The following is a 44455-nucleotide window of genomic DNA, read 5'->3' as shown; positions in this document are numbered from 1 at the left end:
ATGCGCGGCGCATGCTGATGGTGGGTGCCGGGCGGCTGTCGCAGAATTTGATCGAGGCGCATGCCTCCGTGCGGCCGATTTCCGAAGTGACGATCTGGGCCCGCGATATCAGCAAGGCCAAGGCCACCGCAGCGCAGCTTGATCTTCCCGGTATCACCATCTCCGTTGCCACGGATATAGAAGCCGCCGCCCGTCGGGCCGACATCATTTCCTGTGCGACCCTCTCTTCCGAGCCGCTGATCCGCGGCGACTGGCTGAAGGACGGGGCGCATCTCGACCTCGTCGGCGCCTTCAAGCCGAGCATGCGCGAGAGCGATGACCGGGCCGTCGAGCGCGCCACGCTGTTTGTCGACACGCGCGACGGCGCGCTCACCGAAGGCGGCGATCTGGTGCAGCCATTGCGGGCCGGTATTATTGCCGCCGGTTCCGTGCGGGCGGATCTTGCCGAGCTGACCGGCGGCCGGCATGTGGGCAGAACGGACCCAAGTGAAATCACCCTGTTCAAATCCGTGGGCGCAGCACTTGAGGATCTGGCCGGGGCCGTTCTTGCCTTCGAGGGCGCGCGGCGCAGCTGATCGCCGTCACCGGATCGTGATGGTGGTTGAACTCGCCCGGCGTTGACGGATCGCGGCCTTGGCTTAGGTTGGGGCCGCGCATTTGGGGACAGTGGGGGAAGCATGATCAGATCGACGCGGCGGATGTTTATACGGATGGCGCTTTTGGCTCCGCTGGCGCTGGCTTCCATCGGACCGGCCATGGCAACCGATGCGGCCAACTGGGACCAGGTACTGGCCGAGGCACGCGGCGAAACCGTGTATTTCAATGCCTGGGGCGGCTCGGCCAATATCAACGCTTATATTCAATGGGCTGGCGACGCCGTGAAGGCGCGCTACGGCGTCACTGTCATGCAGGTCAAACTGGACGACACTGCAAAGGCTGTCACATCCGTGCTTGCCGAAAAGACGGCCGGGCGCAGCCAGCATGGGTCCGTCGATCTCATCTGGATCAATGGTGAGAATTTTGCCGCGATGAAGCGCCAGGGCCTGCTGTTTTCGCCGGGCTGGGCAATGAAGCTGCCAAACTGGGGTCTTGTGGATATCGAGAACCAGCCGACGACGACAACGGATTTCACCATTCCCACCGAAGGACTGGAAAGTCCGTGGGGGGCGGCAAAACTGGTGTTCTTCTATGATGAGGCCCGCACGGCACGGAAAGACCTGCCGGATTCGGCCAAGGAGCTGCTGTCGTTTGCACAAGCCCTTCCCGGCCGGTTTTCCTATCCGCAGCCGCCGGATTTCATCGGTTCGTCTTTTCTGAAGCAGGTGCTGAGCGAACTGATCGCCGACCGGACCAAACTGCAGAAACCCGTCGATGACGCGACGTTCGATGCGGATGTGGCGCCGCTGTTTGCCTATCTCGACCAGTTGCATCCGCTGCTGTGGCGCAAGGGCAAGGCTTTCCCAAAAAACTATCCCGACATGAAGCAGAAGCTGGCCGATGGTGAACTCGACATCATCTTCGCCTTCAATCCGGCGGAAGCTTCGGCCGGAATTGCCGCCGGTGAACTGCCAGGCAGTGTCCGCTCGTTCGTGTTTTCGAAGGGGACGCTCGGCAACACCCATTTTGTCGGCATTCCCTATAATGCCAATGCCAAGGCCGGTGCTCTGGTGCTGGCCAACTTCCTATTGTCGCCGGAAGCGCAGGTGCGAAAGCAGGATCCGAAGATCTGGGGGGATCCGACGGTGCTGGCGTTGGGCAAGCTGCCCGAGGCCGACAAGGCCGCGTTCGCAGCGCTTGATCTCGGCGTAGCGACATTGCCGCCGGACAAGCTCGGGCCGACACTGGCCGAGCCGCATCCCGATTGGATGACGCGCATCGAGGCGGAGTGGATCAAGCGCTATGGGGCGGCAAACTGAGGGGAACCACATCCGGCCGCAGGCTGGCGGTAGCATGAGGCTCCGGTTCAGTGTATCGGGCCTGGTGCTGGCGATGATCGGCCTGCCGATCCTGGCCGGGCTCGCAGGCACGGTCGGGCCGGCCTTTGGCCTGCTGCCAGCGCTCGGTGGCGACCATCTGACCCTTGATCATTTTACCGATCTCGCGGCACAGCCTTACCTGTTGCGCTCGTCGCTGATCAGTTTTGCGACGGCGATCGTCACCAGCGGTGTGTCACTCGTCATCGTCATGTTGTTTATCGCCGGGTATGCCGGAACGCGGATGTTTTCGCGCATCCAGCACCTGGTTTCACCGCTGCTCGCCATTCCGCATGCTGCCGCAGCCTTTGGTCTTGCCTTCCTTGTTGCGCCGTCCGGACTGGCGATGCGTCTCGTTTCGCCCGGTCTGACCGGCTATGGCAGCCCGCCCGACTGGCTGGTGCCGCAGGACCCGCTGGGATTGACGATGATGGCGGGGCTGATCGTCAAGGAAATGCCATTCCTGTTTCTGGTGACGCTGGCAGCGCTGCCGCAGGTGCCGCTCGTCCAGGCGCGGCAGCTGTCGGCCAGCCTTGGCTATGGCCGCATCCGGGGGTTCCTGATCAGTGTCTGGCCGCTGCTCTACCGGCAGATCCGGCTGCCGGTGTTTGCAGTTCTGGCCTATGCCAGCTCGGCCGTCGATGTGGCAATGATCCTCGGCCCGGCGCTACCGGCGCCGCTTGCCGTGCGCATTACCGAATGGATGGCCGATAGTGATCTGCGGATGCGGTTCCTCGCGTCGGCAGGCGCGCTGCTGCAACTCGGGCTCACGGTCGCGGTAATGGTGACATGGTTGGCCTTGGAGCAGGTCGGATCTCTTCTGCTGCGATGGGTATCCATATCCGGTGTTCGCAAAGCTGACGACCGGTTACTGCGCAGGTCGGCCTGTTTCGCCATGGCCCTATCGGCGGCACTGGTCTTTCTCGGTCTTGCCGTGCTCTTCCTCTGGTCGATTGCCGGCCTCTGGCCGTTTCCCGCCCTGCTACCGGACAGTGTTACGCTTCAGGCCTGGATGCGCGCCTTGCCCCAGGCCGGAGATGTGATCGAGACGACAATCTCGCTTGCCAGCAGTTCCGCCGCCATCGCCCTTCTGCTTGCCATCGGCTTGTTATGGCAGAACGGCCATCATAGCCGCGGCGCTTTGGACAGCGTCCTCTATCTGCCATTGATCGTGCCGCAGCTCTGCTTTGTTTTCGGCCTGCAGATCCTCAGCGTGACGCTTGGTTTTGACGCATCCTTCGCGTTGCTTTTGTTCGTGCATCTGATTTTCGTGCTGCCCTATGTCGTTCTGTCGCTGTCGCAGCCCTGGCGGGCGCTCGACCGGCGTTATGAAACGCTGGCGGCGGGGCTCGGAAAATCGCCGTTGCAGATCCTGCTACACGTTCGCTTGCCGCTGTTGACGCGGGCCTGCCTCACTGCCTTTGCCGTCGGTTTTGCGGTTTCCGCCGGGCTCTATCTACCGACACTTTTGATCGGCGCCGGGCGGATTGTCACTATCACCACCGAGGCCGTGGCCCTGTCGTCCGGTGGCGACCGGCGGGCCATCGGCGTCTATGCGCTTCTGCAGACGCTGGTTCCGTTCGGCGGATTTCTGATTGCATCGCTGGTGCCGCACTTGCTATTCCGCGACCGGCGCGCGATGAGGATTTGAATGAAACCCGACACGACAGACGGCCTGTATCTGGAGGCGATTTCCATCGCCCTTAACGGCCGAACGCTGCTGTCTCTGTCAGCGCATGTCCGGCCCGGAGAAATCCTGACGGTCATGGGACCATCCGGCTCCGGAAAATCGGCGTTGCTCGCTTACCTCGGTGGATTTCTCGACCCGGCCTTTACGGCCAGCGGCCGTATCCGGATCGACGGCGACGACCTGACCGGCATTGCGGCGGAAAAACGCCGGTGCGGTGTGCTTTTTCAAGACCCGCTGCTGTTTCCGCATCTCTCTGTCGGCGGCAACCTGCTGTTCGGATTGACGCCATCCATTACAAGGCGCGACCAGCGGCGGCGCATGGTGGAGCAGGCGCTGATCGATGTGGAGCTGGAGGGTTTTTTCGATCGGGATCCGGCCACACTGTCGGGTGGGCAGAAGGCCCGGGTGGCGCTGCAGCGCGTGATGCTATCGGCGCCGCGGTTGCTGCTGCTCGACGAGCCCTTCTCCAAACTCGATAGCGACCTGCGGCAACAGACCCGTGCTTTGATTTTTTCACGGGCGAAAGCCGCCGGCCTGCCGGTCATTCTGGTCACCCATGATCATGCGGATGCGCAAGCCGCTGGCGGGGATATCGTTGTGATTGGTGAGGAGGCCAGCCGATGAACGGAACGGACACACTCCCCGATCTGCCCGTAAAAGCCATTCTACCGGCACTCGGCGAAGCATTGGCGCAGGCTCCAGCGGTCGTGCTTTCAGCCCCACCCGGCGCCGGCAAGACGACGTTGGTGCCGCTGTTTCTATTGGACCAGCCCTGGCGCGGCGATGGCCGGATCATCCTGCTTGAGCCACGCCGGCTGGCGGCCCGCGCCGCTGCCGGGCGCATGGCAAGCCTGCTTGGCGAGAGCGTTGGCGATACGGTCGGCTACCGGATGCGGCTCGACAGCCGGATTTCGGCGAGGACCCGCATCGAGGTGGTGACCGAAGGCGTGTTTGCACGGATGCTGCTCGACGATCCGGAATTGCCGGGTGTTGCGGCGGTGCTGTTTGACGAATTCCACGAACGTTCGCTGGACGCGGATTTCGGATTGGCGCTGGCGCTCGATGTGCAGCAGGCGCTGCGCGATGATCTGAAGCTGATCGTCATGTCGGCGACACTGGATGTCGAGCGGGTGGCGCAGCTTTTGGGCGGGGCGCCTGTGATCGAGAGCCAGGGGCGCAGTTTTCCGGTGGATGTGCGCTATCGCGAACGGGCGTCGACGGAACGCGTGGAAGATGCCGTGACGCGGGCCATCGTCGAGGCGCATCGCGACGAAACCGGGTCGATCCTCGCCTTCCTGCCGGGACAGGCGGAAATAACCCGCACGGCCGAACGGCTGAACGGCCGGTTTGGTGCGGAGACCATTATCACACCGCTGTTCGGCAATCTCAGCCAGAAGGAGCAGGATGCGGCGATCCGCCCTGCCGCAACAGGAACGCGCAAGATCGTCCTTGCCACCTCGATCGCCGAGACCTCGATCACCATCGACGGCGTACGCATTATCATCGACAGCGGCCTGCAGCGGCTTCCGGCCTTCGAGGCATCCACCGGTATTACCCGGCTGGAGACCGTGCGCGTCTCACGCGCTTCTGCCGATCAGCGGGCGGGGCGCGCCGGGCGCACGGAGCCGGGCATCGCCATCCGTCTCTGGCATCAAGGGCAGACGGCAGCGCTGCCTGCGTTTACGCCACCGCAGATTCTCTCGAGCGACCTGTCGGGCCTTGTTCTGGATCTCGCCCATTGGGGCGTCACGGACCCAGCCGGCCTTGCCTTTCTCGATCCGCCGCCGGTGACGACATGGCAGGAGGCGAAGGCTCTGCTTGTTCAGCTCGGCGCACTCGACACCAATGGCACATTGACGGCGAGAGGCAAGCAGATCCGGCAACTGGCACTGCCGCCGCGCCTTGCCGCCATGGCTGTTTCGGCGGGGGAAGACGGACAGGCCACTGAAGCATGTCTTCTGGCCGTGGTTTTGACAGAGCAGGGTCTTGGCGGCAGCAGTATCGATCTGGAAGACCGGCTGCGCCGCTTCAAGTCGGAACGTGGCGACCGGGCCGATGCCTCGCGAGGACTGGCCCGCCGGATGGCCAAGGGCTTGAGCGTCGGCAGAGATTCCAGCGAACCGGTTCAGCCCGGCATTCTGCTGATGCAGGCCTTTCCCGACCGGATCGCCTTGCAGCGGGGCGGACGCGGACGGTTCGTCATGGCCAATGGCCGTGGCGCCGAAGTACCCGAGACCGAGCGGCTGGCGGGTGCCTCCATGCTGGTCATTGCCGACCTGACGGGCCGTGCCGGCGGGCAGCGCATTCTGGCCGCTGCGGAAATCACCCGGGCCGATGTCGAGGCGCATATGCCGCAAGCGATCGTCCAGGAAGACCAGACCTTTTTCGACCGGCCAAGCCGGCAGGTCCGGGCGCGGCGGGTGACGCGGCTTGGCGCGATCATTTTCGATGAGACGCCGCTCAGCAAACCCAAGGGCGAACCGGCGGCACGCGCACTGGCCGATGGGGTGCGCCAGTTGGGGCTTGCGGTCCTGCCGTTTTCCAAGGAAGCCGCGCAATTGCGCGACCGCATCGGCTTTCTCTACCGCACGCTTGGTGAGCCGTGGCCGGATATGTCGGATGACAGCCTGCTATCGCGGCTGGATAAGTGGTTTGTGCCTTTCCAGCGTGATACGCGCGGTATCGACGATATCAATGCCGGTAGCCTTTCCGAAGGCCTGCAGTCACTGGTGCCACATGATATTGCCCGCGATCTCGCCCGTCTGGCGCCCACCCATTTCGAAGCGCCGACAGGCCAGCGTCATCCGATCCGCTACGACGGCGACGAGCCGGTTCTGTCGATCCGTGTCCAGGAGCTGTTCGGATTGAAAACGCATCCGTCGATCGGCGGCGGGCGATTGCCGCTGCTGCTGGAGCTGATTTCGCCAGGCCAAAAGCCGATGCAGACGACGCGCGATCTGCCCGGCTTCTGGGCCGGATCCTGGAAGGACGTTCGCGCTGACATGCGCGGCCGCTACCCGAAACATCCCTGGCCGGAAGATCCGGCCAATGCGCCGCCAACGACACGGGCAAAACCGCGTGGTACATGACACTCAAATGACTTTTACGACAGGAAACCGGATGATCGCGGCCGCACTCGACGGGGAAGAAGCCACCACAAGCCGCGTCTTGCGCCTGCAAACCATCGTTCGCCTACGCTGGCTGGCGGTCGGCGGACAGTCGATCACCGTCATCATCACCGCCTTCTGGCTGCAGTTTCCGCTGCCGCTGATCGCCTGCTGCTCTTTGATTGCCCTGCTCGCCTGGGTGAACGCCTATCTTACCATCCGCTATCCGCCGACACACCGGCTGCAGCCGCCCGCAGCCTTTACCCTGCTCGGCATTGACCTTGCCCAGCTAACGGCGCTTTTGTTCATCACCGGCGGACTTGCCAATCCTTTTGCGCCGCTGGTCTGCGTGCCGGTTATCATTTCCTCCGCCTCGCAGCCGAAGTGGCATAGCATCGCGCTGGCAAGTCTTGCCATTCTCGGCATTACGGCACTTGCCTTCTCGCCCTTCCCCCTGCCCTGGTACCCCGGCGTGGTCCTGCTGATGCCAACGGTACTGACGGTCGGCATCTGGTTCGCCATCGTTGCCACCACGGCGTTCGCGGCCTTCTACACCTACCGCGTCTCGCTGGAAGCCAGCGAGCTTTCAGAGGCACTGACGGCGACGGAGCTGGTTCTGCAACGGGAGAAGCATCTCTCACAGCTCGACGGCCTTGCCGCCGCTGCCGCCCATGAACTCGGTACGCCGCTGGCAACCATCAGCGTCGTTGCCAAGGAGATGGAACGTGAACTGGGCAACGATCCGCGTTTTGGCGAGGATGTGCACCTGTTGCGCAGCCAGAGCGAACGCTGCCGGGATATCCTGCGGCGTCTGACGACGCTGTCTTCGGAAAACGAAGACCACATGCGCCATCTGCCGCTGTCGTCGCTGATCGAGGAGGTCATGGCGCCGCATCGCGAGTTCGGTATCCAGATCAACCTGATCGAACGGGGAGACCGCGCCAAGGAGCCGGTCGGCAACCGCAATGCCGGCATTCTCTACGGGCTTGGCAATCTGCTGGAGAACGCGGTCGACTATGCCAAGAAGGAAGTGACGGTTACTGTTACCCATACGCCGACGATCGTTTCTGTTGTTATCGAGGACGATGGCGACGGCTATGCGCCGGATATCCTCAGCCGGATCGGCGAACCCTACGTCACCAAGCGGCAGAAGGACGACAGCGCCGGCGGCCTGGGTCTCGGATTGTTTATCGCCAAGACGCTGCTGGAGCGCTCCGGCGCCAAGCTGGCCTTTGAAAACGGCGGTCCGGAAAAGCCGGGCGCCCGCGTCAGCGTCGAATGGCCGCGCGTTCTGATGGATACAAAACTGTCAAAATGACTTTACGGCGTTTGGTAGCGGGAATATGCGAACTTACATAGAGTGCAGGAACAAGAGACTGCACCAAGGATTGCGACATGACGGAAAACACCACCGCACCGGCAGGCGCTGCACCCAGTGATGCTTCGCTGATCGGCACTGATACTTCCCTTTTGATCGTCGATGACGACGCGCCATTCCTGCGACGCCTTGCCCGCGCCATGGAAACCCGCGGTTTTGCCGTCGATATCGCCGAATCGGTTGCCGAAGGCATCGCCAAGGCCAAGGCCCGCCCACCGAAATATTCAGTCGTTGATCTACGGCTCGGTGACGGCAGCGGCCTCGACGTTATCGAAGCAATCCGCGCCCGGCGCGATGACACCCGCATCATCATGCTGACCGGCTATGGCAATATCGCCACTGCCGTCAACGCGGTGAAACTCGGGGCTGTCGACTATCTTGCCAAGCCTGCCGATGCCGACGACATTTTCGCCGCACTGGTGCAAAGAGCCGGCGAACGCGCAGAGCCGCCGGAAAATCCGATGTCGGCCGACCGGGTTCGTTGGGAACATATCCAGCGCGTCTATGAAATGTGCGAGCGCAACGTCTCCGAGACTGCCCGCCGGCTCAACATGCACCGCCGCACGCTGCAGCGCATCCTGGCCAAACGCGCGCCGAAATAACGGCGCGTCAGCTTTCGCTGTCGAGCGAGCCCGAAACGATCTCGCGCATGTTCGGGCTGGTATCGCCTGCCCTGTCCGCCGACCATTCGGCCAGCATCAACCGCTGTGCCGCGACACGCGCAAAATTCAGGGTGACGGATTTGCGCGTCGGCGCCGTGAGCCTGTGTTCCGGCGCATCGCGGATCATCTCGGCATTATAGCCATCCGACAGCAACAGCCCGCATTCCTCCGGAAAAATATCCAGCGGTACGCCGCTATGGGTGGCGAAATAGAGCCGGTCGGAATGCAGCCGGTAGTCCGGCCATTTCCGGTCCACCTTGAAATCCTCGATCGATGTCTTGATCTCGACAATCCAGATTTCGCCTTTCGGCGAAATGGAAATCAGATCTGCACGCCTGCCGCTGGCCAGCGTCAGTTCCGGCAGCACGGCATGGCGCAATTCGTGCAGATAACGCTGCACGCCGCGGCGAACCATCAGTGCGCGCTGCGACTGCCGCCCGTCGATCAACGGACTGTCATTGTGGATAGAAAGAATCGCCATGTATGAAAGTGTCGCACACAGGCGCTTTTGTTGCAAAAAAACAATCCGCCGGGAATTTGCACTGCCGCAAAAAAATGCCGCAACGCATTCCCTTGCAATCAGGCATGAATCGCAAATAAACCATAATTGCTGGTGGTCGAAACGACCCAGATATTCTTGCCTCCTTTTAAGAGATTCCCATGCGCCTCCGCAATGCATTCCTGCTGTGCAGCCTCGCGGCCACTCTCGCTTTGGCCAGTTGCTCCACCGCGCCGATCGCTCCCCTCGGCGAAAAAGTCGCGACCAACCAGATTTTCTCGGATGGCTATGGCCCGATCGAAGATCACGGCTATGCCCTTCCGGCGATCCCGATCAACAAAGTCAACGAGCGCTTTCACCGCCAGATCGTCGATTACACCACGGCTGAAAAGCCAGGTACGATCATCGTCAACACGCCGAACCGCTTCCTCTATTTCGTGCTGCCCGGTGGCAAGGCTGTCCGCTACGGCATCGGCGTCGGCAAGGCCGGCTTTGCATGGGAAGGCCGCGCCTACGTCGCCTGGAAGCAGGAATGGCCGACATGGCATCCGCCGAAGGAAATGGCCGTGCGCAAGCCGGACGTTGCCCAGTATGTCGAAAACGGCATGGGCCCAGGCCTGCGCAACCCGCTCGGCGCGCGCGCCATGTACCTGTTCAACGATGAAGGCAAGGACACGCTGTTCCGCATCCACGGTTCGCCGGAATGGGCCTCGATCGGCACCGCCGCTTCGTCCGGCTGCATCCGCATGATCAACCAGGACATCATCGACCTCTACGCCCGCGTTCGTCCGGGCAAGAACACCCACGTCATCGTTCAGCAGTAGTTCCTGCTTCAACCATCGCGACGTCTTCAGATCCCCGGCTTGTCCGGGGATTTTTGTTATGGGCAAGATTATCCATCGACGGCGCCAAACATATTAGAGAAACCTGTATTTCTCATTTAATAACTATGGAATTGTACATCGCGAAAGCATCGTGGATGAACTCGACAATCTAGAATTTATTAAAAATATAGAATTTATTGTCTTTGCCATAAGCACCATGCCGGGCATGTTACCTCACGTTGCTATTCGAGCTGAGGAGAGAATGACATGACTGCTATCAGGAGCATTAACGTACTTGCAGCTGCCGCACTATCGACCGCAATTTTTGCGGGCTCGGCGATGGCTTCCGACGCATTGGTCGATTCGAAATGGGTGCAGGACAATCTGGACAACCCGAAGGTGCGGATATTCGAGGTCAGCGTCGATACCGGTGTCTATGAACGCGGTCACATTCCCGGCGCCGCACATCTCGATTGGCATACGGACCTCGTCGATCCCCAGAAGCGCGACATTGCCAGCCGAGAGGCTTTCGAAAAAACCCTTCGCGATGCGGGCGTCGACAAGGACACGACAATCGTTCTTTACGGGGATAACAACAATTGGTTTGCCGCCTGGGGTGCCTGGGTGTTCGAGGTCTATGGTCTGGGCAACCAGGTGAAGCTGCTCGACGGTGGCCGCAAGCTCTGGGAAGCGCAGGGCCTGCCGCTCGACACGGCCTTGCCGGACCACGCGGATTCCACGCTGGCGCTCGCCGACCGCGACAATTCCGTGCGCGCGCGTTTCGTTGACGTCGTTGCAGTCGCCGAGGGCAAGAACGACGTCAAGCTCGTCGATATCCGTTCGGCGGACGAATTCACGGGCAAAATCTTTGCACCGGAAGGCGTCAAGGAGCTGTCCGTGCGCGCGGGCCATATTCCTGGCGCCGTCAATGTCCCGTGGGGCAAGATCGTCAAAGAAGACGGCACCTTCAAATCCGCAGACGAAATCAAGGCAATCTACGCGGAGAAGGGGGTCGATGGCGCAAAACCCGTCATCACCTATTGCCGCATCGGCGAACGCTCGAGCCACACCTGGTTCGCGCTCAAGAAGATTCTTGGCTACGACGTGCGCAATTACGATGGATCGTGGACGGAATATGGGAACGCCGTCGGCGTGCCGGTGACCAATATCGCCGGGACGATCTGGACCGGAAAGTAGTCCTGGTCCTTGTCAGCGCGGCTATCGATACTGCGCGGGATGCCAACGCGGGTGGACGGCTTGTCAGGGTCCACCCGCATTTTCACTGTCTTACCATCGGATCGTCATGCCTGTCCTTGCTTCCCGTAGCCTTTCGCTGGTGATCGTTGCAGCCATGATCGCCTGGAGCATCTGGTTGGCGCAGGATGCCTCCGGCCGGATCTTGTCATTTTCGCTGCTCACCGGCACTGCCTTCGGCATCGTTCTGCAACGGGGCAGGTTCTGCTTTCTGTGCAACCTGCGCGACTTTGTGGAAAGGCGCGATCCCTCGGGACTGGTCGCCATTCTGGCGGCGCTTGCGGCAGGTATCGTGCTTTATCAGGTTGTTCTGGGCGCCTGGGTCCCGGTACCACAACCCGATCGCCTGCCACCAAGCGCCCATATCGGACCGGTCGGGTTTGTGCTTGCGGCGGCTGCTTTTGCCTTCGGGATCGGCATGGCGGTCTCCGGTTCCTGTCTGTCGGCCCACCTCTACCGGCTCGGCGAAGGCGCTTTCGGATCGATCGCCGCGCTTGCCGGTGCGGCCGTCGGATTCCTGATTGGCTTTTCGACCTGGAATTCTCTGTATACCTGGACCGTCTTTGATGATCCGCCACTCTGGCTTCCCGGCCTTCTCGGCTACGCGGCGGCCTCGGCGATTGGCTTGGCTGCTCTCGGAGTGGTCGCCTGGCTGGTGCTTCGCAGCGCGAAGCCCCCCTTGAACGACATGCCCGGAGCCCTGCCTTTCGAAGCCATTTTCATCCGGCGCTGGCCACCCGTTGTGACGGGCCTTCTCATCGCCGCCATCGGCGGGGTTGCCTATCTTCGCGTTGCTCCTCTCGGCGTAACAGCCGAACTCGGCAGTCTGGTGCGGACTGCCGGCCTTTCCGCAGGACTGGTCCCGGAAACGCTGGTCGGTCTGGATACGGTGCGCGGTTGCCTCAGTGCCGTGAAGACAGCCTTGCTTTCACCCAACGGTGTTTTCGTCGCCGGACTGGTTCTGGCGAGCTTCGCCTCAGCACTTGCCGGCGGCCACTTCAAGCCGTCCTGGCCAAGCCCCCGAGGTCTCGCGGCGCGCTTTGCCGGAGGCTTGCTGATGGGATGGGGAGCGATGACCGGGCTCGGCTGCACGGTCGGCGTTCTCCTGTCCGGCATCCAGGCGGGAGCCGTTTCAGGATGGGTTTTTCTGATTTTTGTCACTGCCGGGGCGCTCGCCGGTCTAAGTGGACTGCGCCGTCTCAGCACATAGCCGGGTGAAGGCGCAAACGGTCAATCCGTGCGGCGAACGTCCGGACGTGCAAGCATCGTCCGGACGCGCTCTTTGCGGAAGAGATTAAGCGGACACAGCCTGACTTGCCTTCAACTCCAGGCGGCGGCGATGCAGGACGGGTTCGGTGTAGCCGTTTGGCTGTTCGCGGCCCTTGAGCACCAGTTCGAGTGCTGCCTGGAAGGCGATGGAGCCGTCGAAATTGCCGGCCATCGGCGTGTAGGCCGCATCCCCGGCATTCTGGCCATCGACGATCGCTGCCATGCGCTTCATCGTCTCGATGATCTGCGCTTCCGTGACGACGCCATGATGCAGCCAGTTGGCCATGTGCTGGGCGGAAATGCGCAGCGTGGCGCGGTCTTCCATCAGGCCGATATTGTTGATGTCGGGTACCTTGGAGCAGCCGACGCCCTGGTCGATCCAGCGGACGACATAACCGAGAATGCCTTGCGCGTTGTTGTCCAGCTCGCGCTGGATTTCCTCTGCCGTCCAGTTCGGCCGTGAGGCGACCGGGACAGAGAGGATGTCGCTGAGTTTCGCCCGTTTCCGGCTCTTCAGGTCCTTCTGGACGGCCGCAACATCGACCTTGTGATAGTGGGTCGCGTGCAGCGTCGCGGCCGTTGGCGACGGAACCCAGGCGGTGTTGGCGCCGGCTTTCGGATGCGCGATCTTCTGTTCCAGCATGGCCGCCATCAGGTCGGGCATCGCCCACATGCCCTTGCCGATCTGCGCGTGGCCGGACAGGCCGCATTCAAGACCGATATCGACATTCCAGTTTTCGTAAGCCCCAATCCAGGCCGCCTGCTTCATGTCGCCCTTGCGGATCATCGGACCCGCTTCCATCGAGGTGTGCATCTCATCGCCGGTGCGATCGAGGAAGCCGGTATTGATGAAGACAACGCGTTCCCTGGCAGCGCGGATGCATTCCTTGAGGTTGACCGTCGTGCGGCGCTCCTCGTCCATGATGCCCATTTTCATGGTGTTCGGTGCCATGCCGAGCGCTTGCTCGACGCGGCCGAAGATTTCCGAGGCAAAGGCAACCTCTTCCGGACCATGCATCTTCGGCTTGACGACATACATCGAGCCCTCGCGCGAGTTCATCCGGCGGCCATCCGGGCCGATATCATAAAGCGCGATCAGGCCGGTGATCATGGCGTCCATGATGCCTTCCGGAACCTCGTTGCCATCGCGGTCCAGGATCGCCGGATTGGTCATCAGGTGACCGACATTGCGCACCAGCATCAGCGCGCGTCCCTTCAGCGTAACCTCGCCGCCGTTTGGTGCGGCAAAGCTGAAATCCGGGTTGAGCTTGCGGGTAAACGTCTTGCCGCCCTTGCTGACCTCTTCCTGCAAGTCGCCCCGCATCAGGCCCAGCCAGTTGCGATAGACGACGATCTTGTCTTCGGCATCGACGGCAGCAATCGAATCCTCGCAATCCATAATCGCCGTGATGGCCGATTCGAGGATGACGTCGGAAATATGGGCCTTGTCGTCCTTGCCTGTTGCCGTCGCGGCATCAATGACGATTTCGATATGCAGGTTGTTCTTCTTTAGAAGCAGATACGAGGGCGAAGCCTTGTCGCCGCGATAGCCGGCGAAATGAGCGGCGTCAGAGAGTTTTACCGGACCGGATGCGGTCGAGATCGACAGGGTTGCGCCATCAACGGCAAGCGCCGTGACATCGCTCCAGCTGCCGGCCGAGAGCGGGGCGCTGGCATCGAGAAAACTGCGTGCCCAGGCGATGACCTTCTGGCCACGAACCGGGTTGTAGCCCCTGCCCTTTTCGGCGCCGCCATCCTCGGCAATTGCATCGGTGCCGTAGAGCGCATCATAGAGCGAACCCCAGCGGGCATTGGCGGCGTTCAGCGCATAACGCGCGTTCATGACGGGAACGACGAGCTGCGGCCCGGCGATGGTGGCGATCTCGGGGTCGACGTTGCTGGTGGACACCGAAAAATCCGGGCCTTCCGGCAGGAGATAGCCGATCTCTTTCAGGAAGCCCTCATAGGCCGCCATGTCGACCGGTGCGCCGTTCTGCCGGTACCAGTTGTCGAGCTTTTCCTGCAGCGCGTCGCGCTTGGCGAGCAGATCGCGGTTCTTCGGAGCGAGATCGTGGACGATCTGCGAAAAGGTTGCGAAAAACTGATCCACATTGATGCCGGTGCCGGGCAGTGCTTCCTTGACGAGGAATTCGTGCAAATCCGCATCGATTCCCAACCCATTTTTTTCTATCCGGCCCATCGGCAACTCCATGAATTAACGCTCAAATTTGAGAGGCCGCAGTCTCTCACGGTTTCATTTCCTGTCAATCCAGCAAGAATGCGAAGAATTAATTCCAAAAAAGAACAAATCAATGATGCGCAACACGCGGACGGCCACTGGCAACAGCGGTGAACCGGGCCTCGATCAGCCTGCGGCTCCCCTCGGTTTCCGGCGCATCGATCTCTTCGCGCATGACCAAAGCCGGCTCGTCGGCACCGTTCGACCGGGCGGAGGCGAGAGCTGCAGCTTTTGCCCTCTCGCGGGCCGATGCGAAAGCCTGCTCCTGATCCAGGAACCGGCTGCTGGGCCCGGCACCGTTGACGATGAAGATACCCTCATCCGGCGCAGTGACAAAGACCGTAACGGAGGTCCGCACCTGACCGACGATGGCACCGACGGCATTGGCCACTCCCGCCTCGGCCGGGATCTCCGATTCGGCACCGAGCATCTCGGCGATAGCCGGGTAATAGACCGGTGCAGATGCCCCGAGCCCGACCAGCGGGCGATCCAGCGACAGCGAGAAGGCAACAATGCCCGGTTCACGCTTCAGTGCCCTGTCAACGGCAAGCGACACGGCCGGATCGATGGCAGCACCGTCTTCCGCAAGGCAGGAAGAAAGAATGACTTCGGCGGACTGCCGGGTCAGCCGGGCGACGATCATCTCCGACAGTGCTTCGGCAGACGCTGCGATCGGCTTGCCGGAGCCGTCCTTCACCCGGGCAGCAAGTTCAGCGCCCAACCGGGCAGCCGTTGCATTCCACTGGTTCTGCCGTCCCAGCACGTGCATGGCATCGGACGGGGTCAGCCCGCAGATATGGACGAGGCCACGGGCTACCAGCCTGTCCAGCGTTGCCTTCTGCAATGTGCTGGTCAAAAGGCTTTCCAGCGCCACCGGCACAGTACCGATCCGCTCATACAGCGCCAGTTCCTGCGGCTGGAGACCGCTTGCCAGATGATCGGGAAGCCCGGTCCGCACGGCCAAACGGCCATCGTAGCGGCCGACATGGGCGGTGCGCAACTGGCGCTCAAGTACGGAAATGACTGCGTCAGCGTGTTCCACAGCGGCAAGACTGAGCGGCAGGAACCGGCGCGGGCCAAGATCGATCTTTGCCTGCAACCCGCGATCGTTGATGCGGACTTCCGAGTCGCCACCGAGACCGAAGGTGCGCATCGCCACCGCCTCGACCATGGTGCGGAACCCGCCGACGACGGCACCCTCTCCATCCAGACGCGGGCGGCCCTTGTCGAGCACCGCCACATCCGTGGTGGTGCCGCCGATATCGGAGACGACGGCATTGTCGAGGCCGGTGAGATACCGGGCACCGACCAGGCTTGCCGCCGGGCCGGAGAGAATGGTTTCGATCGGCCGCAGCCGCGCTTCCGCAGCCGATATCAGCGCGCCATCGCCGCGCACGACCATCATCGGCACATCGATGCCGCGTGTTTTCAGAAAACCTTCGCAGGCGCCGATCAGCCGGTCGATCATCGAGACGAGACGGGCATTAAGAAGCGTCGTCAGCGCCCGGCGCGGGCCACCGAGCTTTGAGGACAGCTCGTGGCTGCAGGTGACCGGCAGATGCGAGACTTCGCGGATACGGTCGCGCACCCGCTGTTCGTGAGCCGGATTCCGGACGGCGAAATAGCCGGCAACGGCAAAGGAGGAAACTTGCGTTGTCAGTTGCGGCAGCGCTTCGTCGAGCAGCGTCATATCGAGCAGCGTCTCGCCGCCATGGACATTATGGCCACCGGGCAGGAAGATCACCGGATCGGTCCCCAGCGCTTCCAGCAGTCCATCGCGCTTGAGGTCTTCCGGGCCGAAACCGATCATCACCAGACCGACGCGGCCACCCTGGCCCTCTACCAGCGCATTTGTGGCAAGCGTGGTTGATAACGACACGAGGCCGATGGCGGAGGTGGGTGCCTTTGCCTGCACCAGCACCGCCTCGACGGCACCGGCAATGCCGACCGAAAGATCGTGGCGTGTAGTTAGCGCCTTTGCCTTGGCAACGACCCCATGGGCCTCGCTGAAAAGAACTGCGTCGGTATAGGTTCCGCCGGTGTCGATACCGAGGAGGAGATGGTCAGTCACGAGAGCGTCCATTCGGGCAGTACCGGAAACCCGGCTTCAAAGGATATGCACGAGGTGATATGACATCTTTCAGCGAAAGGCCATCGCTACGCCGACATCGGCAATCGGCCTGCGCGACAGTGCGGAAATAAGGATATGGCATGACCGGTTTCTCACGCGTGCTCTTGCTCGTCCTTGCGTCTGCTGGCGCCCCCGCGTTCTTAATGCCTGCCTTTGCACAGGAGGCCACGGATGAGGAAGAGTACAAGCCGGTGCTTCCGGATGTCGCCATCTACAAGGCGATGCTCGATGCCAACAAGACGACCGGCTGGATACAGTTCCGCAATTACGACGACAAACAGCTGATCTATTTCACGGCGCTGCAGACCATGCATTGCAGGCTCTCGGAGATCCGCTACTCGGTCAATTCCGACACGCTCGACAAGCGCTTTCCGCTCGGCAAATGCAATCCTCAAATCCCGTTCAACCTGCCCGACAGCAATACCAACGAGTATATCTACATCTCACTGCCAGCCGGAGAGGCAAAGACGCTGGCCATCCAGGCCGTCTGGGACGATGGCGCCGGCAGCGAGATCGTCGTCTACAAGCCCTGCGAAGGTGTTGGCGACGCGACCTGCGCGGCGATCAAGACGATCAAGCGGCCGAAGAAGCAGACGCAGGAACCGGTGGTTTCCGATTCGCCGATCCGGGCCGTGCAATCGGAAACGCCGGGAAAAACCTTTAGCGCGCCGAAACCCTCATCGGCAGCCCGCCCCTAGGCTGAGTGGTCAACCGCTGCACCGGCCACGGTTTTGTCTCCGGCGTCATATCGAACCGGAAGCGTTTCATCAGCACGCCGAGCGCAATCACCGCCTCCTGCAGCGCAAACGTGGCACCGATACAGATGCGCGGCCCGGCGCCGAACGGCAGGTACTGGAACCGGTGCAGCTTGTCGCGGTTTTCCGGCAGGAAACGTTCCGGCATGAAGGCGCGCGGCTTGTCCCAGTAGAGCACATGGCGATGCAGCGTCCAGGGCATGACTAGAACCGCGATGCCCTTGGGAATATCCACCCGCTCGCCCTGCGGAGACGTCCAGGAATCCGCCTCGATGGCAGCCCGATTGATCGACGGTGCCGGCGGATAGAGCCGCATAGCCTCCTCGAAGGAAGCGCGCACATGCGGCATCAGGTCGAGCCAGTCCACCGGCTCGGCTCCGCTTGACAGCACTGCGTCGATTTCGGCTTCCATATTCGCCCGCACATGCGGGGAATTGGCGACGCAATAGAGCGTCCAGGCGAGCGCCCGCGCCGTGGTTTCGTGGCCAGCACCGATGAATGTCAGTATATTGTCGGCGATCTCGTCGGTGGAAAGCCCTTGCGGCCGCTCCAGTTGCAGAAGCAGAGTCAAAAAATCCTGTGGTGCGGCCTCCGGGTCAGAGCGCATCAGCTGCCGCCGCTGGTCCATGGTCTTGGCAACGATCGCCTGGAATTCCGCCATGACCTTGGCGCCGCCTATGCGGGTCAACCGGGGTACCCAGGACGGTGCCAGCAGGATATCCATCGGATCGACGCGGCCCATCCGGTGCAGCAACCGCTCGACGCTATCGGCGAACCCCTCTGTCTCGGCAGCGATCTGCCCGGAAAACAGCGTTTCCGAAAGGATTTCATAGGTCAGCTCGGTCATGTCGGTGGCGATATTCACCACCGAACCCGTGGCGGCGGCCTCGTCATATTTCGCAGCATATTCCTCGGTCTTCGACAGCATGCTTGCGGCAAAGCCACGCGCATGGCGCGGCGTGAACACCGGCGCTATGGCTTTGCGCGAGCGTTTCCAGACCTCGCCCTCCGCCGTCAGCAGCCCGTCGCGCAGGATCGGCCGCAGGATGAGACGGCGCACCTTGGACATTTCATAGTTTGCGGCATTCTCGACGAGGATATAGCGGATCAGATTAGGATCATTGACGATCAGGGTGCGCTGCGTGACGAACTTGGTATCGATCCAGGGCAGCGTATAGGAAGGCTCGCCCCACAGTTCCAGCGGATTGCGCATCACGGTGCGGATGATCTGCAGACGCGACGGCGGCACCGTACGGGGGATCGGTGCTGGCGGCTCGAACGGTTCGGGTCTCATATCCATGATGATACTTTCCATACGCCACCAGGCATGGACGGCGGCAATCGCGCATCCTTGCATGAAGATAAGGCGAATTCAGGAAAGTTAAAGCAGTGCCTTCAGGTCCGCGAGCTTCTCATTGACCAGCCAGCCGTAATAGTTTTCCTCCGGCCACTGCACCGCGCCGCCCTTGTTCCTCGCGGCGAGGGCTGCAGCGCGCTGGTCGGGGTTGCCGACATTGTAGAGGGTCGAGGTGATGCCGGGATTATCGGAAATATCCATGCCGGCGATCGACTTGTAGGCATCGATCGAGTGGCGGATCGAGGCTGCCATATAGGCAAGCGACTGGTCCGGATCCATGATCGCCTTGTAGACACCGGCGGCATCGTTTTCGTCCAGCTGGTCATAGCCCGAAACGCGCGACACCATGTCGGTCAGCATCAGGGCCGTCAGCGGATTAATCTGGCCAAGGCCAAAGGTCTGACCGGCAAAGAACGGCTGGAAGAATACCGCGCTGAAGCGATTGTTCGGATAGGACGTGCCGCCCACCGTATTGCCGCGGAACTGGCTGTCCCAGACACTTTCGCGGCAGGTCCAGAGCGCATAGGAGCTTTTCTTGCCCACGCATTTGGAAAATTCCGGCCGCGCCACGAATTGCGCCACCGTTTCGCCCTCGTAGCCGAAACGGAAACTGTCACCGGCATAGGCGGCGGCCTTGACGTAATAGGACTGCAGCCGGTCATAGGCGTCGACATTGTAGGTATGCTCGCCGACGATGGCGCCGATCATATGGATCGGATCGATGCCATAGGCACGCGCCGTCGACTTGATCTTGCCCATCAGCTTGCTGTCATTGGCCAGCAAATTGTGCACCTTGTTATATTTGGCATCAAACGAGGTTCTGCCGGCTTTGGTCCGGCGCACCGATGCGCCCGGCACGTCCGGCTGTTCCTGATACCGGTTGCCCTCGGGCACCACGCGAATGCCGTCCGCCATGGCGGGGCTGGTAACGGCGATCATGGCCGCGACGAGAAGCATCTGAAGAATGGGGCGCACGCTCTGTTTCCTGTGAACCTGTCTTGACGTTCCGGATGTGCCGGGACGCATGCGGCAAAATCGTGTCGGAATCATGCCCGGCACCAGTGAAAGCCTTATCGCGTATGGGTACCACAAACAACAAGGGCACCTGCCGTTATGGCAAGTGCCCCAATCAATAACAAACGGCCGTTGCAAATTTACAGAATGTAACGCGACAGATCCGTATTGGCGGCGAGATCGCCGACGTGCTTCTTGACGTAATCCGCATCGATCGTCAGTGCCTCACCGGACTTGTCCGGTGCTGCATAGGAGATTTCGTCGAGGACCCGTTCCATCACCGTCTGCAGTCGCCGTGCGCCGATATTTTCCACGCTTGAATTGAGCATGACAGCCACATCGGCCAGCGCATCGAGCGCGTCTTCGGTGAAATCCAAATTGACGCCTTCGGTTTCCAGAAGCGCCTTGTACTGGCGGATCAGGCTGACTTCGGTTTCCGTCAGGATGCGGCGGAAGTCTTCCTTGGTCAGCGCCTTCAGCTCGACACGGATCGGCAGGCGGCCCTGCAGTTCCGGCAGAAGATCAGACGGCTTGGAGATGTGGAAGGCGCCCGACGCGATGAACAGGATATGGTCGGTTTTCACCGGGCCATACTTGGTCGCAACTGTGGTGCCTTCGACCAGTGGAAGAAGATCGCGCTGCACGCCTTCACGTGAAACACCCGCACCCATGCCGCCATCGCGGGCGGCGATCTTGTCGATCTCGTCGAGAAAGACGATGCCGTCATTTTCCGCCGAACGCACGGCTTCGCGCTGGATCTCCTCGTTGTCGAGCAGCTTGTCGGACTCGTCGTTGATCAGGATGCCGTAGCTCGCCTTGACCGTCGTGCGGACCTTCTTGGTGCGCTGCCCCATCGCCTTGCCGAACATTTCCGACAGGTTCAGGACGCCGATATTGGCGCCGGGCATGCCGGGGATTTCGAAACCGCCGCCGGGCGTCGCCGTATCGGCGATCTCGATGTCGATTTCCTTATCATCCATCTCGTTGGCCCGCAGCTTCTTGCGGAAACTGTCGCGGGTGGCTGGCGAAGACGTCGCGCCAACCAAGGCGTCAAGCACGCGCTCTTCGGCATTCAGATGCGCCTTGGCCTTGACGTCGGCGCGCTTCTTTTCGCGCACCAGGCCGATGCCGACTTCGACGAGATCGCGGATGATCTGCTCGACATCGCGGCCGACATAGCCGACTTCGGTAAATTTCGTCGCTTCGACCTTGATGAAGGGCGCGCCGGCGAGCTTGGCCAGACGGCGGGAAATCTCCGTCTTGCCGACGCCGGTCGGGCCGATCATCAGGATGTTCTTCGGCATCACTTCATCACGCAGCTCATCCGAGAGCTGCTGGCGGCGCCAGCGATTGCGCAACGCAATGGCGACGGCGCGTTTGGCATCGTGCTGGCCGATGATGAACCGGTCGAGCTCCGACACGATTTCGCGGGGTGAAAATGTGGTCATCTGGTCCTCTCAAACTCTGTCCGGGTCAATTCCATCAGGATTGTGCGTCCGGCGCTATCGTTCCATTCGCCATAGGCGGTAAACCCCGCCTTGGCATAAGCCCTGAGGGCTCGTGTATTTCCTGCATCGGGATCGATGATGATCCGTGGCGCCGTGCCGGCAAAAAGCCGCGGTACGAAAGCCCGAATGGCCGCAGCGGCAAACCCTTTGCCCGTCATTTCGGCCGGACCGACGAAGATATCGATCCCCGGCGTATCGGGTGTCAGGTCGCTCGCCCAGCGCTCGCTTTCATATTGTGTCGGCAGCCAGGACTGGATGTAGCCGGCGGGCTCACCATCGACGGAGAAAATGAACCCCTGCGCGTCTCCGGTTGCCCGCCCTTCGCGGATCAATTCGAGCTCGCCCTGCGGTTCGCCCCACCACGCGCGCACATGCGGCTGCGACAGCCAGCCAAAGAGCATAGGCTCGTGGCTTTCGTCGACGGCCGCAAAGGCAATGGTCTGGTCAGGCTGCATCGAGCTTTTCGACGATGATGTTGCCGTTGGTATAGACGCAGATGTCGGCGGCGATTTCCATCGACCGGCGAGCGATCTCTTCCGCCGTCTTGTCGGAATCCATCAACGCCCGCGCCGCGGCGAAGGCGAAATTGCCCCCCGAGCCGATGGCGATGGCGCCGTGTTCCGGCTCCAGCACATCGCCATTGCCGGTGATGGCCAGCGTGATCGACTTGTCGGCCACCAGCATCATGGCTTCGAGATTGCGCAGGTATTTGTTGGTGCGCCAATCCTTGGCCAGTTCGACGGCGGCGCGCATCAACTGATCCGGATACTGCTCGAGCTTGGATTCGAGCCGTTCCAGCAGTGTGAAGGCATCAGCTGTCGCGCCGGCAAACCCGGCGATGACGTCGCCCTTGCCAAGACGGCGGACCTTGCGGGCATTGCCCTTCATCACGGTCTGGCCGAGGCTCACCTGGCCATCACCGGCCATCACCACCTGTCCGCCCTTCCGGACGGTAATAATTGTTGTCATAAAACCCACCCTGCCCGGCGTCCGGGCCGTTTCGACGAGCCGAACATCGACTCTGTTGAAACCTATGTAAGAGCGCTTTTGCCGATTGCAAATAGCCCACATCGTGCTCCTCCTACCCTCATCAACCCCGCATCATTTTGCACCTGCGAGAATCATGGCGGCAGTTCTGGATATTTCGCCCACCGCCTGATAAGGAGCGGCTCTATTACATTCGGGAGAACCTGATGGCCGACAAGCAAGTGAGCCGCACCGGCAGCGTTTCGCGCAAGACCAACGAAACCGCGGTGACCGTGTCCGTCAATATCGACGGCACCGGCACGTCGCGGATTTCGACCGGCGTCGGCTTTTTCGACCATATGCTGGATCAACTTTCCCGCCATTCGCTGATCGACATGGACATCGTTGCCGAGGGCGACCGCCATGTGGACGATCACCATACCGTTGAAGATACGGGCATCGCCATCGGCCAGGCGCTCTCCAAGGCGCTGGGCGACCGGCGCGGCATCACCCGCTATGCCTCACTCGATCTTGCCATGGACGAGACGATGACCCGTGCAGCCGTCGACGTCTCCGGCCGTCCGTTTCTTGTCTGGAACGTCGATTTTTCCGCCCCGAAAATTGGCACGTTCGACACGGAACTGGTGCGCGAGTTTTTCCAAGCGCTCGCCCAGCACGGCGGTATCACGCTGCATGTGCAGAACATCTACGGCGCCAACAACCATCATATCTCCGAAACCTGCTTCAAGGCCGTTGCCCGCGTGCTTCGCACGGCAACAGAGATCGATCCGCGCCAGGCAGGCCGCGTTCCCTCCACCAAGGGAACGCTGGTCTGATCCGGCCCACAGTGAAAGTTGGCTGACATGGCCTCCTATCTGGTTCTGACGTCTCCCGGCGCTCCGAAGAGCGACGACAATGCGCGTTTCATCGCCGACAAATTTTCCTGGATCGCTTTTGCCTTTCCGGCGTTCTGGCTGCTGTATCAACGCCAGTTGATTGCCGGCATCGCCGTCGCCATCCTGCAAGGGCTCATCGCATTTGCGATCCCGGAACCAAGCCTGGCGGGATTGCTGATCGAGTTGGCCCTGCGCCTGCTTGTCGCCCTGGAAGGGCCTGCCTTTATCGCCCATCGCTTGCAATCCAGGGGCTGGACGTTGCAGTCTGTCATCACCGCCGACGATCTGGCAACTGCCGAAATGATCTATGACCACGCAGCGGCCGTGGATATCCCAACACGGGACGAAGCAATCTGGCAGCCACCGGTTCTGCCCACCGCGGTGGCAAAGCCTGCCGATGGCCGCGCCGCCGTCGGCCTGTTTGAAAATTATGGAGAACGCTGATGCGCGTTGCGATCATCGATTACGGATCCGGCAATCTGCGCTCGGCCACCAAAGCCTTCGAGCGGGCAGCGCGTGAAGCCGGCATCAACGCGGACATCGAACTCACCGACAGAGCCGACCGTGTTGCCAGCGCCGACCGGGTCGTCCTGCCCGGCGTCGGCGCCTATGCCGACTGCCGCCGCGGCCTCGACGCCGTCGATGGCATGCGCGAAGCGCTGAACGAAGCGGTGGAGATATCCGGCCGGCCGTTCCTCGGTATCTGCGTCGGCATGCAGCTGATGTCGTCGCGTGGGCTGGAAAAGACCACGACGGAAGGGTTTGGCTGGATCAAGGGCGATGTCGTCGAGATGGTGCCCTCCGATCCCACGCTGAAAATCCCGCAGATCGGCTGGAACACGCTGTCGTTGAGGAAGCATCATCCGCTGTTCGATGGCATCAGGACGGGTGATGACGGGCTGCATGCGTATTTCGTCCATTCCTACCATCTCGCTGTCGAAAATCCGGACGACCTGATTGCCACCACCACCTATGGCGGCGGCGTGACGGCGTTTGTTGCCAAGGGCAACACGGCCGGCGCCCAGTTCCATCCGGAAAAGAGCCAGACGCTCGGCCTTGCCCTCATCTCGAATTTTCTGCGCTGGAAGCCCTGACATGATCCTTTTTCCCGCCATCGACCTCAAAGACGGCCAGTGTGTGCGCCTCAAGCTCGGCGACATGGAACAGGCGACCGTCTACAATCCCGATCCCGGCGCGCAGGCCAAAGCCTTCGAGGACCAGGGTTTCGAATGGCTGCACGTGGTCGATCTGAACGGTGCCTTTGCCGGTGAGACCGTCAACGGCGCCGCCGTCGATGCGATCCTGAAGTCCACCAAAAACCCGGTGCAGCTGGGCGGCGGCATCCGAACGCTCGATCATATCGAAAACTGGCTCAGCCGGGGGCTGGCGCGCGTAATTCTGGGGACGGTTGCGGTGCGCGATCCGGCGCTGGTGATTGAAGCCTGCAAAAAGTTCCCGGGCAAGGTCGCCGTCGGCATCGACGCCAAGGGCGGCAAGGTCGCGGTCGAGGGCTGGGCTGAAGCCTCCGAACTCGGCGTCATCGAACTGGCCCAAAAGTTCGAAGGCGCCGGCGTGTCCGCGATCATCTATACCGATATCGACCGAGATGGCATCCTGACGGGGATCAACTGGGATTCGACGCTGGAACTGGCCGACGCCGTTTCTATCCCCGTGATCGCCTCGGGCGGCCTCGCCTCGATGGACGATATCCGCCGCATGGTTCAGCCGGATGCGGCAAAACTGGAAGGCGCCATTTCCGGCCGGGCGCTCTATGACGGACGCATCGATCCGGCGGAAGCGTTGGCGCTCATCCGGAACGCAAAAGGAAAAGCGGCATGACCCTTAAAGCCCGCGTCATCCCCTGTCTCGACGTCAAAGACGGCCGTGTCGTCAAGGGCGTCAGCTTCCTTGATCTGATCGATGCCGGTGATCCCGTCGAATCGGCCAAGGCCTATGACGCGGCCGGTGCCGACGAACTCTGTTTCCTCGACATCACCGCGTCTTCGGACAACCGCGACACGATCTTCGATGTCGTTGCCCGCACGGCCGATCATTGTTTCATGCCGCTGACCGTGGGCGGAGGCGTTCGCTCTGTGGCCGATATCCGCAAGCTGTTATTGGCCGGCGCCGACAAGGTGTCGATCAATTCGGCTGCCGTCAGCAACCCGGATTTCGTCGCCGAAGCCGCCGACAAGTTCGGTAACCAGTGCATCGTCGTCTCGATTGACTCCAAGAAGGTATCCAAGCCCGGCGAGGAAGACCGCTGGGAAATCTTCACCCATGGCGGCCGCCAGGCGACCGGTATCGATGCCGTGTCCTTCGCCGACAAGATGGTCAAGCTCGGTGCCGGCGAACTGCTGCTCACTTCGATGGATCGCGACGGCTCGAAGACCGGCTACGATATCGCGCTGACCCGGACGATTGCCGACCGGGTCTCCGTGCCGGTTATCGCATCCGGCGGCGTCGGCACACTCGACCACATGGTCGAAGGCATTCGCGACGGCCATGCGACGGCGGTTCTGGCCGCGTCGATCTTCCATTTCGGCACCTATAGCATCGGCGAAACCAAGCGCTATATGGCAGAGCATGGCATTGCCATGCGGCTCGACTGAGCTTCAGGACACAGACAGATGAGCAATTTCAGCCTTTCCGATCTCGAAGCGATTGTAGCCTTGCGGGCCAAGGCCTCTCCGGACGAATCCTGGACGGCCAAACTCGTCGCCCATGGGCAGGCGAAGGCCGCCAAGAAGCTCGGCGAGGAAGCGGTGGAAACCGTAATCGCCGCCATCAGCAATGACCGTGGCAACCTTGTCGCCGAGAGTGCCGATCTGATTTATCATCTGATGGTCGTATTGAAAATTGCTGATATTCCATTGCAGGATGTGATGAGCGAACTCGAACGGCGGACACGCCAGTCGGGGCTCCAGGAAAAGGCAAGCCGGTAGACACGTCATGACCATCGTCGCCAAAGACATCGCACCGGCCGATATTCCGGATCATTTCGACAACAAGGACTATTCGCCCTACCGATTCTTTTCGGCGGAGGAATGGTCGCATTTCCGGGCCGATACGCCACTGACGCTGTCGGCCGATGAGGTTCAGCGGCTGCGATCGCTGAACGACCCGATCGATCTCAGCGAAGTCAGGCGCATCTATCTGTCGCTGTCGCGTCTCTTATCCACCCATGTGGAATCTTCGCAGCGGCTGTTTGCCCAGCGCCAGCGCTTTCTCAGCATGTCCAATGATGCCAAGACACCGTTTGTCATCGGCATTGCCGGTTCCGTTGCCGTTGGGAAATCGACGACTGCGCGTATTCTGGCCGAGCTTCTGTCACGCTGGCCGTCGAGCCCGAAGGTCGATCTGGTGACCACGGACGGTTTTCTCTATCCCAACGCGACGCTGCTGCGGGACAGCATGATGGACCGCAAGGGTTTTCCGGAAAGCTACGATATCGGTGCGCTGTTGCGGTTCCTGTCGGCGATCAAGGCCGGCCAGCCGAACGTCAAGGCGCCGACATACTCCCACCTGACCTATGACGTGTTGCCCGATCAGTTCCAGGTCGTCGACCGGCCGGACATCCTGATTTTCGAGGGCATCAATGTGCTACAGTCGCGCAATCTGCCGGCAGACGGCAAGATCGTGCCGATGGTCTCGGATTTCTTCGATTTCTCGATCTATATCGATGCCGAAGAGAGCTTGATTCACACCTGGTACGTCAATCGCTTCATGCGGCTGCGCCAGACCGCCTTCCGCAATCCTGATTCGTTCTTCAAGCGCTATGCGCAGGTGAGCGAAGAGGAGGCGTTGACGATCGCCGAAGGGCTCTGGCAGAACATCAACCTGAAAAACCTGCGCCAGAACATCCTGCCGACACGCCCGCGCGCCGACCTTATTCTTCAAAAAGGGCCGAATCATCTCACCGAAACGGTCGCCTTGCGCAAACTTTGAACGTCAGACGGTAACGCGGCGGAGCGTCAAGTTGATGCGGCCGCCGTTTTTCAGAAGAGTCGACGTGTTGGGATAGATCTTGTCGACGCCATGAAAGGCGAGACGCCCTTCGCCGCCGAGCACGACGATATCACCGCTCGCCAGTTTGAATGACAGCGTCCGGTCACCGCGCTCGCGGCCGCCGACACGAAACAAGCAGCTGTCTCCCAGAGAAATCGACACAACAGGCGTTTCCAGGTCCTTCTCATCCCGATCCTGATGCAGGCCCATGCGGGCATCATCGGCATAGAAATTGACGAGGCAGGCCTCTGGCTCCTTTGCCACGCCAGAAACGGTGCGCCAGATTTCCAGCAGCGCATCCGGCATCGCCGGCCACGGTTTACCAGTAGCCGGATGCTGTGGCTGGTAGCGATATCCGCGGTCTTTGTCGGTCACCCAGCCGAGCGAGCCGCAATTGGTCATGCGCACGGACATCGGCTTGCCGGTGTGCGGCATTGCCGGCACGTAGAGTGGAGCATCCGCTACGACGGCACGGATAATTTCGACAAGGGCCTCCTGTTTCTGACGATCCAGAAAACCAGGAATATGCCGGATACCCTTTGGCAGAACCTGCATCGGAGGCCTATTCCAGCCCGAGCAGGGCCGCAGGAACGCCATAGCGTTGCTGCCAGCCGGCATAACCGACATCGGTCGGGCCAACCATGTGATCGATCAGGTTCCAGCGTCCGGCCTGAAATCCCATGAGTGCATAGACGGTCAGCCCATCCATCATGTCCGTATCACCGGCAAAACCGGTTTCTTCCGGATCAATGACACCGCCGCCCGGCCTTTGCGGCTCGACCTGCACGAAGGCCCAATTCGGCGTGACGCGAATGGTGGTGACCACGAATTCGACCGGGCCGCGCATCTCCGCCTCGACGGCGGGACGCAGCGTATCCATGATCGCGGCCCGCTCCGCCGAGCCCTTGGGGGCTCACGGAATGTCAGGGCCAGCGCAGACCCGCTGAGTGCCGTCATCAGGACGGCAACGGCCATCGACAGAGCTACGCCGGCTGTTTTCATGATCAGGCCTGATCCAGAGCCGGAATGCGCAGAACCTGGCCGGGATAGATCTTGTCCGGATGGCTCAGCATCGGCTTGTTGGCTTCGAAGATGACGGTGTTTTTCGCACCCTTGCCCTTGCCGTATTGCGATTCGGCGATCTTCCAGAGGTTGTCACCCTTCTTCACCGTGTAGAAGACAGGTTCCTTGGCCGGTGCGGGCGCGGCAGCGCCATCGGCGACCTTGAGTTCGGCCGCTTCCACCTTTGAGATACCCAGCGTGTTGCCGACAGCAACGACGGCCTTTTCAAAGGCGGACTGATCCTTCACCACGCCGGTGAGCACGATCTTGTCGCCTTCGACCGCGACATCGACCTTGTCAGTACCGAGATCATGGGACGCCAGTTCCTTCTTCACCGCTTCGACATCCGGCGCATCATCATCGCCGCCAATGCCGAGTTTCTTGCCGGCACTCTTGATAAAGCTGAACAGACCCATGGCGCATCTCCTTTTGCGGGTTTCTTCAACCCTAACAGAGTGCACTCATGTAGAAAAAACAAGGCCCGGATGAAAATTGCCGCGATCAATCGTTTTCAGGGCGTCCGCGCATCTTCTTGACTTCGCCGCGCCCGGTCTTCGCCTTCAGGCGCCGTTCGATCGAGCCTTTGGTCGGTTTGGTTTTGCGGCGCGGCGGCGGCGGCGGTTCGGCGGCCTTGAGGATCAGCTCCTTCAGCCGTTCGCGCGCATCCTCGCGGTTTCGCTCCTGGCTGCGAAATCGGCTGGCCTCGATCATCAACACGCCATCCTTGGAGACCTTTCGGCCGGCCAGCTTGATGGCATTGTCACGCACCCGCTCTGGCAAGGCCGGTGAAGCGGCAATACCGTAGAACAGCTGAACCGCGGTCGAGACCTTGTTGACGTTCTGTCCACCGGGGCCACCGGCCAGCACGAATTGCTCCGTCAGCTCCCAGCCGGCGATGACGATGCGGTCGTTGATGTAGAGCGGATCGCTGGCCATGTCGTTTTCATCCTTCCATCGCTCTATCTCACAGGATGGCAACGTTGAAAACGCGCGAACCTACCGGCAACGCAAAAACCCGGCACTTTCGCGCCGGGTTTCACGTGAATCATCGTCTGCAACCCTCTGTGGGGGCTGATTTATTCGGCTGCGAGCTTCACGCCGGGTGCCGCATCGCGGACACTGCCGTCGACATGGCTTTCGAACTTGGCGAAGTTGGCAACGAACATATCGACCAGCTTGCGCGCCTGCGTGTCAAAGGCAACGCCATCGTTCCATGTCGAACGTGGGTCGAGAATGCTGCTGTCGACACCCGGCACTGCGACCGGCACGGCAAAGCCGAAATTGCTGTCGGTGCGGAATTCGGCAGAGGCCAGCGAGCCGTCAAGCGCTGCCGCGAGCAGCGCCCGCGTCGCCTTGATCGGCATGCGATGTCCGGTGCCATAGGCACCACCGGTCCAGCCGGTGTTGACCAGCCAGCAATTGACGCCATGTTCGGCGATCAGAGCCTTCAGCAAGTTCCCATATTCCGACGGATGACGCGGCATGAACGGTGCGCCAAAGCATGTCGAGAAGGTTGCTTCCGGCTCTGTCACGCCCTTTTCAGTGCCGGCCACCTTGGCGGTGTAGCCGGAGAGGAAGTGGTACATGGCCTGCTCGGGCGTCAAACGGGCGATCGGCGGCATGACGCCAAAGGCGTCGGCCGTCAGCATGATAATCGTGCCGGGATGTCCCGCCGTTCCCGACTTGCTGGCATTCGGGATGAAGTCCAGAGGATAGGCACACCGGGTATTTTCGGTCAGTGAGCCGTCGTTGAAGTCTGGCACACGATTTTCATCGAGCACGACGTTTTCAAGAACGGTGCCGAAGCGGCGGGTGGTCGCAAAGATTTCCGGCTCTGCTTCTGCCGACAGGCGAATGGTCTTGGCATAGCAACCACCTTCGAAGTTGAAGATGCCGTGTTCGCCCCAGCCGTGTTCGTCATCGCCGATCAGCGTGCGCTTCGGATCGGCTGACAGCGTCGTCTTGCCGGTGCCAGACAGGCCGAAGAATACCGCTGCATCGCCATCCGGGCCGACATTGGCGGAGCAATGCATCGGCATGACGCGCTTTGCCGGTAGCAGGTAGTTGAGCATGGTGAAGACGGCCTTCTTCATCTCGCCGGCATAGGATGTGCCGCCGATCAAAATGATGCCCTTGGAGAAATTGCAGGCGATCACGGTCTCGGTGCGGCAGCCGTGGCGGGCAGGATCAGCCTTGAAGTCCGGCAGATCGATGATCGTCAGCTTCGGCGTGAAGGCGGCAAGCGCTGCCTTTTCCGGGCGGATCAAAAGATTGCGGATGAACAGTGAATGCCAGGCGAATTCCGTGACGACGCGCGTCGGCAGGGCGTTTTCCGCATCGGCACCGCCGATCAGATCCTGCGCATAGAGCGACTTGCCCTTGGCATGATCAAGCATGTCCTGATGCAGCACCGCGAAATGCTCCGGCGACATCGCACTGTTGTTGTCCCACCAGATTTCGCCCGTGGTGTTTTCGTCGCGAACAACGAACTTATCCTTTGGCGAGCGACCGGTGTGCTGTCCCGTCAAGGCGCGAACGGCACCATCGGCGGTCAGCTGCGCCTCGCCGCGACGCAGGATTTCTTCATAGAGTTCGGCGGTACCAAAATTGTAACGAACCACGTCCAGGTTGTTAAAGCCGATTGATTCCAGCCCAAGGGATGGGTTGTGAATGCCGAGTTCCTGCATGGTCCAGCTTTCCTCCGTGGTTTGCCGACAGAACGTTGAATGTTAGCAACCATAGAAGGATGGAGGGAAAAAGACAAGATTACTGTCATAAAAAATATAATGATTTCAGTATATTAATCGATTTAAAAGAAAATATCGCTTTTTTAATCGGTTGAATCGAGGCTTTTTGGACGCTGTTTTTGGACCGGAAACACCCTACCGGTGTCATGCTCATTGCTTTTGCAATTTACTTCGCCACAATTTGTTCCACCTTTATACTCATGAAACGCGTCTTACCGCAGCAGAGCCCCGGACAACCGGGGTGGCCTCGGAGGCGCAGCGAAATGGTGGAGCCCTATACGATGCAGACGATTGCACTTGTCGATGACGACCGGAATATCCTGACCTCGGTATCGATTGCACTGGAGGCAGAAGGCTACAAGGTCGAAACCTATACCGACGGTGCCTCGGCTCTCGACGGCCTGCTTGCCCGGCCGCCGCAGCTGGCGATCTTCGATATCAAGATGCCGCGCATGGATGGTATGGAGCTGTTGCGCCGCCTGCGCCAGAAATCCGATATCCCGGTGATCTTCCTCACCTCGAAAGATGAAGAGATCGACGAACTGTTCGGCCTGAAAATGGGCGCCGACGACTTCATCACCAAGCCGTTCTCCCAGCGTCTGCTGGTCGAGCGCGTCAAGGCGATCCTGCGCCGCTCGGCCAACCGGGAAGCGGCAGCCGCCGCAAGCACCGGCAGCGGCGCAGCCAAGAGTGCCGCCGATATCCAGGCACGTTCGCTGGAGCGCGGCCAGCTGTCCATGGATCAGGAACGCCACACCTGCACCTGGAAGAACGAGCCGGTGACCCTGACGGTGACCGAGTTCCTCATCCTGCATTCGCTGGCGCAACGCCCCGGCGTGGTGAAGAGCCGCGATTCGCTGATGGACGCTGCCTATGACGAACAGGTCTATGTCGACGACCGCACCATCGACAGCCACATCAAGCGGCTGCGCAAGAAGTTCAAGATGGTCGACAACGACTTCGACATGATCGAAACGCTTTACGGCGTAGGCTACCGCTTCCGCGAATCGGCCTGAGTCCGGATCGTATCTCCTTGCCACGCCGGGCATTGCCTCAAGGCGAAAGTCTGGCGTGGTCAAGGACCGAGCTGTATGATACGGCTCCGCGCCAAAGAGAGACGCAAGGGCGTCATCTCCAATCTGCCCTCGGGCGGACGGCAGCCAGGTCTGCCACTGAACGGCAGTAACTGCCATTGACATACAAGGGCCGCGAAAGCGGGAGTTGAAGGCTTGGTCGAAGTCTTGCGAAACATCGATGTGGATGAGGGCGAAACACGGGCGGCTTCGGGCCGGACGTGGGCGCATCCCTTCACGTTGATTCGCCGTATCTTCGGCAACGCTGTCTTTTCCAGCCTGACGCGCCGTATCTTGTTCTTCAATCTTGTCGCGCTCGTCGTCCTCGTCGGCGGCATCATGTATCTGAACCAGTTCCGCGAAGGACTGATCGATGCTCGCGTCGAAAGCCTTCTGACGCAAGGGGAAATCATCGCCGGCGCGATCGCGGCGTCCGCGTCCGTGGATACTAATTCGATCACCATCGATCCGGAAAAACTGCTGGAACTGCAGGCAGGCCAAAGCATCACGCCACTGCCGAGCGATGAGGATCTCGAGTTTCCGATCAACCAGGAACGTGTGGCGCCCGTGCTGCGGCGGCTGATTTCGCCGACCCGCACCCGTGCACGGCTGTTCGATGCCGACGCCGATCTTCTGCTGGATTCCCGCCACCTTTATACCGGCGGTCAGGTACTGCGTTTCGACCTGCCGCCGATAGAGCCGGAAGCCGTGACATGGTCCGAACGGCTGAACTCCTGGTTCAACCGTGTGCTGCAACCCGGCAATCTGCCGCTCTACAAGGAACCACCGGGCGGCAACGGCGCGATCTATCCGGAAGTCATGAATGCGCTGACCGGCGTTCGCGGCGCCGTCGTGCGCGTCACCGAAAAGGGCGAACTGATCGTCTCCGTCGCCGTGCCCGTTCAGCGGTTTCGCGCGGTTCTCGGCGTGCTGCTTCTATCAACGCAGGCGGGCGATATCGATAAGATCGTCCATGCCGAGCGACTGGCGATTATCCGCGTGTTCGGGGTCGCAGCACTCGTCAACGTCGTCCTGTCGCTGCTTTTGTCGAGCACGATTGCCAATCCGCTCCGGCGTCTATCAGCCGCCGCGATCCGTGTTCGGCGTGGCGGCGCCAAGGAGCGCGAGGAAATTCCGGATTTCTCCTCCCGCCAGGACGAGATCGGCAATCTGTCCGTTGCGCTGCGCGAGATGACGACGGCGCTCTATGACCGTATTGCCGCAATCGAGAATTTTGCCGCCGATGTCAGCCACGAATTGAAGAACCCGCTGACCTCTCTGCGCAGCGCCGTGGAAACCCTGCCGCTCGCCCGCACCGACGATTCCAAGAAACGGCTGATGGACGTCATCCAGCATGACGTGCGCCGTCTTGACCGGTTGATCAGCGATATTTCCGATGCCTCAAGGCTGGACGCGGAGCTTGCCCGCAGTGATGCCAAGGCGGTTGATCTGGAAAAACTGCTCGGTGGCCTGATCGATCTTTCCCGGCAGATCCGTAACGGCAAGAAGGTCGTCGAACTGAGCTTCGTCGTCGAGCGCAAAGACAATCCGAAGGCACGCTTCGATGTGGGCGGCTACGAGCTGCGCATCGGCCAGATCATCACCAACCTGATCGAGAATGCCCGGTCGTTCGTTCCGGACCAGGGCGGGCGCATCGTCCTGCGCCTGACCCGGACCCGCAGCCGCTGCATCATCTATGTCGAGGACAATGGCCCGGGCATCAACGCTGAAGACATTGACCGGATTTTCGAACGCTTTTACACCGATAGGCCGGACGGCGAGGATTTTGGCCAGAATTCTGGCCTCGGTCTTTCCATCTCCCGCCAGATTGCCGAGGCCCATGGCGGCTCGCTGAAGGCTGAGAACATGATGGATGCCAGCGGCAAGATTACCGGCGCCCGCTTCATCCTGTCGCTTCCGATCGAAAACCATTCATGACGAAGCCGGCGGTCAATGTTCACGCGACCGCCGTGGTACTCGGAACCCAGGGCTTTTTGTTTGTCGGCCCGTCGGGAGCAGGCAAGACGATGCTGGCGCTGTCCTGCCTCGCCGCAGCAAGGAATTGCGGGCTGTTTGCTGCGCTCGTTTCCGATGATCAGGTGCTGATTTCGGTATGCAACGGCCGCATCATTGCCCGCAGCCCGGCCTCGATTGCAGGGCTCGCCGAGGTCCGAGGCACAGGGATCGTTGCTGTCGAGACAATACCGGCGGCCGTGATCGATTTTGCCATTCTCCCAGTCAAACCGCCATTTGAGCCGCGTTTACCCCCGGAAAATGAGAGGTTTTCTTTGCCATCCGGTGATTTTTTGCCGTTGCATCGCATTCCCTTGGCCGAGGGCTTGAATTCTATTGAGATTTTGCGGCTTATTTTACCTCAAAATGCCAATTTTCAAGGACATTGATGCCTTTTAAAGCAGCATTTCCGGATTTTTAACTTGCCATTCGCCTTTTCCTTGCCAAGATGGCCGCCCTAAAGGTGGACGAAATTGCTGCATTGCGATATCTGACCCTCCTTATAGATTTTGCAGATGCAGTTGGAGCGAAGACACCATGATCGGACTTGTGCTTGTCACACACGGCAAGCTGGCTGAAGAGTTTCGTCATGCACTGGAGCATGTCGTCGGTCCGCAAAAGTCAATCGAGACTGTCTGCATCGGCCCCGAGGATGACATGGATCAGCGCCGGCAGGATATTCTGCACGCTGTGCTCGCAGCCGACGAAGGCAATGGTGTCATCATCCTTACCGATATGTTCGGCGGAACGCCGTCCAACCTGGCGATCTCGGTGATGCAGAGCGGCACCGTCGAAGTCATTGCCGGCGTCAACCTTCCCATGTTGATCAAACTGGCCGGTGTCCGCGGCGAAAGCGATATGGACAAGGCACTCGTCGAAGCGTCCGAAGCAGGCAGGAAATACATCAATGTCGCAAGCCGTGTCCTCAGTGGCAAATAACGGGACCTCGGTCATGACCCTCTCCCGTGACCTTCTAATCGTCAACAAGCGCGGACTGCATGCGCGCGCCTCGGCCAAGTTCGTGCAGACCGTTGAGGGCTACGATGCCGAGATCCGGGTCTCGAAGGACGGCATGACCGTCGGTGGCACCTCGATCATGGGCCTGATGATGCTGGCCGCCAGCACCGGCTGTTCGGTCTCCGTTACCTCCAGCGGCCGTCAGGCACAGGAAGCGCTCGACGCCCTTGATGCGCTGGTTGCCGACAAGTTCGGCGAAGAAATCTGACCTCGGCCAGATGAGAGACATAAAGACATAAAGACCTCTTTATGTCCTGTTGCTCCCTTTCGTATTTCCTGATAATTGAGGAACAAACCTCCTGCCCATCGCAGGAAGTGGCGAATTCTAGTGCGCCGTGCCCGGCCCTGCCAAAACGTCAGGACTTCGTGCATGGCACCAGCCCGGAGATACTCATGAGCACGAAAAACGACTACGTTGTTGCAGATATCGGCCTTGCCGATTTCGGCCGCAAGGAGATCATCATTGCCGAAACGGAAATGCCGGGCCTGATGGCCTGCCGCGAGGAATTCGGCGCGTCAAAGCCGCTGAAGGGCGCCCGCATCACCGGTTCTCTGCACATGACCATCCAGACGGCCGTGTTGATCGAAACACTGGTTGCTCTCGGCGCCGACGTGCGCTGGGCCTCCTGCAACATCTTCTCGACGCAGGACCACGCCGCAGCAGCTATTGCTGCCACCGGCGTCCCGGTCTTCGCCATCAAGGGTGAAAGCCTTGAAGACTACTGGACCTATACGGACCAGATCTTCCAATGGGCCGACGGCGGCGTTTCCAACATGATCCTCGATGACGGCGGCGACGCCACCATGTACATCCTGCTCGGTGCCCGCGCCGAAGCCGGTGAGGACGTTCTGTCGAAGCCGGAATCGGAAGAAGAAGAAATCCTCGTTGCCCAGATCAAGAAGCGCCTTGCCGCTTCGCCAGGCTGGTTCACCAAGCAGCGCGATGCCATCCAGGGCGTGACCGAAGAAACCACCACCGGCGTCAACCGCCTCTACCAGCTGCACGCCAAGGGCCTGCTGCCCTTCCCGGCCATCAACGTTAACGACTCGGTTACCAAGTCGAAGTTCGACAACAAGTATGGCTGCAAGGAATCGCTGGTCGACGGTATCCGTCGCGGTACCGACGTGATGATGGCCGGCAAGGTTGCCGTCGTCTGCGGTTACGGCGACGTCGGCAAGGGTTCTGCTGCTTCGCTGCTTGGCGCTGGCGCCCGCGTCAAGGTGACGGAAGTCGATCCGATCTGCGCCCTGCAGGCCGCCATGGACGGTTTTGAAGTTGTTCAGCTGGAAGACGTCGTGTCTTCGGCCGATATCTTCATCACCACGACTGGCAACAAGGACGTCATCCGCATGGACCACATGCGTGAGATGAAGGACATGGCGATCGTTGGAAACATTGGCCATTTCGACAATGAAATTCAGGTTTCCGCGCTGCGTAACCTGAAATGGACCAACATCAAGCCGCAGGTTGACCTCATCGAGTTCCCCAAGGGCAACCGCATGATCCTTCTGTCGGAAGGCCGCCTGCTCAACCTCGGCAACGCCACCGGCCACCCGTCGTTCGTCATGTCGGCTTCGTTCACGAACCAGACGCTGGCCCAGATCGAACTGTTCACCAAAGGTGATCAGTACGAAAAGGGCGTTCACATCCTGCCGAAGCACCTCGACGAGAAGGTCGCGCGCCTCCATCTCGCCAAGCTCGGCGCCAAGCTGACGGAACTTTCCCAAGAGCAGGCAGGCTATATCGGTGTGTCACCGAAGGGTCCATTCAAGTCTGAACACTACCGCTACTAGTCCTTACCCGGATAATCCACAACATATAGAGGCTGCGATCTTGACAGAAGATCGCGGCCTCTTTTTTTGCTTCGCCCTTCCCGAGGATTCCCCGAAGGCGTATGTTTTTGGCACAATGATTCGTGGCGAAGATGCGGAACAGACGCGTCACGGATGGGATGTCTTGTCGTTGAGGCGGCAAACAGACGAAGACATACCGGACTGCAATCGGAATTGAACGAGGCCTGCTTTGGCGGGATTTCGATTTGGCACTGCTTGGCGATTTGCAACCGGACCAATGAGCTTTGAACGTACCCGGCCGAAAGGCCGGGGCACGCTTCAAGGTGTTGAATACACAGATGATCGCGTGATTCGGGTTTTCCGGCGCATCGATCATGTGTGGTGCAAACGGGGAAGCACGCCATGGAAACAGGTCCTTTGAAACGCGCCGGCGGCCGGATTCCGTCCCTGTTGCGCCGGTTCATGGCAAGCTCGACACTCGTGGCTTTCGCCTGCCCCGCGTTTGCAGCGGCTGAGGGCGCGCCGACAGCCAATCTATTCGGCTCCTCGGAAGTCGTGACTTTTTCCCTCCTCATCGGCGTCATTTCCGCAGCCATGCTGTCGGCCATCTGGCTGATCCGCCAGCGCGGCAACATGGAGACCGACAATCGCGAACTGAATACGGCGCTGGCCGATGCCAACCACCGGATTTCGCGGTTCCAGGCGCTGATTGCCGACAAGAACCGCCGCATCGTCGTCTGGGAAGGCCAATCGAACAAACCTGAATTTCTCGGCCAGCTCCCGGCCGAAACCGGCGCACCGCCGGATGACCGTGACTTCCTCGCTTTCGGCCGATGGCTTAAATCGCAATCGGCATCCGATCTGGAAAAAGCCATCGAACGGCTGCGCTCAAATGCCGAGAGCTTTGACCTTGTCGTTGAAAGCAACCGGAGTGAAATCATCGAGGCTCAGGGCCGCGTTTCCGGCGGCCGCGCCTTCGTCCGTTTCGTCGCACTGAACAATCTGCGCGCCGAGCTTGCGGAAGTGAAAATGGAACGCGACCGCCTGCACGGCGCGCTGTCTAACCTGCACACGCTGCTCGATGCGATCGATCTTCCAGTCTGGCAGCGGGGACCGGACGGCGCCATCCTCTGGGTGAACGAAGCTTATGCCGAAGCTGTCGAAGCGGCCGATCCCTCTGCAGCGGTCAAGGAAAGCCGCGAGCTTCTGGCAACCGTTGCCCGTGAGAAGATCCGCGTCATCAGCACCTATGATTCGCCGTATCGCGAAAAGGTCTCCACCGTCGTGCGTGGAAACCGGACATTCTTCGATGTTGTGGACGCCAAGAGCACCAGCGGCTCGGCAGGCATGGCAATCAACGTCTCCGACGTCGAGGCCGTCCGCGAAGAACTCAACCGCACCCTGAAGAGCCATGCCGAAACGCTGGATCACCTGGCAACGCCGGTGGCGATCTTCGATGGTAGCCAACAACTTCAATTCTATAACCAGGCTTTCCAGCGGCTGTGGGACCTCGACATGGGCTTCCTCGAGCGCAAGCCGGGCAATGGCGAGATCCTCGACCGGCTGCGCGCCGTCGGCAAATTGCCGGAACAGCTGAATTGGAAGCAGTGGAAAGACTCGGCTCTCGCGGTCTATCAGGCGATCGAGACACAATCGGACCTCTGGCACCTGCCCAACGGCCAGACCCTGCGCGTGTTCGCCACCGCCCGCCCGCAGGGCGGCGCGACCTGGGTGTTCGAGAACCTGACGGAAAAGGTCGATCTGGAAACCCGCTACAACACGCTGGTGCAGGTTCAGGGCGAGACCATCGACCACCTATCGGAAGGCGTCGCCGTGTTCGGCCCCGACGGCCGCATCAAGCTGTCCAACCCCGCGTTTCGCGCACTCTGGGGTATCAGTGAGATCGAAGCGAAGCCGGGTACCCATATCCGCGCCATCGAACTGGCGTGCGCGCCATCCTACGATCAACCGGACGGTTGGAAGCGGTTTTCGCATCTCATCACCAGCTTTGACGATGAACGACCGTCCTGCCAGGGTATTCTGGAGCTGCGGACCGGCCTGATCCTCGATTTCGCCGTCATTCCGCTGCCCAACGCCCAGACCATGCTGACCTTCGTCAACATCACCGACAGCGCCCGGGTCGAGCGCGCGCTGACCGAGAAGAACGATGCGCTCCGGATGGCCGACCATCTGAAAAACGACTTTGTCCAGCACGTGTCCTATGAGCTGCGCTCGCCGCTGACCAATATTATCGGCTTTGCCGATCTCTTGAAAACACCCGCTTTCGGATCACTGACTGAGCGGCAGGCGGAATATGTCGATCACATCTCCACCTCGTCCTCCCTGTTGCTGACCATCGTCAACGATATTCTCGATCTGGCCACCGTCGATGCGGGCATCGTCGAACTCGACCTGTCGGAAATCAACCTGACGGATTTCCTTGATGAAGTGTCGCTGCAGATGGCCGACAGGCTGCAGGAAAGCGCCGTCACCCTGCAGATCGACACGCCGGATATGCTCGGCCTGTTCGTGGCCGATCACCAGCGTCTGAAGCAGATCCTTATCAAGCTTTTGACCAACGCTGCAAATTTTGCGCCTGACGGCAGCACAGTCAGCCTGAAATGCCGCCGTGACGGCAACGATTTCGTCTTCAGCGTCACCGACAGTGGCACCGGCATTCCGCAGGATGTTCTCGACACCGTATTCAAGCGTTTCGAAAGCCATGGCCAGCACGGCGGCGCAGGTCTCGGCCTGTCGATCGTCGAAAGCTTCGTCAGCCTTCATCACGGCACCGTATCGATCCGCAGCCGGGAAGGCGAAGGCACGGAAGTGAGCTGCCGGATTCCGTCCGGCGACCTGCCGCAGATCGCCGCGGCGGAATAATGCAGGTGATCGAGCTCACCCTCAAGGACGAAGCAGCCACGATCGAGCTCGGCGAGGATCTGGCGCTAGCCCTGAAAGCCGGCGATTGCCTGGCGCTGTCGGGCGATCTCGGCGCCGGCAAATCGACACTGGCGCGCGCCTTTTTGCGGGCCATGGCCGACGATCCGGCGCTGGAGGTTCCAAGCCCCACCTTCACGCTGGTGCAAAGTTATGAGCTGCGCATTCCGGTTTCGCATTTCGATCTCTACCGGCTGGCGGACGTGTCAGAACTCGATGAGCTGGGTTTTGACGAAGCGTTGTCCGAGGGCATCTGCCTGGTGGAATGGCCGGAAAATGCCCTGGCGGCGCTACCGAAGTCGCGGCTGACCGCAACGTTTTCTCATCTCGGCGACGGACGCGCCGTCACCATCACCGGTGAAGCTGGCGCCCTTGCACGAATTGAGCGCAGCCTTGCCATCCGCGCCTTCCTCAGACAGTGCGGGTACGGTCACGCCAAACGCCGCCATCTCAGCGGCGATGCGTCCGCACGGGCCTATGAACGCATTCTCGTTCCCGGAGAACCGATCCGCATCCTGATGGACTCGGCCCGTCACAAGCCCGGGCCGATCCTGCAGGACGGCAAATATTATCAGCAGCTCGCCCATCTTGCCGAGGATGTCATTCCCTTCGTCGCCATCGCCCGCGACATCAGGGAAAAAGGGTTTTGCGCGCCGGATGTCTATGAGGCCGATCTCGATGCCGGGATCCTGCTGATTGAGGACCTCGGCAGTGACGGTATTCTCGACCCGGACGGACGACCGATTGCCGAGCGTTACCTGGAAAGTGTGCGCGCCCTCGCCCATCTGCATGCGCAGCCGGTGACGCGGGATATCTCGCTCGGGCCTGTCACCCACCATATTCCCGACTTCGACCGCGTGGCAATGAAGATCGAGACTAGTCTGCTGCTCGACTGGTACCTGCCCTGGAAGCGCGGCGAAAAGGCTTCGGATGCCGAGCGCCATGGCTATTTCGCCGTCTGGGACCAACTGATCGATCTTCTGGCCTCATCGGAAAAGAAGCTGCTGCTGCGCGATTTCCATTCGCCGAACATCATCTGGCGCGGCGATCGCTCCGGCTTCGAACGGATTGGCATCATCGACTTCCAGGATTCGATGATCGGCCCAACCGCCTATGACGTCGCCTCGATCTCGCAGGATGCCCGCGTCACGATCGAACCGGATCTGCGCGACGCGATGCTGTCGCTCTACTGCACAGAACGCCACGCTCTCGGCACGTTTGACGAGACGGCGTTCCGGCGCGACTGGCATCTGATGTCCGCCCAGCGCAATTGCAAGCTCGTTGGCATCTGGGTGCGGCTGATGCAGCGCGACGGCAAACCCTTCTACATGAAGCACATGCCGCGGACATTTTCCTATCTTGAGGTGGCACTCCAACACGAAGCACTCGCGCCCTTGCGCGATTGGTGCATAAAGGCTGGAATCCTTTAGGCCGAATCAGCGGCTAGAGCTTCAGTGGAATACGTGCCGCCCATGTCCATCATCGAAAACGCCATGGTGCTTGCGGCGGGGCTTGGAACCCGTCTGCGCCCGATCACCGATACAATGCCGAAACCGCTGGTTCCGATCGCGGGAAAGCCGATGATCGACTATGTGCTCGACCTGCTGGAGGCGGCGGGCGTGACGACGGCTGCGGTCAATGTCCATCATTTTGCCGACAAGATGGAAGCGCATCTGGCTGAGCGAAGCCGGCCAAACATCTTGGTTTCCGATGAGCGGGCAGCGCTGATGAATTCCGGGGGCGGGTTGGTCAAGGGATTGAAGCTACTTGCCGAAGGCCCGGTTCTCGTGATGAATGCCGACCTGTTCTGGGTTGGAGAAAAGCCGGCCGAACCGTCCAATCTTGAACGGCTCGTGTCCTTCTTCGATCCAGAGCGCATGGACATGGCACTGCTCTGCGTGCGCAACGAAGATACGACCGGACACAACGGCAAACTGGATTTTTCGCTCGATCCCCAAGGACAGCTGTCGCGCTACAAGGATGGTATGGACAATCCTGTTGTCTATGCGGGCGCAATCGCGCTGCACAGCCGTCTTTTTGCCGATGCACCCGATGATGCTTTCAACATCAACATCTATTTCGATCGTGCGATCGCCCAAAACCGGCTTTTCGGCATTGTTCTCGACGGTCGCTGGCTAACCGTCGGGACGCCTGAAGCGATTGGCCTGGCCGAAGACGTGATCCAACAGTTTGCGACAGGAGCCTGATGACGTGACGGATCCCGTCTCCAACGTCTTCACCATTCCACCCGGCCTTCCCTTCCTGAAGACCGTGGTCGAAAAGCTGTGTTCCGGTGAACTGGTTCCCGGTTTCCGCTACGACACGGCCGATCCGCTGTCGCTTGCCGGCGTGACCATTTTTGTGCCGACCCGGCGCTCGGCCCGCGTGCTGCGCTCAGAACTGGTGGATTGCCTTGGCGGACGCTCGGCGATCCTGCCGATGATCCGGGCACTGGGTGAAACCGATGACGATAGCGGTTTCTTCGATGCCGAAATCCCGGCTATCCTCGATCTCGCACCGCCCTTGCCCAACCTTGCCCGGCTGATCGAGCTTGGCTGCCTTATCCTTGCCTGGCGAAACCAGCTGCCGAAGGCTGTGCTCGACGTGCACGCGGAAAGCCCGCTGATCGCACCGGCCAGCCCCGCCGACGCCATCTGGCTGGCGCGCAATCTCTCCGAGATCATCGACGCGATGGAGACGGAGGAACTGGACTGGGATGCGCTCGACAAGCTCGATGACGCCGACCATGCGCTCTGGTGGCAGCTGACGCTGGCATTCCTGAAAATTGCCAGCACCTATTGGCCGGCCCGGCTGGAGGAACTGAAGCAATCCTCTCCCGCTCGCCACCGGAATGCCATCCTTGAAGCCGAGGCCCTGCGCATCGCCAACGGCAAGGTGACCGGCCCGATCATCATTGCCGGCTCCACAGGCTCCATCCCGGCAACCGCCAAGTTGATTGCGGCTGTGCAAAAACTTCCAAACGGAACCATCGTCCTTCCCGGTCTCGACCAGACGATGAGCGATGCCGAATGGATGATGATCGCCCCGGAAGCCGGAACGCTGACCGGTCGCTCGGATTCGGCAAGCCGCAGCCATCCGCAATACGGGTTTTTCCGCTTGCTGAAACGCATGCAGGTTTCACGGCAGGACGTCACAGTTCTCGGTGTTCCGGAGCCTGATCTCGATTACCGGGCAGAGCTGATCTCCCATGCCCTTCTACCAGTTCAGGCGACCAGCAGCTGGACGGCGCTGCGTGGCGATGTCGATCCAGCCCGGCTAACCGTTGCCTTTGCCGATGCGGCGCTGATTGAAACGGCCAATGAGCGCGAAGAGGCAACCGCTATCGCCATTGCGCTCCGCCTTGCGCTGCACGGCAATGAGGAAAGCCAGGCAGCCCTCATCACCCCCGACCGCGACCTTGCCCGCCGGGTGGCGGCAGAACTCATGCGCTTCGGTATCGAAGCCGACGATTCCGCCGGTACGCCGCTCTCGTCCACCGGCCCCGGAAGCCTGGTGAGGTTGCTGCTCGAATCAGCTTTGCGACCGGGTGATCCCGTCTCCATCGTGGCGCTTCTCAAACATCCGCTCGCCCGTTTCGGCTTGTCGTCCGAGGCGATGAATGCAGCCGTCACGACGCTGGAGCTGATGGCATTGCGCGGTGGCACCGGCAGCGCCGATATTTCGGAGCTTGAAACCCTTCTCGACCAGACATTGCAGCACGAAATCGGCAAGAAGCATTTGCCGGAATGGCGCGGCCAGATCGACGACGAGGCCATCGAGCAGGCCCGCGATCTCGCCCGGCGTATTGCGGCAGCAGCCGAGCCGCTGGCCGGCACATTGGTGCGCCACCACAGAAGCGGCCGGGGGCTGACTGCAGCCTTGCCGCTGTCGCAATGGGCAGAGAAAACCGGAGCCGCGCTGGAAGCGGTCGCCATCAATGAGCATGGCAGCCTTGCCGGGCTCTGGTCGGGTGAAGCCGGCGAAGCACTTGCGGCACAGTTGCGTTCCGTCATCGATACCGAAGGCCAGCTGACGGCGGACGGGCCGCAATGGAGCGATATCGTCGAGGCCTTGTCGGCGAGTGAATCGATCAAGCCGCGCTCGATGCGCCATCCGCGCGTGTTCATTTTCGGCGCACTCGAGTCCCGCCTGCAAAGCGTCGATCTCGTGGTTCTCGGCGGCATGAACGAGGGAACTTGGCCCGGCCAGACGGCCAATGATCCGTTCCTGTCGAGAACGATGAAGACCGCGATGGGGCTTGAGCCACCCGAGCGGCGGA

The 44455-nt window shown here is 60.8% G+C and carries 41 protein-coding genes (2 of these 41 cut by a window edge); 28 read left to right on the top strand and 13 right to left on the bottom strand.

The genetic code is table 11. From position 1 onward, the window contains the following. From ACQY8Q_RS12350 to ACQY8Q_RS12320, 7 genes are all read left to right on the top strand, one after another. Positions 1-575, top strand: partial view of an ornithine cyclodeaminase family protein gene (locus ACQY8Q_RS12350; RefSeq protein WP_428426848.1) — the 3' portion only. 370 nt of this gene lie to the left of the window's left edge; only the last 575 of its 945 coding nucleotides appear in the window; its start codon lies off the left edge, out of view; its stop codon occupies positions 573-575. Positions 576-710: 135 nt separating this feature from the next. Next, positions 711-1916, top strand: a complete 1206-nt coding sequence (locus ACQY8Q_RS12345; RefSeq protein WP_428426847.1) for an ABC transporter substrate-binding protein — start codon at positions 711-713, stop codon at positions 1914-1916. A gap of 34 nt (positions 1917-1950) precedes the next feature. Then, positions 1951-3624, top strand: coding sequence for an ABC transporter permease (locus ACQY8Q_RS12340; protein ID WP_428426846.1), 1674 nt, complete (start codon positions 1951-1953; stop codon positions 3622-3624). Then, the gene (locus tag ACQY8Q_RS12335) at positions 3625-4287 is read left to right on the top strand and encodes an ATP-binding cassette domain-containing protein (RefSeq protein WP_428426845.1); all 663 of its coding nucleotides are present in this window, start codon (positions 3625-3627) and stop codon (positions 4285-4287) included. Continuing rightward, the gene (hrpB, locus tag ACQY8Q_RS12330; RefSeq protein WP_428426844.1) at positions 4284-6752 is read left to right on the top strand and encodes an ATP-dependent helicase HrpB; all 2469 of its coding nucleotides are present in this window, start codon (positions 4284-4286) and stop codon (positions 6750-6752) included. Before ACQY8Q_RS12335 ends, hrpB begins: the two co-directional genes overlap by 4 nt. Before the next feature lie 31 nt (positions 6753-6783). Continuing rightward, a complete protein-coding gene (locus ACQY8Q_RS12325; RefSeq protein ID WP_428429765.1) occupies positions 6784-8088 on the top strand; it encodes an ActS/PrrB/RegB family redox-sensitive histidine kinase in 1305 nt (434 codons plus the stop codon). A 77-nt stretch (positions 8089-8165) separates the two neighbouring features. Further along, positions 8166-8750, top strand: a complete 585-nt coding sequence (locus ACQY8Q_RS12320; RefSeq protein ID WP_428426843.1) for an ActR/PrrA/RegA family redox response regulator transcription factor — start codon at positions 8166-8168, stop codon at positions 8748-8750. A 7-nt stretch (positions 8751-8757) separates the two neighbouring features. Here the strand turns inward: ACQY8Q_RS12320 and ACQY8Q_RS12315 are convergent, their stop codons facing one another. Then, entirely contained in the window at positions 8758-9291 is a 534-nt protein-coding gene (locus tag ACQY8Q_RS12315; protein WP_428426841.1) for an MmcB family DNA repair protein, read from the bottom strand. Between the two features lie 179 nt (positions 9292-9470). Here ACQY8Q_RS12315 and ACQY8Q_RS12310 point away from each other — a divergent pair, with 179 nt between their 5' ends. The 3 genes from ACQY8Q_RS12310 (at position 9471) to ACQY8Q_RS12300 (ending at position 12597) form a co-directional block, all read left to right on the top strand. Further along, positions 9471-10133: a L,D-transpeptidase family protein gene (locus tag ACQY8Q_RS12310; RefSeq protein ID WP_428426840.1), complete on the top strand. Its 663-nt coding sequence runs from the start codon at positions 9471-9473 to the stop codon at positions 10131-10133. A 339-nt stretch (positions 10134-10472) separates the two neighbouring features. Next, on the top strand, positions 10473-11330 hold the full coding sequence (locus ACQY8Q_RS12305; RefSeq protein ID WP_428429764.1) for a sulfurtransferase: 858 nt from the start codon (positions 10473-10475) through the stop codon (positions 11328-11330). 106 nt (positions 11331-11436) lie between these two features. Further along, on the top strand, positions 11437-12597 hold the full coding sequence (locus ACQY8Q_RS12300) for a YeeE/YedE family protein (RefSeq protein ID WP_428426839.1): 1161 nt from the start codon (positions 11437-11439) through the stop codon (positions 12595-12597). A gap of 84 nt (positions 12598-12681) precedes the next feature. Here the strand turns inward: ACQY8Q_RS12300 and ACQY8Q_RS12295 are convergent, their stop codons facing one another. Then, positions 12682-14856: a malate synthase G gene (locus tag ACQY8Q_RS12295; protein WP_428426838.1), complete on the bottom strand. Its 2175-nt coding sequence runs from the start codon at positions 14854-14856 to the stop codon at positions 12682-12684. 109 nt (positions 14857-14965) lie between these two features. Beyond that, positions 14966-16966, bottom strand: a complete 2001-nt coding sequence (locus ACQY8Q_RS12290) for a hydantoinase/oxoprolinase N-terminal domain-containing protein (protein WP_428426837.1) — start codon at positions 16964-16966, stop codon at positions 14966-14968. A 140-nt stretch (positions 16967-17106) separates the two neighbouring features. Here ACQY8Q_RS12290 and ACQY8Q_RS12285 point away from each other — a divergent pair, with 140 nt between their 5' ends. Beyond that, positions 17107-17724: a hypothetical protein gene (locus tag ACQY8Q_RS12285; protein WP_428426836.1), complete on the top strand. Its 618-nt coding sequence runs from the start codon at positions 17107-17109 to the stop codon at positions 17722-17724. Here ACQY8Q_RS12285 and ACQY8Q_RS12280 read toward each other — a convergent pair. The 5 genes from ACQY8Q_RS12280 to hslV all read right to left on the bottom strand — a co-directional run bounded on the left by ACQY8Q_RS12280 (position 17687) and on the right by hslV (position 22629). Continuing rightward, positions 17687-19081 carry a cytochrome P450 gene (locus ACQY8Q_RS12280; RefSeq protein ID WP_428426835.1) on the bottom strand — a complete coding sequence of 465 codons (1395 nt, stop codon included), beginning with the start codon at positions 19079-19081 and terminating at the stop codon, positions 17687-17689. The two genes, ACQY8Q_RS12285 and ACQY8Q_RS12280, sit on opposite strands and share 38 nt — an antisense overlap. An 81-nt stretch (positions 19082-19162) precedes the next feature. Continuing rightward, entirely contained in the window at positions 19163-20113 is a 951-nt protein-coding gene (locus ACQY8Q_RS12275) for a DUF1402 family protein (protein ID WP_428426834.1), read from the bottom strand. Positions 20114-20292: 179 nt separating this feature from the next. Further along, positions 20293-21600: an ATP-dependent protease ATPase subunit HslU gene (gene hslU / locus ACQY8Q_RS12270; protein WP_428426833.1), complete on the bottom strand. Its 1308-nt coding sequence runs from the start codon at positions 21598-21600 to the stop codon at positions 20293-20295. Then, positions 21597-22115, bottom strand: a complete 519-nt coding sequence (locus ACQY8Q_RS12265; protein WP_428426832.1) for a GNAT family N-acetyltransferase — start codon at positions 22113-22115, stop codon at positions 21597-21599. Before ACQY8Q_RS12265 ends, hslU begins: the two co-directional genes overlap by 4 nt. Continuing rightward, positions 22105-22629 (bottom strand): ATP-dependent protease subunit HslV, encoded by a 525-nt coding sequence (gene hslV, locus ACQY8Q_RS12260; protein ID WP_428426831.1) that lies wholly within the window; start codon positions 22627-22629, stop codon positions 22105-22107. The genes ACQY8Q_RS12265 and hslV overlap by 11 nt, the downstream gene beginning before the upstream one ends. A gap of 224 nt (positions 22630-22853) precedes the next feature. Here hslV and hisB point away from each other — a divergent pair, with 224 nt between their 5' ends. Genes hisB through coaA form a run of 7 tightly spaced genes read left to right on the top strand, consistent with a single transcriptional unit; the run spans position 22854 to position 27470 of the window. Beyond that, positions 22854-23462, top strand: a complete 609-nt coding sequence (gene hisB, locus ACQY8Q_RS12255; protein ID WP_428426830.1) for an imidazoleglycerol-phosphate dehydratase HisB — start codon at positions 22854-22856, stop codon at positions 23460-23462. Between the two features lie 27 nt (positions 23463-23489). Next, positions 23490-23966, top strand: coding sequence for a DUF2628 domain-containing protein (locus ACQY8Q_RS12250; RefSeq protein WP_428426829.1), 477 nt, complete (start codon positions 23490-23492; stop codon positions 23964-23966). Then, on the top strand, positions 23966-24616 hold the full coding sequence (gene hisH / locus ACQY8Q_RS12245; protein WP_428426828.1) for an imidazole glycerol phosphate synthase subunit HisH: 651 nt from the start codon (positions 23966-23968) through the stop codon (positions 24614-24616). Before ACQY8Q_RS12250 ends, hisH begins: the two co-directional genes overlap by 1 nt. A 1-nt stretch (position 24617) precedes the next feature. Further along, positions 24618-25361, top strand: a complete 744-nt coding sequence (hisA, locus tag ACQY8Q_RS12240) for a 1-(5-phosphoribosyl)-5-[(5-phosphoribosylamino)methylideneamino]imidazole-4-carboxamide isomerase (protein ID WP_428426827.1) — start codon at positions 24618-24620, stop codon at positions 25359-25361. Continuing rightward, complete coding sequence (gene hisF, locus ACQY8Q_RS12235; protein WP_428426826.1) at positions 25358-26134, top strand: imidazole glycerol phosphate synthase subunit HisF; 777 nt, start codon at positions 25358-25360, stop codon at positions 26132-26134. The genes hisA and hisF overlap by 4 nt, the downstream gene beginning before the upstream one ends. Positions 26135-26152: 18 nt before the next feature. Continuing rightward, complete coding sequence (locus ACQY8Q_RS12230; protein WP_428426825.1) at positions 26153-26467, top strand: phosphoribosyl-ATP diphosphatase; 315 nt, start codon at positions 26153-26155, stop codon at positions 26465-26467. Positions 26468-26474: 7 nt separating this feature from the next. After that, positions 26475-27470, top strand: a complete 996-nt coding sequence (coaA, locus tag ACQY8Q_RS12225; RefSeq protein WP_428426824.1) for a type I pantothenate kinase — start codon at positions 26475-26477, stop codon at positions 27468-27470. A gap of 3 nt (positions 27471-27473) precedes the next feature. Here the strand turns inward: coaA and ACQY8Q_RS12220 are convergent, their stop codons facing one another. The 5 genes from ACQY8Q_RS12220 to ACQY8Q_RS12200 all read right to left on the bottom strand — a co-directional run bounded on the left by ACQY8Q_RS12220 (position 27474) and on the right by ACQY8Q_RS12200 (position 31279). After that, complete coding sequence (locus ACQY8Q_RS12220; RefSeq protein WP_428426823.1) at positions 27474-28085, bottom strand: alpha-ketoglutarate-dependent dioxygenase AlkB family protein; 612 nt, start codon at positions 28083-28085, stop codon at positions 27474-27476. 7 nt (positions 28086-28092) lie between these two features. Beyond that, positions 28093-28410 (bottom strand): hypothetical protein, encoded by a 318-nt coding sequence (locus tag ACQY8Q_RS12215; protein WP_428426822.1) that lies wholly within the window; start codon positions 28408-28410, stop codon positions 28093-28095. 124 nt (positions 28411-28534) lie between these two features. Beyond that, the gene (gene lysM, locus ACQY8Q_RS12210; protein ID WP_428426821.1) at positions 28535-29008 is read right to left on the bottom strand and encodes a peptidoglycan-binding protein LysM; all 474 of its coding nucleotides are present in this window, start codon (positions 29006-29008) and stop codon (positions 28535-28537) included. An 85-nt stretch (positions 29009-29093) separates the two neighbouring features. Next, positions 29094-29528 carry an alternative ribosome rescue aminoacyl-tRNA hydrolase ArfB gene (arfB, locus tag ACQY8Q_RS12205; RefSeq protein WP_318414947.1) on the bottom strand — a complete coding sequence of 145 codons (435 nt, stop codon included), beginning with the start codon at positions 29526-29528 and terminating at the stop codon, positions 29094-29096. Positions 29529-29668: 140 nt separating this feature from the next. After that, entirely contained in the window at positions 29669-31279 is a 1611-nt protein-coding gene (locus ACQY8Q_RS12200) for a phosphoenolpyruvate carboxykinase (RefSeq protein WP_428426820.1), read from the bottom strand. A gap of 341 nt (positions 31280-31620) precedes the next feature. Here ACQY8Q_RS12200 and ACQY8Q_RS12195 point away from each other — a divergent pair, with 341 nt between their 5' ends. The 10 genes from ACQY8Q_RS12195 to addB all read left to right on the top strand — a co-directional run. Then, complete coding sequence (locus tag ACQY8Q_RS12195; protein ID WP_037097523.1) at positions 31621-32355, top strand: response regulator transcription factor; 735 nt, start codon at positions 31621-31623, stop codon at positions 32353-32355. Positions 32356-32568: 213 nt separating this feature from the next. Next, a complete protein-coding gene (locus ACQY8Q_RS12190; RefSeq protein WP_428426819.1) occupies positions 32569-34350 on the top strand; it encodes a sensor histidine kinase in 1782 nt (593 codons plus the stop codon). After that, complete coding sequence (locus ACQY8Q_RS12185; RefSeq protein ID WP_428426818.1) at positions 34347-34814, top strand: HPr kinase/phosphorylase; 468 nt, start codon at positions 34347-34349, stop codon at positions 34812-34814. Before ACQY8Q_RS12190 ends, ACQY8Q_RS12185 begins: the two co-directional genes overlap by 4 nt. Before the next feature lie 148 nt (positions 34815-34962). Further along, the gene (locus ACQY8Q_RS12180) at positions 34963-35364 is read left to right on the top strand and encodes a PTS sugar transporter subunit IIA (protein ID WP_037096714.1); all 402 of its coding nucleotides are present in this window, start codon (positions 34963-34965) and stop codon (positions 35362-35364) included. A 13-nt stretch (positions 35365-35377) separates the two neighbouring features. Next, complete coding sequence (locus tag ACQY8Q_RS12175) at positions 35378-35650, top strand: HPr family phosphocarrier protein (protein ID WP_428426817.1); 273 nt, start codon at positions 35378-35380, stop codon at positions 35648-35650. A gap of 185 nt (positions 35651-35835) precedes the next feature. After that, on the top strand, positions 35836-37236 hold the full coding sequence (gene ahcY, locus ACQY8Q_RS12170) for an adenosylhomocysteinase (RefSeq protein ID WP_428426816.1): 1401 nt from the start codon (positions 35836-35838) through the stop codon (positions 37234-37236). 402 nt (positions 37237-37638) lie between these two features. Beyond that, a complete protein-coding gene (locus tag ACQY8Q_RS12165) occupies positions 37639-40119 on the top strand; it encodes an ATP-binding protein (RefSeq protein WP_428426815.1) in 2481 nt (826 codons plus the stop codon). Next, entirely contained in the window at positions 40119-41606 is a 1488-nt protein-coding gene (gene tsaE, locus ACQY8Q_RS12160) for a tRNA (adenosine(37)-N6)-threonylcarbamoyltransferase complex ATPase subunit type 1 TsaE (RefSeq protein ID WP_428426814.1), read from the top strand. Before ACQY8Q_RS12165 ends, tsaE begins: the two co-directional genes overlap by 1 nt. Positions 41607-41648: 42 nt before the next feature. Further along, positions 41649-42383: a nucleotidyltransferase family protein gene (locus ACQY8Q_RS12155; RefSeq protein ID WP_428426813.1), complete on the top strand. Its 735-nt coding sequence runs from the start codon at positions 41649-41651 to the stop codon at positions 42381-42383. A gap of 4 nt (positions 42384-42387) precedes the next feature. Then, a protein-coding gene (addB, locus tag ACQY8Q_RS12150; RefSeq protein WP_428426812.1) for a double-strand break repair protein AddB crosses the window boundary here: on the top strand, positions 42388-44455 show its 5' portion. It continues 1124 nt past the right edge of the window; only the first 2068 of its 3192 coding nucleotides appear in the window; it begins with the start codon at positions 42388-42390; its stop codon lies beyond the right edge, outside the window.

The sequence above is a fragment of the Pararhizobium sp. genome (assembly GCF_965279435.1).
Classification (GTDB): Bacteria; Pseudomonadota; Alphaproteobacteria; order Rhizobiales; family Rhizobiaceae; genus Pararhizobium.
This window is presented reverse-complemented; position numbering and strand designations above follow the sequence as displayed.

Excerpts from the sequence above, each read along its gene's own strand:
- ACQY8Q_RS12310 (WP_428426840.1), top strand. The coding sequence starts at position 9,471 with ATGCGCCTCCGCAATGCATTCCTGCTGTGCAGCCTCGCGGCCACTCTC.
- ACQY8Q_RS12265 (WP_428426832.1), bottom strand. The coding sequence starts at position 22,115 with ATGCAGCCTGACCAGACCATTGCCTTTGCGGCCGTCGACGAAAGCCAC.
- coaA (WP_428426824.1), top strand. The coding sequence starts at position 26,475 with ATGACCATCGTCGCCAAAGACATCGCACCGGCCGATATTCCGGATCAT.
- hisB (WP_428426830.1), top strand. The coding sequence starts at position 22,854 with ATGGCCGACAAGCAAGTGAGCCGCACCGGCAGCGTTTCGCGCAAGACC.
- ACQY8Q_RS12305 (WP_428429764.1), top strand. The coding sequence starts at position 10,473 with ATGGCTTCCGACGCATTGGTCGATTCGAAATGGGTGCAGGACAATCTG.
- ahcY (WP_428426816.1), top strand. The coding sequence starts at position 35,836 with ATGAGCACGAAAAACGACTACGTTGTTGCAGATATCGGCCTTGCCGAT.
- ACQY8Q_RS12315 (WP_428426841.1), bottom strand. The coding sequence starts at position 9,291 with ATGGCGATTCTTTCTATCCACAATGACAGTCCGTTGATCGACGGGCGG.
- hrpB (WP_428426844.1), top strand. The coding sequence starts at position 4,284 with ATGAACGGAACGGACACACTCCCCGATCTGCCCGTAAAAGCCATTCTA.
- ACQY8Q_RS12320 (WP_428426843.1), top strand. The coding sequence starts at position 8,166 with ATGACGGAAAACACCACCGCACCGGCAGGCGCTGCACCCAGTGATGCT.
- ACQY8Q_RS12325 (WP_428429765.1), top strand. The coding sequence starts at position 6,784 with ATGATCGCGGCCGCACTCGACGGGGAAGAAGCCACCACAAGCCGCGTC.
- ACQY8Q_RS12335 (WP_428426845.1), top strand. The coding sequence starts at position 3,625 with ATGAAACCCGACACGACAGACGGCCTGTATCTGGAGGCGATTTCCATC.
- ACQY8Q_RS12165 (WP_428426815.1), top strand. The coding sequence starts at position 37,639 with ATGGAAACAGGTCCTTTGAAACGCGCCGGCGGCCGGATTCCGTCCCTG.
- ACQY8Q_RS12250 (WP_428426829.1), top strand. The coding sequence starts at position 23,490 with ATGGCCTCCTATCTGGTTCTGACGTCTCCCGGCGCTCCGAAGAGCGAC.
- ACQY8Q_RS12340 (WP_428426846.1), top strand. The coding sequence starts at position 1,951 with ATGAGGCTCCGGTTCAGTGTATCGGGCCTGGTGCTGGCGATGATCGGC.
- hisA (WP_428426827.1), top strand. The coding sequence starts at position 24,618 with ATGATCCTTTTTCCCGCCATCGACCTCAAAGACGGCCAGTGTGTGCGC.
- tsaE (WP_428426814.1), top strand. The coding sequence starts at position 40,119 with ATGCAGGTGATCGAGCTCACCCTCAAGGACGAAGCAGCCACGATCGAG.
- ACQY8Q_RS12220 (WP_428426823.1), bottom strand. The coding sequence starts at position 28,085 with ATGCAGGTTCTGCCAAAGGGTATCCGGCATATTCCTGGTTTTCTGGAT.
- hslV (WP_428426831.1), bottom strand. The coding sequence starts at position 22,629 with ATGACAACAATTATTACCGTCCGGAAGGGCGGACAGGTGGTGATGGCC.
- hisH (WP_428426828.1), top strand. The coding sequence starts at position 23,966 with ATGCGCGTTGCGATCATCGATTACGGATCCGGCAATCTGCGCTCGGCC.
- ACQY8Q_RS12345 (WP_428426847.1), top strand. The coding sequence starts at position 711 with ATGGCGCTTTTGGCTCCGCTGGCGCTGGCTTCCATCGGACCGGCCATG.
- ACQY8Q_RS12300 (WP_428426839.1), top strand. The coding sequence starts at position 11,437 with ATGCCTGTCCTTGCTTCCCGTAGCCTTTCGCTGGTGATCGTTGCAGCC.
- ACQY8Q_RS12175 (WP_428426817.1), top strand. The coding sequence starts at position 35,378 with ATGACCCTCTCCCGTGACCTTCTAATCGTCAACAAGCGCGGACTGCAT.
- ACQY8Q_RS12215 (WP_428426822.1), bottom strand. The coding sequence starts at position 28,410 with ATGGATACGCTGCGTCCCGCCGTCGAGGCGGAGATGCGCGGCCCGGTC.
- ACQY8Q_RS12230 (WP_428426825.1), top strand. The coding sequence starts at position 26,153 with ATGAGCAATTTCAGCCTTTCCGATCTCGAAGCGATTGTAGCCTTGCGG.
- ACQY8Q_RS12200 (WP_428426820.1), bottom strand. The coding sequence starts at position 31,279 with ATGCAGGAACTCGGCATTCACAACCCATCCCTTGGGCTGGAATCAATC.
- ACQY8Q_RS12195 (WP_037097523.1), top strand. The coding sequence starts at position 31,621 with ATGCAGACGATTGCACTTGTCGATGACGACCGGAATATCCTGACCTCG.
- ACQY8Q_RS12280 (WP_428426835.1), bottom strand. The coding sequence starts at position 19,081 with ATGGATATGAGACCCGAACCGTTCGAGCCGCCAGCACCGATCCCCCGT.
- arfB (WP_318414947.1), bottom strand. The coding sequence starts at position 29,528 with ATGGCCAGCGATCCGCTCTACATCAACGACCGCATCGTCATCGCCGGC.
- ACQY8Q_RS12285 (WP_428426836.1), top strand. The coding sequence starts at position 17,107 with ATGACCGGTTTCTCACGCGTGCTCTTGCTCGTCCTTGCGTCTGCTGGC.
- lysM (WP_428426821.1), bottom strand. The coding sequence starts at position 29,008 with ATGGGTCTGTTCAGCTTTATCAAGAGTGCCGGCAAGAAACTCGGCATT.
- hisF (WP_428426826.1), top strand. The coding sequence starts at position 25,358 with ATGACCCTTAAAGCCCGCGTCATCCCCTGTCTCGACGTCAAAGACGGC.
- ACQY8Q_RS12185 (WP_428426818.1), top strand. The coding sequence starts at position 34,347 with ATGACGAAGCCGGCGGTCAATGTTCACGCGACCGCCGTGGTACTCGGA.
- ACQY8Q_RS12295 (WP_428426838.1), bottom strand. The coding sequence starts at position 14,856 with ATGGGCCGGATAGAAAAAAATGGGTTGGGAATCGATGCGGATTTGCAC.
- ACQY8Q_RS12155 (WP_428426813.1), top strand. The coding sequence starts at position 41,649 with ATGTCCATCATCGAAAACGCCATGGTGCTTGCGGCGGGGCTTGGAACC.
- hslU (WP_428426833.1), bottom strand. The coding sequence starts at position 21,600 with ATGACCACATTTTCACCCCGCGAAATCGTGTCGGAGCTCGACCGGTTC.
- ACQY8Q_RS12180 (WP_037096714.1), top strand. The coding sequence starts at position 34,963 with ATGATCGGACTTGTGCTTGTCACACACGGCAAGCTGGCTGAAGAGTTT.